Here is a 49658-nt window from a genome sequence, read left to right on the forward strand (position 1 = left end):
CGTGTCGAAAAAGGTCACCGATACGTCGGGCATGCTGGGGACATGCGGATCGGAGTGGTATTCCCACAGACAGAGTTGGGTGGCGACGCGGGTGCGGTGCGCGCCTACGGGCAGCGCGTCGAGGAACTGCGATTCACCCACATCCTCGCCTACGACCACGTCGTCGGCGCCGACCCGGCCGTGCACACCGGCTGGGCGGGACCGTACGACGTCACCACCACCTTTCACGAACCGCTGGTGATGTTCGGCTATCTGGCCGCGGTGACCCGGACCGTCGAGTTGGTGACCGGCGTGATCATCGTGGCGCAGCGCCAGACCGCTCTGGTGGCAAAGCAGGCCGCCGAGGTGGACCTGCTGAGCGGCGGCCGGCTCCGGCTCGGTATCGGAATCGGCTGGAACGCCGTCGAATACGAGGCGCTCGGCGAGGATTTCGGCACCCGCGGCAAGCGGTCGGCCGAACAGGTGCAGGTGCTGCGGCGGCTGTGGACCGAGCCCTCGGTGACCTACACCGGTGCTCACCACCGGATCACCGGCGCCGGCCTGGCGCCGCTACCGATCCAGCGGCCCATCCCGATCTGGATCGGGTCGGCATCCGACGCCGGATACCGGCGGGCCGGCCGGCTGGCCGACGGCTGGTTCCCCATGATGGGCCCCGGCCAGAAACTCGACCACGCCCGCGGAGTCGTCGACGAGGCCGCCGCCGCGGCCGGCCGGAACCCGGCCGCGATCGGTATGGAGGGTCGCGCGTCCTGGCACGGTGACGACGATGCGACGCTGGCCGAGATCGCCTCCTGGACGCAGGTCGGCGCATCGCATCTGGCGATCAACACCATGGGGGCCGGGTTGGCGACGGTCGACGACCACCTCGAGGTGCTGGGCCGGTTGGCCTCCGCGATCTGAGGCCCGAGGGCATGCGCCCGTACCCTGAAGGGGATATGCGACCCACACCCGATGCCGGTCCGGGCACGCCGAACCGGGTGGCCGCCCTCACCGGACTACGGGCGCTGGCGGCCCTGCTCATCGTCGCCACCCACGCGGCTTATGGCACCGGTCAGCTGGCAGGCGGCTATTTCGGATCGCTGTATGCACGCCTGGAGGTCGGTGTGCCGGTGTTCTTTGCGCTCTCCGGTTACCTGCTGTTCCGGCCGTGGCTGACGGCGGTCCGCGACGGCACCGCGGCACCATCGGTGCGGCGTTATGCCCGGCACCGGGTGCGACGCATCATGCCCGCTTATGTCGTGGTGGTGTTGGCCGCCTACCTGGTGTACGAGTTCCGCCATGCCGGACCGAATCCCGGTCATACCTGGACAGGTCTGGTGCAGCACCTGACGCTGACTCAGATCTATCCCCGACTGGCCGTCATGCATCAGGGCCTGACCCAGATGTGGAGCCTGGCGGTCGAGGTCGCGTTTTATGCGGCCCTGCCGATCCTGGCCGGCCTGCTGCTGAACGTGTTGTGTCGAAGGAGTTGGCAGCCGCGGCTGGTACTGGCCGGGCTGGCCGCCCTCGGTGCGGTCACACCGATCTGGCTGTGGGTGCAGCACGCCACGGACGTGCTGCCCACCTCGGCCAACATCTGGCTGCCCGCCCACCTGATCCACTTCGTGGGCGGCATGGCGCTTGCGGTGCTGCAGGTCGGCGCGGTGCGCTGCCGAGGCGACGTCCCGCTGGTGATCGCGGTGATCGCACTGCTGGTGGTGGCGCTCCCGATCGCCGGAGCGGTGACGGCGGCACCGGTACAGCCGTGGCAAGCCGTGCTGAAATCCACCCTGTACGCAGTGGTCGCGGTGGGCCTGCTGGCCCCATTGGTGCTCGATCCCGGAGGTGGATTCGCCCGCCTACTGGGCAGCCGGCCGGTGGTGTGGCTGGGCGAGATCTCCTATGAGGTCTTTCTGGTGCACGTGATCCTGATGGAAGTGGCGATGGCCTCGGTGCTGCGCTGGCCGGTGTTCACCGGGTCGATGCCGGGCCTGTTCCTCACCACGCTGGCGCTGTCGGTTCCGGCAGCGTGGTTACTGCACCGCTGGACCCGGGTCCGCGGTGAACCCGTCGGCGCCCAACAGCGTCAACCCGTCTGAGCGTCGGTCCTACTGCGCTGCTGCCACGGCCAGCGCCCGGTGATCTCCAGCTCCAGCGACCAGCTCAGAAACGTGCGGATCAACACGATGCCGGCGAGCACCGCGACGCTCTCCCAGGTCGGGGTGACCGCCACGGTCCGGATTATGTCGGCGGCCACCAGCAGTTCCAGCCCCAGCAGGATCGAGCGTCCCAGTCGTTCCCGGAAGAACCGGTACGCGTCGCCGGTCTTGCCGAGGATCCGACGCGCCGTCGCGGCGGCCGCCAGCAGCGCGCCGATGGCGATCACCGCAACACCGATACCGTCGATGACCTCGCCCACGGTCTCGATGACCTCGTAGAAGCTCATGGCGCAACGGTATTACGGCTCAGCCGCACTGGTGTGTTGCCGCGCAGCAGGTTTGACCCCGCCATGCCTCGCGTCCCTCCTTGACCGCGACGGCCGCGATCACCAGAGCGGCCACGGGGTCGGCCCAGGACAACCCGAAGGCGCTGTTGAGCAACAGCCCGGCCAGCAGGACCGCGGACAGATAGGTGCACAACAGGGTCTGTTTGGAATCCGCCACGGCCGAGCGTGATCCCAGCTCCCGACCGGCCCGACGCTGAGCCCAGGACAGCACCGGCATGATCAACAGGCTCGCCGCCGCAAGCCCGATTCCGATCGGACTGTGCCGGGCCTGCTCGGCGCCGGTCAGCGCCCGCACCGCGTCCACCGTCACGAACAGTGCCAGCCCGAAGAAAGAGAACGCGATGATCCGCAACGCCACCTTCTCTCGCTCTTGCGGCCTCCGGCCGGCGAACTGCCAGGCCACCGCGGCAGCCGAGGCCACCTCCACGGTGGAGTCCAGGCCGAACCCGATCAGCGCGGTCGACGACACCCGGGCGCCCTCGGTCAGCGCCACGATCGCCTCGATCACGTTGTAGGTGATGGTGATCGCGACGAACCACCGGATGCGACGGGCCAGGGTCGCCTGCCGCGCCGCTGTCGTTCCGACGGTCATCAGCAGCACGCGCAATCGGTGCAACAACTCGGGTCGACGGCCAGCACCAGACCCATCAGATCGCCCAGCGCGCGGGCGATCCGGTCATCGGCCAACTCGTAGCGGGTCCGCCTCCCCTCGGGCACCGCGGTGACCAGGCCGCAGCCACGCAGACAGGACAGGTGGTTGGACAGGATCTGCCGCGACACCCCCAGTTGCTCAGCCAGTTCAGACGGATAGCCCGGTGCCCGGTTGAGGTTCAGCAGGATCTGGGCTCGCGTCACATCGGAAAGCGCATGACCGAAGCGCGACAGCGCATCGGTATGGGACAGGGTTTCCATGACGCAGATAGTACATCAATTTATGTACTATCAGGAGGTCGCCATCCGTCAGCCTGCGGCTCACCGCGCTCGCCTGACAGGGGTACGTGCAGCGCATCAGCATCGGCACAATGCGTGAGCGCTGGCCGTTGACCGGCCGGGACGAGGAGTTCGGCGTCATCGCCGGATCCCCTGGCCGGCCACGGTTACCGTGGCGTCGCACTGGCCGGAAAGGCGGTGTCGGCAAGACCCGGACTGCGCGGTACGAATCTGGCGGCTGACCCAGGGCAACGTGATGTTTCTGCGCGAGACCGTCGAGCACGAACGGGCGGCCGACCGGTTGATCGCCTGCGGAGATCGTGGAACAACAGATCGGGAGTGTTCCCGCCGACGGCGATGTGGTTTTTCGTCGGTCACCCGATGTATGCCGAAGTGCGACTCGACCATTGTGGTCCGACACGGCTGCGCAGGCTGCGCGGACAGCTCGCCGCTGTCATGAATGATGGTTCCGGTAAGGCATATTCGGTGCGACGCGGACTGCTGCGGCTGGAGTCCGACCTGCCTGCCGACCCCGCGGTTCTGTCGGCGTACCGGCTCAGGTGCACCGGCCTACAACCTGTTCATGCAGCGCAAGGGCTCCGCCGCCCTGGCACTGGCCGGCACGGCGGCGCTGGCCGCCGGCGACCTGACCGCCGCGCTGCACCTGCTCCCCGACGTCCACACCGACACCGACACCGACACCGACTTCGTGCTGGCCAACAGCTTTCACCGCTTTCAGCTGCTGCGCGCACAGGCGCTGGCGCGGACCGGACAGATCGATGCGGCCGAGGCGGCGCTGCAGAGCGCCCACGCCCACCGGCACCCGTCCTATGTCTATGTCCAATCGAGTGCCGATATCGCCGCCGCCTGGCTGGCCGCCGCCCGGTTGCGGCTCGGCGAGGCCCGCCAACAGGCCTGGCGGGCAGCGCAGTTCGCCGCCGCACACGGTCAGTGGGCTCGTGAGCTGCTCTACCTGCAAACCGCCGTGCAGTTCGACGACACCTCGGCGAGACCGCGGCTTACCGAACTCGCGCGTCTGGTGCGGGGCCCACGGGCCTCGCTTGCCGCGTAGTACGCCGACGCGGTCGCCCGTGACGATGCCGAGCAGCTGGAACAGATTTCGGCGCAGATGGAATCGATTGGCGGCGGCCGATGCCGCCGGGCAGGCCGCGGCCTCCTATCGGCGGGGCGGTCAGCCCGGCGATCGCGGCGGCCCGGTTCACCCCGCCGTTCACCCAGCGGGAACGCGAGATCGCGCTGCTGGTGGCGCAGGGTCTGACCAACCGCGAGATCGCCGAGAATGTCTCGCTTTCGGTGCGCACCATCGAGGGACACATCTACCGGGCCAGCTGCAAGGCCGGGTAACCGTCACCTCCAGTCGCGGAACGCGCCGAGCAACCGGTCCCGGAAGGCCGGATCGAGTTGACCGGCGTCCACCTTGCCGAGCGCACCGACGGTGGCCTGCAGCTGCTGCAGGTAGTTGTCGCAACCGTCGCACTCGGTGAGGTGGATGTCGAACCGCGCGCGGGTCTCCAGATCCAGCGCACCGTCCAGATAGGCGGTGACCAGTTCGACGAGCTCGTTGCAGTTCATCGGCTCGCTGTCCGTCATGCCGGCTCCTTCAGGTAGTCCTCGAGTGCTTGGCGCACCGCGGCCCGCCCGCGGTGCAGCAGTACACGTTGGTTGGCGACGGTGATCTGCAGCAGCTCACACACCTCGGCGGCATCCATCCCCAACACGTCGCGCATCGTGACGACCTCACGCTGGCGGGCCGGTAGCTTGTCGAGCTCGCGGCGGGTCACGGCGAGCAACTCGTCACCCAGCAGCGAGCCCTCCGGCGTATCCGGGAACGGGGTGGGCGCCTGGTGTTCCTTCCAGTGCCCGGCCCATTCGTCGGACGCATCGCGGAACCGGGCCGGGTCCACGGTGCCCTCGGTGAAGGCCAGCACCGCCACCTCGGTATCGCGCCGTTCGCGTAGACCGCGGGTCTTGGCAATGTTCACCAGCACGGTGAAAAGCCATGTCCGCAACGATGATCGGCCCTCGAACCGGTCGAGACCTTTGAGCAACGCAACCCAGGTCTCCTGGACCACCTCCTCGGCGATCTGATGATTCGGCACATAACCACCGGCCACCCGCAGCATCGACGCGGTGTGCCGTTCGACGAGCGCGGCGAAGGCCGCCTCGTCACCGCCCCGCAGGGCGGCGACCAGGGCGGCCTCATCCGGTGCCGTGGTGGTCATGGCGACACCATCGTAGGACTCAATGCAGATCCGCGAGATCACGGCGAACGCGCACCGCGGCCAGTGCATCGGCCAAGGTCCACAGCGAGATCCCGATCAGTGCAACGTCTTTGATGAGAAACTGGCCGGTCATCGACAGCACCGGGAACCCGCCCGCCGAGGCCTCGCCGACCCCGGGTGTGGTGAACAGGAAGCTGATGGTCGCTGCGAACAGCCCGATCGCCACAACGCTGCCGACCGCCGCGACCCGCGGCAACCATGGCTTGACCGCCAGCATCGCGGCCGTCGCGAGCTCCAACACACCCAGCAGGGCGGAGAACGTGGTCACCGAGAAGATGCCGTAGATCCAGCTCATGAACGGTGAGTTGGCCACCAACGGCTCGATACCGTGCGCCTCGTAGGCGGTGAATTTCAGTGCACCGATCCAGGCCAGCACGACCACCAGACCGTACCGGGCGGCGTACCCGCCGACGGTGGCCAGCGTGGTCCGGGTGTGGACGAAACGGGTTTCCTGCGTGACGGTCATTGCCGACTCCCTCTGCATTTTCCGATAACGGATACGCACAGGGAGTGTGGTGTCGGCGGTCGAGCGTTACACCGCGAACTCCAGCACGCTCATCCCGGCTCCGATCACGGTGCGCTCGAGCAACCGCAGACCGGCCGTGTTCGCCAGCGCGGCATAGTCGGCCGGTGATCGCTCACCGCCGCCGAACACGACGTTCATCAGCAGATCGAAGGCCGCTTCATCGGCTCCGGGCAGCTCGTCGTGGACCCGCTCGACGATGAGGATCCGGCCCACGCCGACGGCTTCGGCCAGGCGACGCAGAATCAGCGCCGACTCGGCATCCGGCCAGTCATGCAGGATCTGGGTGAGCAGGTAGACCTGCCCGGCGGGCAGCGGTTCGAAGAAACTCTGCTCGACGCAGCCGGCCCGGTCACCAAACCCGCTGTCGCCCAGAAATTCTCGCGCCCGGGCGGCGGTCGACGGCAGTTCCACTACGGTGCCGGTGGCCCGCGGACACGCCGTCAGCACGTCGGCCAGCACCCGGCCCACGCCGCCACCGACGTCGACGATGTGGCCGTCGAACTCGGCGCCGATCAGCGCAGCCAGATCCCCGGACCACTGGCCGGCCCACTGCGACAGCCCGGTGTCGAAGGTCTCCCCCAATGTCGGGTTCTGCGCCACGGTGTCCCAGTAGCTGCGGCCGACCACCTGTGGATAACCGGCCTCACCGGTGCGGACCGTGTGCAGCAGGCCCGGCCAAGCCGCGTCGAGTTGGGCATGACCGCTGTCGGCGGCGAGCGCACCACGCACGTGCGGGCTGGTGAGGATCGCACCGGCCGCGGTCAGTGACCACGATCGGTCGGCGCTCGAATGGTCCAGGTAGCCTTCCGCGGCCAGCCGGGCCAGCACCTTGCCCAGTGCCCACGGTTGGGTACCGGTCAGGTCGGCCAGCGCCACGGTGGTCCGCGGCGCGCTCGACAGATGTTCGGCCACCTTCAACGTGACGGCTGCCCGCACCGCGTAGGGGAAGGACAGGTCGCAACGACGCCGAAGCTCACCCATGGTCTCGGGATCAAAATCGGTGATGCTCATCGTCTCGAGGCAATCACAGATCCGGCGTCGTGTGCGCCCTACCCTGAGCCGGCGGCGATCGGCCGTATCCAAGTAGTCCACTACTCATGCCGTTGCCCTGGCGTGCGCGCACAATCCGACCGACGGGTTGCTGAAGGTCGCGTCGGACATCGGCAACGCCCCGGGGGCCGGATTCCGTAACATGGTGACGAATATCGTTGCCAGGCAGAGTGAACCGGCGGAGCAACGGCTCGCACCGGCAACGTCACCTTTGCCACAGGGCGAGCCGGCGGCCGAGCTCCTGTCGGCGCCGGCGTCGCCCACGCCGAAGAGGACCGGGCTCGGATCAGACGGCGACCTCGCGGACGCACCGGGTACGACACACCGCAGGATGCTGACGTTGGCACCCGGCCACAATCTGCCGAAAGACACCACCGAGGACTCCGACCCTGACGACTCGGACGGCAACGATCTGCAGGACGGCCCCGCAGCCGAACGAGAACGACACCGATACCGATGGCGACACCGCCGATACCGACCGGCCCGACCCAGGCAGCACCGAGTCCGCTGCTGCGTGACGCCGGGTGACCGTCAGCCGGCGATGCGCACGAGCTTCTTGTTGACGAACTCGTCGATGCCGAAGCGTCCGAGCTCGCGGCCGAAGCCGGAACGCTTGACGCCGCCGAACGGCAATTCGACACCCTCGGCGCCGACCGCGTTCACGAACACCATGCCGGCGTCGATCTTGTCGGCGACCCGCTTGGCCTGGTCGGCATCGGTGGTGAAGACATACGAGCCGAGACCGAACGGGGTGTCGTTGGCCAGGTCGACCGCGGCGTCCTCGTCGGCCACCTTGTAGACGGTGGCCACCGGGCCGAACAGTTCCTCCTTGGATGACGGTGCATCCGGTGAGACACCGGTGAGCACTCCGGGCGGGAAGAACGCGCCGTTGCGCTGGCCCTCGGTGGTCAGCGTGGCTCCGTCGGCGACGACGCGCTTGACCTGCTCGTCGAGGCGTTCGGCGGCGGCCACCGAGGACAGCGGGGCCAGCCCGTCGGCCTTGGCCAGCACCTTGCCGGTGAACTTGTCGACGAACTCGTCGTAGAGGCTCTCCACCACGATGATCCGCTTGGCGGCGTTGCAGGCCTGCCCGGTGTTCTCGAAACGGCCGTCCACGGCCGCCTCCACGGTGGCGTCCAGGTCGGCCGAGGACAGCACGATGAACGGATCGGACCCGCCGAGCTCGAGCACCACCTTCTTCAGGTTGCGTCCGGCGATCTCGGCGACCGCGGCACCGGCACGCTCGGAACCGGTCAGCGATACGCCCTGCACACGCGGGTCGGCGATGGCCTCGGCGATCTGCTCGTTGGTGGCGTACACGTTGACGTAGGCACCCGCGGGGTAGCCGGCGTCGAGGAAGATCTGCTGCAGCGCCGCCGACGATTCGGGGCACTGCGGGGCATGCTTGAGCACAATGGTGTTGCCCAGCACCAGGTTCGGGCCGGCAAAGCGGGCGACCTGGTAGTACGGGTAGTTCCACGGCATGATGCCCAGCAGCACACCCACCGCGGACCGGCGGATCTCGGCGCTGCCCTCACCGTCGAGCAGTTCGATCGGCTCGTCGGCCAGGAACTTCTCGGCGTTGTCGGCGTAGAACTCGTAGATCGCGGCGCTGAACTCGACCTCGCCGACCGACTGGTCCAGCGGTTTGCCCATCTCACGCTGGATGATCTTGGCCAGTTCGTCCTTGCGCTCGGTGTGCAGTTCGGCGACCTTACGGATCAGTGCCGCGCGGTCGGCCACGGTCGTGGTCTTCGACCACTCCTTGAACGCCTTCGACGCCGCCGAGATCGCCTCCTCGATCTGCACATCGGTCGCGGTCGGGTACTCGCGCACCACCTCGCCGGTTGCCGGATCAACGACTGCATAGAGACTCATCTGTCGCACCTTTCCTCGATGTTGTTCGGTTACAGCATGTCTCGGCGGCTCATGAACGGGCAATGACTTCGGCGATGAAGTCGTGGCAGGTTCGGCGCATGAGCTCCAGGGACATGCTCGGCGAACCGAGCACGACCTGGACGGCCAGCCCGTCGAGCATGCCGATCAGCATGTTCGCCTGGGCCGCCGCGTCACCGGGCCGGGCCAGCCCTTCGTCCTGGGCCTGCTGGATCACCCCGGCCACCACATCGCGCCATTGGCCGTAGAGGCGGTCGTTGATCTCCTGCAGCACCGGATCCCGGCTGCCCTCGGCCCACAGCGCCAGCCAAACCTTCCAGGCCCGGACCGACAGTTCGTCATTGGGCAGGTAGGACTCGACCAGGTCGTGCAGCACCGCGAGGTGGTCCTTGTCCGAGGCCAGCAGCTCCTGGCGCCGGGCCAGCGAGTCGGCCAGGTTGAACTCGAAGGCAGCGGCGATCACTTCGCGTTTGGTCTCGAAGTAATAGTGCACCGTCCCCGAGCTCACACCGGCTTCACGCGCGACATCGGACAACCGCAGGGCCGGGATGCCCGCCGAGGCGATCACCGCGCACGCTGCCGCCAAGATCTGTGGCCGGCGCTCGGCTTCCACACTCGGGCGTGGCATTCGGTCCTCCGGTCCGCAGATCTGGGCAGTCGCTCCGATGGTACAAGTCGAATAACTGGCCGTCCGGTCAATAGGGTTGGGATCAGTCGAGGTTTCGGGAGATCACCAGCCGCATGATGTCGGAGGTACCCTCCTCGATCTCCTCCAGCTTGACATCGCGCATCCACTGCTCGACCGGGTACTCGCGCGAGTAACCCCAACCGCCCAGGGTCTGCACCGCCGCATGCGTCACGAACATCGCGGTCTCCGAGGCGGTCAGTTTGGCCATCGCGGCGATCCCGCGGGCCGGCGCACCGCTGTCGATGACGCGCGCCGCGTGCAGGGTGAGCAGCCGAGCGGACTCGATCCGGGTGGCCATATCCGCCAGCCGGAAGGCGACCGCCTGATGTTCGATGATGGGCACCCCGAACTGCTTGCGGGTCTTCGCATACTCCAAGGCGTACTCGTAGGCCGCGCGGGCCGCGCCGACCGCGGCGGCACCGAGCACCACCCGGGAGATGTCGAAGGTGCCCATCAGGCCGTAGAAGCCCTGCCCCTCCTCACCGAGCCGGTCCTCCTCGCCGACGAACACATCGTCGAGGAAGATCTCGCGGCACACGATCGCGCGCTGGCCCATCTTCTTCATCGGCTCGCCGAACGTGAGCCCCTCGGCATCCTTGGTGACCAGGAAGGCCGAGATGCCCGCCGACCGTTGGGTGGGATCGGTCTTGGCGAAGATCACGTACTGCTCGGCGGCACCGGCATTGGAGATCCAGGCCTTCTGCCCGCTGATCCGGTAGCCGCCCGGCACCCGGCGGGCGGTGGTGGCGATGGAGGCGGCGTCCGAGCCGGATTCGGGTTCGGTGGTTGCCAGCGCCGTCATGACCGCCTGGGGTCCGGTCAGCGGGGTGAGCCAGCGCTTCTTCTGCTCCTCGGTACCCAGCACCATGATCGGGTCGGAGAAGAAACCGTTGGAACACACCAGGTTTCCGATGCCCGGGTCGCCGAAGCACAGTTCCTCCTGCACCAGGCACTGAGTGAACACATCTGTGAAACCGCCGCCGCCGTACTCCTCGGGGATCATGAAATCGGTGATCCCGACCTGCGCGGCCTTGGCGAAGATGTCGACGGGAGTGACGGTGTCGGCCTCGTCGACCTCGCGGCCGCGGGGCCGGATCTCCTTGGCGGCGAAATCGCGGCACAGTTCGACGATCTGGCGCTGCTCGTCGGTGAGCGGCCAGGCCGGGATGTTGGTGGTCACGGCGACCATGTGATGACTCCTTCGGATCAGTGGGATGAATCGGTGTAGATGGATTTGCCGAGCCACTGCCCGCCGTCGGCGACGAGCACCTCCCCGGTGATGTAGCCGGCCCGGTCGCTGAGCAGGAAAGCCGCCGACTCGGCGATCTCGGCAGGTTCGGCGAACCGGTTGGCGGGCACGCCGGCCAGCACCTCCCCGCGGGCCTGCTCGGTACCCCACAGCGCGGCACCGGCGCCGGCGGTTTCGGTGGGGCCTGGGGCCAGGCAGTTGACCCGCACGCCGCGCGCACCCCACTCGACGGCCAGCGTGCGCGTCATCGCGACCACCCCGCCCTTGGCCGCGGCGCTGTGCACGGTGCCGGGGTGCCCGTGCCAGGCGTAACTGGCGATGATGTTGAGCACCGTGCCGCCGCCGGCGGCCAGCATGTGCCGGGCCGCGGCGTGGGTGCAGTAGAACGTGCCGTTGAGCACGATGTCGGTGACGGCCTTCCAGCCACCGGGTGACAGGTCCTCCGAGGGCACGACGAAGTTGCCTGCGGCATTGTTGACCAGGGCGTCGAGCCGGCCGTGCCGGGCAACCACGGCGTCGACGGCATCCGCGACCGCCGCGTGGTCGCGGACATCGCAGACCACCGGTTCGGCGCGCCCGCCGGCGTGGGTGATCAGCTGCACCGTCTCGTCGAGCGCTTCCCGGCGCCTGCCCAGCACGGCGACGGTGCCGCCGGCCCGCGCCCAGCGTTGCGCGATCGCCCGGCCGATGCCGGAGCCGCCACCGGTGACCAGGGCGACCCGGTCGGCGAACTCGGTGGTGGTGTCCAGGGTGGACGGGATTGTCATGGTTGATCACCTTCCGGATCGGTTGTCGTGCATCGGGATACCACCAGAGCATCGACGGCCAGCGCACCCGATGCGGTGGCGCGCACGGGGTTGAGTTCGATGTCGGCGATATCGGACCGGGCCGCGATCAAGCGGGAGACCGCGACCACCGCGTCGACCAGGGCCGCCATGTCCACCGGGGCCCGACCCCGCCAACCTCGTAGCAGCGGAGCCATCCGCAGCGTGTCGAGCATCGCGGCGGCGGTGCTGGCCGACACCGGTGCGCATTCCATCCGGATATCGCGCAGCATCTCGGTTTCGGTGCCGCCGGCGCCGACGACGACCATCGGCCCCAGTTGCGGGTCACGACGGGCGGCGATCAGCACCTCGACGACGTCGGGTCGGCGGTCCTGTTCCTCCAGCACGTACTCCCCCGGGCCGAGCCGGGTCCACATATCCGCGAAGGCAGCCTCGACATCGGCGCGGTCCCGCAGGTTCACCCGCACACCGCCGACCTCGCTCTTGTGTTCCAGCCATCCGGCTTTCAGCACCACCGGCATGGTGAGTTCTGCTATCGCAGTGGATAGTTCGGCACCGTCACGCACCACGGTGCCATGCGGGAACGCCACCCCGGCCTCGGCCAGCAGTGCCCGGGCCGACCAGTATCCGGGCCCGACCGCGGACCCGGTGGCAACCGGGTCCGACACGGCGTCCCGCTGCACGGGAGTGGCGGCGGCCAGCCCGGCCAGGACCCGTGTGGCCGCCTCGATGTGACCGTAGGTCGGCACACCGGCCTCCCAGAGCGCCTGGGCGGCCTCGGATTCCGGTGCCATGGTGTGAACGACGACGGGTATGGCCGCGCGGTGTGCGAATGCACCGATGCGCCGGGCCACCGCGGTCTCCGCGGCGGTCAGCTCAGCGACATCCTGGCCGTAACAACCGAAGTATCCGGTCAGCAGCACGGCATCCACATCGCCTGCGGTGCTGACCTGTTCGATGATCGCGGCGTAGTTGGCGAGGTCCTGCTCACCGGCACCGGCGAGGTCGACCGGGTTCGCCGACGCAGCGCCGGCCGGCAGTTCCTCAGCGAGCCGCTGGGACAGCTCGGCGCCGAACTGCGGCACCGCCAGGCCCGCGGCGGCGGCGACATCGGCGGCGATACCGCTCTGCCCGCCACTGTCCCCGACGACGCCGACTCGCCGCCCACGCAGGCCGGGTACGACGAGGAAACCCCTTGCCACTTCGATGAGTTCGGCGGGGGTACCGACCCGCACCACTCCGGCGGCCCGGCACGCGGCGTCGACCACATCCAGGGACGAGGTCAGCGATCCGGTGTGGGTGCGGGCCAACCTCGAGCTGGCAGAGCTGGCGCCGACGGTGAGCAGGATGGTCGGCTTGCCCACGGCACGCAGTGCGGCCAGAGTGTCGAACAGTGCCTCACCGTCGGTGAAACTCTCCAGATAGAGCGCGATGACCCGGGTGTCGTCGTGGCCGGCCAGATCGGCGAGCACCTCGGCTGCGGTGACATCGGATTGGTTACCGATCGAGACGAATCGTGAGGTCCCGAGCCCGAACCGGCGGCCGAGGGCGATCAGCTCCGAACCGAGTTGGCCGCTCTGCGAGACGATGGCCAGCGGGCCCGGAGTGGGCACACCCCACATCAGCCGCAGGTCGTTGGTGGCGTCGTAGATGCCCAGGCTGTTGGTGCCGATCAGCCGGGCGCCGGCCGCGGTGATCCGGGCTGCCAGCGCCGTGTCGTCGGCCATGCCTGCGGTGATGCCGAGGAATCCGCGGGTGCCACGCGCCAGCGCGGTGTCCACGACATCGTCCACGTGGGTGGCGGGTACACACAGCGCCACCAGTTCGGGTGTGTCGGGTAGCTCGGAAATGCTTGCCGCACAGGGCTGGCCCAGCACGGTGGTGGTGCGGGCGTTGACCAGGTGCACTGCGCGCCGGTGGGCGCCGGTGAGCGCACCGGAGGCCAGCCAGTAGCCCCACTTGGCACGGTCCGCGGAGGCGCCGACGACAGCGACGGAGGACGGATCGCTGAACACACGCAGATCCGTTGTGGGCGCGGTGATCACGACTGCAGCTCGTTGACGATCTCGGCGGCGGCGCGCTGTCCCGAGTTGATGGCGCCTTCGATATAGCCGTTCCACACCTCGGAGGTCTCCGACCCGGCCCAGTGGATCGGCCCGCAGGCGGTGCGCCAACCGGTCTCACCGTGTTCGGTCCAGACCCCGGGCGCCGGATTGGCGGCATAACCGCCGCGGGCCCAGGCATCCTGCGGCCAGTTCTTCTCGGTGTAGCGCGCCGGTGTGGCCGCGGCAGCCCCGAACAGTTCGGTGAGGGTGGTCAGCACGTCGGCGCGGCGGTCGTCGGCGGACAGTCTCGACCAGCGCTGCTGGCGTTCGGCGTAGACGAACGACACCAGCACGCCGACATGTCCATCTTCCGGCGAATTGTCGAAAACGACACCCACCGAGTGGTTTCCGTAAACGGTCGCTTCCCCAGAATGGCCGGCGTCGCGCCAGAACGGCCGGTCGTAGACGGTGTGGATCTTGGCGACATCACCCATCGGATTACGTTCCATCCACCGGCTGCGGGCCTGCGGCAGTGGTGGGGTGAAGTCGATCCGCACGGCGGCGCCGGGTGCGGCGGCGACGATGACGCGCTGCGCCCGCACCTGACCACGGGTGGTGTCGAGCAGCACGGTCCCGTCGTCGAGGGTGTGTACGTGCCCGACCGCGGCGCGCAGTTGTACGGCCGCCCCGAGATGTTCGGCGATGGCCAGGGCGACGGACTGTGCCCCGGCGCGGAAGCGGCGTTCCTGGGCGCAGCCCTCGGTCTCCATCAGCTGGTCGAAGCCTCCGGCGGCGGCGATGTAGAACAGGAAGTGGAACAGCGAGATATCGCGGGGCTCGACGGTCCACACGCCCTGCACGGCCAGCGCCAGCCGGGTGCGGGCGTCCGCGGACGGCACGGCCTGTTCCAGGTAGGACTGCACGGTCAGGCTGTCCCACTGCGAGATCGTCGGTGTCGCAGTGGGATTCTGCAGATCGATGGTGGCGGCCAGAGCATCGATGGCCTCGGTCGCCGCGATGTACTCGGCAACCCCGGGCGCGTCCTCGGGCCCGGCGCCGCGGAACGGCCGGCTCAGCCCGTCGGTCCACAGTTCCAGGTGCGTACCGGCGTTGTAGGTCGGGAAGGTGGTGCAGCCGAATCGCTCGGCGGCGGCCAGCAGCCGGACCTGGGTCGGGCCCACCCACTGCCCACCGTGGTCGATCACCAGTCCACCGTCGCGCTCGGTGAGCGTTCGTCCGCCGACCCGGTCGGCGCCTTCGAGCACCAGCACGTCGATACCGGCATCGTGCAGGTCCAGGGCGGCCGACAGACCGGCGTAGCCGGCGCCGATGACGGCCACGGTCGCCGCAGTGGGCAGCGGCCCGGCGGTCGGACGAAGGGGGGAACTGTGGGTCATGACGGCGAGCCTAATTATTAACTGGCTCACCAGTCAAGTATTTTTGTGACTCGCACCGGACGGTTGACAAGACGTGGCGCCCGCCACACACTCTTTCTAAACTGGCCCGCCAATCAGAAATGAGTCGTTGTGCACACCACCCCGTCGGATCAGCAGCTCGAGGAGCGGCTGAACCTCATCGACACCAGCGACAGTTCTGATACGACTGTCGCTGACCTGCCGTTTCGCGATTTCCTGTTGGCGGTCCTGACCCTGGTCACGATGATCGCCCTGCTGACCTGGTGGGCGTACTGATGACCGATACCGTGCGCCGCGGTCTGCCTGCAACCAACACCGTCGACCAGCCGGACCCGACCCTGACCGATCTTCCGCTGCTCCCCCGCGAGCGGATCTGGGGCTTCTGGCAGCACTCGTCGGTCAATGTCGGCCTCGCGATCGCCACCTGGGCCTTTCTGCAGGGTGCCGCCGTGGCCTACTACGTCGGGCTGGCCCAGGCCATCGCCACCATTGTCATCGGCTATGGCCTGAGCGTGTTGGCGGTGGCGTTGGCACCGTGCATGCCCTCGGTGAAATACGGCATCGAACAGTTCGTCGGTTTACGCAGCACCTTCGGCGAGATCGGCGCCCGGGTGGTCATGGTCACCGTGTCCACGGTGCTCGCGGCGGCCTGGTCGGCGGTGCTGGCGATCATGTTCGGCCACGGCATCGTCATCGTCGCCAACCAGCTCTTCGGGATAGAACTGTCCCAGACCGGGGCGGCGGCCAGCCTGCTGGCCCTGGTGGCGATCGCGGTCTCGGCACTCATCCTGGTTCGCGGCCCGGTCTCGGTCGAAACCGTCTGCCGCATCCTGGCTCCCATGCTGATGGCCGTCCTGGTCGGCATCATCATCATCGTCTGCACCGACAACACCTGGTCCGAGCTGATGGCCCTGGCCCCGCTGGGCGGTGTGAGCGAGGACAATCACCTGAGCTTCATGCTGGCTGTCGAACTCAGCATCGCCGGCGGTTTCGCGTGGTGGCCGAATCTGGGCAACCTGGCCCGGCTGACCCGCAGTTCGCGGGCGGCGTTCTGGCCCAACTGGGTCGGCGTCTTCGGCGCCTCGGTGGTGGCCGCGGTGGTCGGCGCGATTGCCGCGCTGTCGCTGCAGGTCGAGGAACCCACACAGTGGTTCATCCCGTTGGCCGGAGTGGTCATCGGACTGGTGGCACTGGTGATCGTCTGCTTCGCCAACATCACCGCGATCCTGTCCCAGGGGTACGCGTCGATGGTGGCCCTGAAGGGTGGCGGCGGCCGACTGTTCCGCGCTGCGGCGTGGCCGTGGCTGGTGGCCGCCATCTTGGGCCCCGCCGCAGTGTTGGTCTTCTTCCCGGCCGCGGTGTACGACAACTACGGCCGCTTCCTGTCCTGGGGCGCAATCGTTCTGGCGCCGTTGTGTGCTGTGCAGATCGTGGACTACTTCATCTTGCGTCATCGCCAACTCAGCGTGCGGGATCTGTTCCTGCCCGCCGCCGAATCGGCCTACGGTTACTGGAGCGGGGTCAACTATGCGGCGTTTGCCGCGGTGGCGGCGGGCGCGGCGACGTACTCACTGTTGCTCAACCCGGTGTCCTATGAACCCAGCGCATTGTTCCGGTACACCACCGCATCACTGCCCGCCTTCGTCGTCGCCGGCGCCGTGCACTACGCGCTGACCCGACTTGTGGTGCAGCGGGCCGGTTTTGGTGGCTACCCGGCCCGCTGACACAGCGCTACAGCCGGATCCACTGCCCCAGGAACCAGAATCCCCAGCCGTCGCCGTTGCCCGCGCGCATCGGTTCCACCCGATGACCGTTGTACTGGAACGGCTGGTGATCGCCGCGGGCCTGGTCGATACCGCGCTGCTGCCAATTGTTGTTCTGCGGAGCGGGCGCGCAGGCCTGGGTGTTCGGGGCACCGCAGGGGCGGCCCGGATCAGCACTCGCGGTACCCAGACCGACGCCGAGCAGGCCGGCCACCGCGATACCACCGGCCAGGATCGGGGTGGCGACACGACGCGTCAGCTTCATGGGTGACTCCATTCCTTCGTGTGTGTTACCGCGGCACCTCACCGCCACACGAATACGAGGCTAGGCACCGCCGTTGGGCCGGCACTGTGCCGAGGTTAGGCGCCCGCTGTGTGTCCGGTAACGAATCGAAATACCCAAGTCGCAGCGTGATTCAGGCCTCAGCGACGGTGATACCCGCCATGATCATGTCGGTGAGCCGATCCAGGTACTCGTCATCCACCGGGCGGTCGTGGACCAGCCGCCAGTAAGTCGGAGCGGCCATCAGATCGAGGATCATGTCGATCTGATCGACCGGCACCTGCGCCCGTTCCAGCACGGCCCGGCCCCAGGCCCGGCGCGGGCCGCCGATATGGGTAGCCGCCGCCTGGGCCAGTGCCGGGTTACGGCCGTACTCGGCGATCAGGCTGGGCAGGATGGCGCGGATCCGGGGATCGGTCAGCCAAGTCAGCACCGCGTTGAGCATCGCCCGGACATCGCCGCGCAACGTGCCGGTGTCCGGCGCGGGAACCTCGGGCACGCTGAGTCGCGCGAGCACCTCGGTGACCAGTTCGACCTTTGTCGGCCAGCGCCGGTACAGCGTGTGCTTGCCGACACCGGCCCGGCGGGCCACCTTCTCCATGGCCAGTTTGGCGTAGCCGTGCTCGACGAGCTCGTCGATGGCGGCGTCGGCGATGGCCTCGGTGACCGCCGGGCGCATGACCGCACCACCGCTGGGTTTGCGTCGCGGTGCCGTCATCCTCGCAGCCTATCCCGCTGCCCTCCGAGTACATTGAACGGCACGGGTCCGTTCCATTCATGGAGGTATGTGATGACCGACGATCCACGCGCCCACACCAACGCCGTCCTCGATCGGGCCTTCGAGCTGCTACTGGCCCACGATATGCACGGGTTTGCGATGCTCTGGGCACCCGACGGCGTGATGGAGTTCCCGTTCGCCGGGCCCGGCCAGCCGCGCCGCCTGGACGGTCGTGGGGCCGTCGTCGACTATCTGGCCGGTTACACCGACATGCTCGACATCCGGTCGATCGTCGCGCAGACCCGGCACCAGACCGCGGATCCGCAGACCGTCATCGTGGAATTCGAGGCCGAGGGCATCGCGGTCGCATCGCAGCGCCCGTACCGGTTGGGTTATGTCGCGGTGATCGCGGTGGGGCCTGAAGGCATTACCTCGTATCGGGATTACTGGAGCCCGGCGGCGGCCACGGAGGTGCTGGGCTGATGCCGGTACTGGTCACCGGTGCGACCGGGCACACCGGGTCGCTGGTCGTGACGGGCCTCACCGACGCCGGGGTGACGGTACGGGCCGCCAGTCGCAGTCCCGAACCGGGTGGGGTGCGCTTCGACTGGGCCGACCCGACCACCCATGCCGACGCCGTGGCGGGTGTGGATCGGATGTATCTTGTTGCGCCGGTGGGTGTTGCGAATCCGGCTCCGCTGGTGCGACCCGTCCTGGAGCGCGGGCTCGCCGACCGACTGCGCCGAGTTGTACTGCTCAGCGCCTCGGCCACCGAACCCAGTGACACCGGCCTCGGTGCGTTGCATCGCTTGGTGACCGAGTTGGCACCGGAGTGGGCGATCCTGCGGCCGTCCTGGTTCATGTCCAACTTCGTCGGCGATCATCCGGTGGCAGCCGGCCTGCGTGACGGTGTGCTGACCACCGCGACCGGCGACGGTCGGATCGGTTTCATCGACGTCGCCGATATCGCGGCGGTCGCGACAACCATTCTGCTGCAAGCTGATCCGGTTTCCGACGAATATATTCTCACCGGGTCGCAGGCACTCAGCTACGCGGAGGTCTGCGCGATCTACACCAGGCTCACCGGCCGGCCCGCCCGCCACCACGCCGTCGGCGCGGCCGAACGTGCGCGCCAGATGGTGGATTCCGGGCTATCCGCCGAATATGCGCACATCCTCGCCGGCATGGACGAACGGATCAGCCTCGGGTCCGAGGATCGGGTTACCGACACCGTCTTTCGTGTCACCGGCCGGGCGCCGCGTACGGTCGAGGAATTCCTCGGTGCGCGGGTGACACTGCTCAGCTGACGTGCTTGTCGAACCATTCGATCGGCAGTTCCGGGTGGATTCCGAAATAGTTGTAACCGTCGAACCGGCGGTCGGTGCCCTCGATCCAATGCAGCTTCTTTTCCTTGATGGGAAGGGCGTCATAGATGTCCTGGACATCCTGCGGCCGGGTCATCGCATCGTCATGGACCTGAGCGACCAGAGTCGGGACGGTCACTGCCTTGACATGCTCGAGCGGCGACTGCTCGGCGAGGTGAAAGCCGGTACGTTCGTGCACGGCGTGGTCGAACTGCTCGTAACCATCTGCCATCCCGATGCCCTTGACGAACTCTTCCACGATGTAGCGACCGGACACCGGTTGCAACATCACCATCGCCTGCACCTCGGCGAATTCGTCGGGATGCCGGGACCAGGCCACCGCGGTTGAATCCGCGCCCAGGCACACCGACAGCAGTGCCTTCTTCATACCGCCGGTGTCGGGGCGGGCTGCCGCGTAACGCAGCGATCCGATGACATCGCGGTACTCGGTGAGGCCGATTCCGGCGATCCCTCCGTTACCCTGGCCGCTCATCCCGTGGTTGCGAATGTCGTAGGCCAGGATGTTGTACCCCGCGTCGTGCAGTGCCTTGTACTCGGGCAGAAAGTTGACCTCGAACCCGCCGAGGCCGCCGAACTCGGGGAGATGTCCCGGGTAGCCATAACGATTGCCGGGCAGGAAGTGGTTATGGATGATCAGCCGGTCGGAGTCCGCCGGGATGAACCAGCCCTCCAGGGGGACCCCGTCCATGGACGGGAACACCACGTCCTCGTAGTCCAGACCGACCTCATCGGGCCGGCGCAGCACGGGCGCGCGGCGACCGGCGGTGGTGCCGGTGGTCCACAACTGGAGAAAATTGTCGAATGCCTGCTGAGCCTGGTCTTCGGACATCGGGAACACCCTCTCGATAGTCGATGTGCTTACGCGAACGACGCTACGAGCGAAATCCCGGCCTCGGGAGACGCTGCTTATAGGGGGTACCCGCAACCCCTCCCATTGCACCCGGATGTTCTTTACCGTGGGCGGTGTGGATATCGCGAAGGACATCAGGGAGTTTCTGATGAGCCGACGCGCCCGCATCACGCCCGCTCAGGTCGGATTGACACCGGGGCCGCGACGCCGAGTTCCCGGGTTGCGACGTGAGGAGGCAGCGCAACTGGCCGGGGTCAGCACCGAGTACTACATACAAATCGAACGAGGCAATGTCGGCGGAGTTTCTGCCGAGGTGTTGCAGGCGATCTGCCGTGCGCTACGGCTCACCGAGGACGAAACGGCGCATTTCCTGGCCCTGGTCCGCGCCGCGAACCGCACAGCTACCCCCGTACGTCCGAAACGCACTGTTACACCGAAGATTCCCGATGGTGTACAAGCGCTGATGGACAACATGGCCGGCGCTCCCGCCATCGTCATGGACGGGACACTGGAGATCCTGGCCGCCAACGCACTCGGACGAGCGTTGTATGCGCCCGTCGTCGACAGAGCGTCGGGGCGGCCCAACATCGCCAAGTTCCTGTTCTTCGATTCCGCTGCTGCCCAGTTGTTCCCTGATTGGCAGGCTGCGGCCGACGACGCGGTCGGGTTGCTACAGGCCGAGGCCGTGCGGGCTCCCCACTCGCCGGCGGTCACCCAGGTGGTCGGCGAGTTGGCCACCCAGAGCGTCGAGTTCCGCACCCGGTGGGCCGCACACAATGTGACCGCGCATCGCCATGGCGCCAAACGGTTCCGGCACGACGAGTTCGGCGAGCTGTCGTTGGTGTACAACGTTTTCGAACTCACCGCGGCACCGGGCACCTATCTGGTGGGATACACCGCGGCGCCGAACACCCCGTCCGCGCAGGCGCTCAGCATCATGGCCAGCTGGATCGCCGACGGCGCACGCGCCGGCGCCCGCGACTCCTAGACCGGGCCCGCCAGATCCTCGTCAGTCGCCGACGGCCATCCAGGTCTGGGTCACGCTGCGCGCCACCAGCACGCCGTCGTGTATGACCACCCGGTCGGCGGGCGCATTGGCGATCACGTCGGGCCCGCTGGTGCCGCGGACCGCCAGCAGCTCGGCGCGCGCGCCCACCCGCGGCCCGGCCGGCGGCAGGCCAAGCACCGCGCGGGCATCGTCGGTCACCAATGCGATCGCCTCATCCGGTTCGACGTGTCCGGCGACGACCGCCAACATCGCCGTCTCCAGGGCATCGCTGCGGCCCAACGGGTTGAACGGATCGCGGACGTTGTCGGCACCCGCGGCGACCGGGATACCGGCGGCGTGCAGGCGTTGCAGCGGTGCGATACCGCGTGGTGTCGCCGTCGGCATCTCCCGGGCATGGATGGCCAGATTGGTGATCGGATTGGCCACCACACCGAGACCGGCCGCGGCGATCTGCGGTAGCAGTACGTCGAGTTCGGCGGGGGTCATCATGGACAGCCTGGTGCAGTGGCTGGCAGTGCGGATGCGGTCGGCCGGCCAAGCAGTGACCCGCGCGGCGTACCCCGGCAGCGTGTGGTGCTCGCCCTCCAGGAACTCGTCGGTGTGCAGATCGGTGCCGACCCCGCGGTCTTCGGCCACCCCCAGCAGCCGATCCAGCTCGGCCAGCGGCTCCGGGGCATTGTGCGGTGACCCGCCGACCAGATCGGCACCGGCATCCAGCGCGCCGTAGAGCAATTCGACATCGGAGTAGGCCTTGATCAGCGCCACGATCTCGATATCCAGCACACCACTGAGCTCACGGCGCACCGCATCGACGGCGCGGATACCGCGCAGCGGATCGTCCCCGGCCAGAACGTCGACGTGGGTGCGCACCGCGGTGGTGCCGTTGCGCAGCAACGCCAGTGCCGCGGTGCGCGCGCGCTTGCGGAAGGACTGCTCGTCGAACCGCAGTGAGCCCTCCTTCCACGTGGCGATCGCATGGTGCAGATCGCCGGGTGCGGGCCGCAATTCGTCCCAGGAAAGCGCCTTGTCCAGGTGGGCGTGTGGTTCAGCCGGGGCGGTCAGCAACACGTACCCGCTCAGGTCGAGCACCCCGTCACCGTCCGGCGCTCCGGATGCCGCGGTGACGGCGGTGACGACGCCGTGCCCGTCGTCACGCCCCAGTTCGACGTCGACCAACGATCCGTCGGCCAGCCTCGCATTGGTCAGTTTCGAAATGGGTTGCCCCGCCACCGTCATCCTCAGCCCCTGCGGGTGCGGATGTAGAGACCGGACACGTGGGCACACGCAGCGACCCGCGCCCCCTCAGCGTCCCCGGACTCGATCGCGGCCACGATCCGTTCGTGCTCGCCGACCGCGAGCCGCCGATTGAGTTCGGACGTCCACATATCCGAGCGGTACAGGTGCGACTGGCCGTCCAGGCGCGCCAAGGCGTCACTGAGCGGCCTGTTGCGCGCGGTATCCCGGATCAGGGTGTGGAACTCCAAGTCCAGCTTGGCATCCCGGAACCGGTCGGCGGGCGCGTCCAACAGTTCCCGCTGCACCTGCACCATCTTGCGCAGCTGCTCGACGGTGGCCCAGCCTGCATTGACGGTCGCGTTCTGGGCTGCCAGCCCATCAAGCACCTCACGGACGTCGAACACCGACTTGACGGCCTCCTCGTCCAGCAAGGTCACCCGCGCACCGGCATTGCGGGTGTGGGTGGCCAGTCCCTCATAGATCAGCTGCTGGACGGCCTCCCGCACCGGTGTGCGGCTGACGTTGAGGCGCGCCGCCAGCGCCGGAACGCTGAGAGCCGCCCCGGGGGCGAGATCGCCGCTGAAGATCATCTCCTGCAGCGAGTTGTGCACCGATTCGGTGAGCAGGGCGCCCTCCGAGCTGGTCATGTGTGCGCCTCTCTACTTCGCCGCGGCCGAAACGCGAGCCGCCTCGCGCAGGGGCATCGTCGGGGCGACGCCGGTCCGCAGTCCGGCGACCTTCATCGCGATGTTCTCGGCAACCGTAATCGGTGAGTAGCCGGTCTGGCCCGCGGCCACCGTGCCGGGCAACGGTTCCAGGACGGCGTCGTGATTACCGTCGAAGAAGAATGCCGCCGAGCGGCGACGCTGGATCCGGCCGTCGACGACGGGTGGGTCCACCCGGTGCACGGTGGACAACCACCGGTCATTGGTCCACCGCGCCATCGCATCACCCAGGTTGATCAGCAGGGCGCCATCGGCGGGTTGCACATCATGCCAGCTGCCGTCGCGGTCGAGCACCTGCAGCCCCGGTACCTGATCGGCCCACAAGATGGTCAGGATGCCGAAGTCGGTGTGTGCGCCCATGCCCTGCAGGTCGACCGCCGGTGTGCCGTCACCCTCGGGCAGGGCGAAATTGTTCATCTTCAGCACTTCGATGGAATGGTCGATCATCGGGTCGAAGTAGCCGGTGGGCAAGGCCAGCGCGTCGGTGACGGTGATCATCAGGGTCCGGGCCAATCGCTGAGCCTGGGCGAAATAGTGCTCGACGCGCGGCTGGAATCCCGGTGCCGCATCGGGCCAGTTGTTGGGCGCGTAGCTGGCCTCGGGCAGGTCGAGTCCCGGGAAGGTCGCCGTCTCGGTGCCGACGGTATAGGCCTCGTAATAATCGTTCATCTGGTTGGCGGTGATCCCGAGACTCATACTCAGCGATTCGCTCTTGGGCGGTGAGTAGCCGCGGTTGGTCGCGGGATCGCGTCGATAGGGCTTCTTGGTCGCCAGCGGCAGCCCGAAGAACTCATCGAGAGCCGCCGTCAGACCGGCGATCGCACCGTGCTCGATTCCGTGACCGACGATCTGGATGAAGCCGACCGCACGGCAGGCACGGTCGAAATCGACTGCTAGCCGGGCACAATCGGGGTCGGTCGCCGCACTCCCGCCGGTGACGTACGGACTGATGTCGATGAGCGGAACGTCGAAGCTCACTTGATGCTCCCTGACTCGTGCCAGCGGCCGACCGCCAGCTTGGAAATCCATCCCATGACGGCGAACACCAGCACCCCGAACGCCGATGCCAGCACGATCGCTGCCACCAGGTCCTCGGACTGCAATCGGGCGCGGTACACGTCGAGCAGGGTGCCGACACCGGGTTGACCCTTGGCGAAGAACATGTCGCCGATGATCGCGCCGACGACCACCAGTCCCGCCCCTGTGCGCATACCGGTCATGATGGCCGGTAGCGCGGCGCGCATTTCGAGTTTGATCAGCCGGTCCCAGCGTGAGGCGCCCGACACCGAGAACAGCTCATGCATACCGCGGTCGACCGACCGGATCCCGAAATGGGTGTTGGTGATGATCGGGAACACAGCGATCAGCATGCAGACCAGCACCCGCGCCGACATGCCGTAACCCATCCACAGTCCGATCAGCGGAACGATCGCCAGAATCGGGATCACCTGGATGACAACGGCATACGGGTAGATCACCTTCTCCAGCCACTTGGCCTGGCACATGAGCACACCGGTGCCCACACCCACGACGGCCGCGACCGCGAATCCGATGACGGTGACCTCGGCGGTGACCGCCAGCGCATCCAGCATGGGCTTCAGCCGCGCCCAATCCATCAGCGAGTTGCGCAGCACGTCGATCGGTGGCGGCAGCAGAAAGCGACGGCTGGGCTCCAACACCAGGTAGCTCACCGCCGACCAGACCCCCAGCCCGAAGGCCAGTGACAGCAGCGAATAGCCCACGGTGGCACCGATCTTGCTGCCGCGCTTGGACTTCGCGGCGGGCGCGGCAGCGGCGGTGCGGGTCAGCAGTCGGCTGGGTGCGGCCAACGCGGTGCTCAGGACGGTCATGCCGGCCTCCCGTGCAGCAGGGTGGAGATCTCGGCGGCGTAGTCGGTGAACCGCTGTTCGAACCGCAGTTCCGGGGATCTGGGGTAATCAAGTCCCACGTCGACGATGCCGGCGATGCGGCCGGGCCGGGGTGTCATGACCACCACCCGACTGGCCAGATACACCGCCTCGGACACCGAGTGCGTGACGAACATCGCGGTGAACCCACGTTCGGCGTACAACCGTTGCAGTTCGACCTGCATGTCCAGCCGCGTCATCTCGTCCAGCGCCCCGAACGGTTCATCGAGCAGCAGAACGTCGGGCGACAGGGTGAGCGCACGCGCCATCGACACCCGCATCTTCATGCCACCGGAGAGCGCCTTGGGCAGTTGGTCGGCGAACGCGTCGAGCCCGACTGCGGAAATAGACTCGGCTGCCCGTTTTTTCACCTCCGCACGGCCCAGGTGGCTCAGCTCGGCACACAGTTCGACATTGGCTCGCACACTGCGCCACGGCAACAGGGTGGGTTCCTGGAAGATGAACCCGACCGACGAGGTGCCCAGGCGCACCGAGCCCGAGGTCGGCTCCTCCAGGTGCGCGGCCATCCGCAGCAGGGTGGACTTGCCACAACCGGACGGTCCGACGACGGCGACGAACTCGCCGTGCCGGATGGTCAGGTCGACACCGTCGAGCGCGACGGTGCCCGTATCGAATCGCTTTGTGATGTCAAGGAATTCGATCTGGGCGGATGGGTGGGTCGAGCCGGTGGGCGCCCGGTCTCGCAGGGCTTGGGCCGTTTCCATGACAACTCCTGGCGTCGGATCGAAACGTTACATGCAGCATGCCCGCTGCATGGATATTTCTAGACTTGATTACATGTATTACGTCCGTGTTTCTCGACGTAAACCGGACGTAAGGAAATGACCTGAATCACCAGTACAGGTCCAACCAGAGCAGGTATCGAGACTTCATTTACAGCGCCGCAACAGAATTCATGATTACATGCAATGACGGCTTTCCGATGTCGGGTTTGCCGACCCGCCTCTCCCCTCCAACGTACCGAGGAATCCATGAACCGATCAGCCCTGTGGCGCGCGGCCGCCCTTGCCGCCGCCACCTCCCTCGCCCTGTCCGCATGCTCGTCCTCCGACACCTCCGGCGAGGACACCGCCGCCGAACAGACCTCGTTGGCGCCGGCTCCCGAGGCACAGCAGCTTGCCGACGTGTGTCCGGCCGATGTCGGCATCCAACTACAGTGGCAGCCCCAGTCCGATCAGGGCGCGCTGTTCGCCATGCTGGGCCCGGGCTACCAGGTCGACACCGAGGACAAGTCCGTCACCGGCCCGCTGGTGGCCGGCGGCCTGGAGACCGGCGTCGACCTGACGCTGAAGGCGGGCGGTCCGGCGATCGGCTTCCAGTCGGTGCCCTCGCAGTTGTACCTGGACGATTCGCTGATCATGGGCATCGTGCACGGGGACATGCTGGTCGCCGCGGCCGCCGACCAGCCCGTCACCGGTGTCACGCCGCTGCTGAAGTACAGCCCGGCGATCCTGATGTGGGATCCGGCCACCCACCCCGACTTCACCACCGTCGCCGATATCGGCAAGACCGATGCCACCGTCGTCACCTCCGAGGGCCAGATCTTCCCGTCCTGGCTGGTGGCCAAGGGCATGCTCAAGCAATCCCAGATCGACCCCAGTTATGACGGTTCGCCGGCCAGGTTCGTCGGCGACCCGTCGATCGTGCAACAGGGCTTCGCGAACTCCGAACCCTATGTCTACGAACGCGACACCCCGAACTGGGACAAGCCGGTCGGCTGGGGGCTGGTCAAGGATGTCGGGTACGACATCTACGCGTCCAACATGACGGTGCGCACCGACCGGGTCGCGGAACTGGCGCCGTGTCTGGAGAAGCTGGTGCCGATCATCCAGCAGGCCGGCGTGGACTATGCGGCGGCGCCCGAGGCGGTCAACGCCACCATCGTCGATATCGTCGGACAAGACACCACCTACTCCCCCTACACCCAGGGCGAGGCCGACTACGGCGCCCAGATCCTGGTGGAGAAGGGACTGCTCGCCGCCGAGGCGGACGGTTCGTTCGGCGTGTACGACCCGGCGCGTGCCGCCGCGAATGTCGCCGATCTGCGTGCCGTGCTGGCAAGCACCGGCAATGTCGTGCCCGCCGAGGTGACCGTCGAGGACCTGTTCACCAACCAGTTCACCGATCCGTCGATCGCGATGAACTGACATCTCACGGAGGAGGAATCACATCACCATGGTCGAGATGACCGAACTGCAGCGCGAACGGGCGATGGGCGCGCTGGGAACCGAGAGCGACCGCGAAGTGCGCCGCATCTCGCTGACCGATCTGGCCACCCGCCGCGACCAGATCGCCGATGAACTATGGAGCGCGGCAACCGATATCGGGTTCTTTCAGGTGGTCGACCACGGCATCGACCTCGGCGAGGTGCGGGCGGCGTTCAGCATGGCCGAACGGTTCTTCGCACTGCCCGAGCAGATCAAGGCCCGCCGGCCCAAGCGGTTCAACTCGGGCTGGGAGCAACTCACCCAGGTCCGGCCCTCCGTCGGAGTGCCCGACCAGAAGGAGTCCTACCAGGTCACCCTGTCCAATATGGACGGTCTGTGGCCCAGCGATGACGAACTCGCCGGATTCGCCTCGACCATCCAGGATTTCGAGCACAAGTGCTGGGCACTGGCGATGGAACTGTTGTCCCTGTTCGCCGACCGTTTGGGCTTCGAGCGCGACTTCTTCACCAAGGCGCACGATCCGTCATCGGACACCTACCAGAGCACACTGCGTCTGTTGCATTATTTCCCCCTGCCCGAGGATGCCGATCTCACCGGGGTGTGGCGCGCCGGTGCACACACCGATTTCGACTGTCTGACGCTGTTGTTCCAGCGGGACGGTCAGGGCGGGTTGCAGGTGTGCCCGGGCAAGGAACGCGACACCCAGGAGTGGACATCGGTGCATCCGTCCGGTGAAGCCATCACCTGCAACATCGGCGACATGCTGATGCGGTGGAGTGATGACCTGCTGCCGTCGAACTTCCACCGGGTGCGCAGTCCCGGGCCCTCGGATCACCGCGGCGCCCGGTACAGCATCGCTTTCTTCGCCCAGGCCAACAGCGAGGTGACGATCGAAGGCCCCCGCGCCAAGTACCCGCCGATCACCGCGAAGGACTATCTGCAGCAGCGCATCAACGCGAACTTCGCAGGCAAGTAGCGATCCGCCCACCCGTGGCTCGTACAGTGTCCCCGTGGGGTCACGGGGGTGGGTGCTGTTCCTGGCGATGAGCGTGATCTGGGGTATCCCCTACCTGCTCATCAAGATCGCGGTCGAGGGGGTATCAGTACCGGTCCTCGTCTTCGTGCGGGTGGCGGTCGGCGCGGCGGTGCTGCTGCCGTTGGCCCTGTCGCGCCGTACCGCGAGGATGGTGCGCGATCACTGGCCGGCGCTGCTGGGCTTCGCGTTCTTCGAGATCATCGCAGCGTGGTGGCTGCTGACCGACGCAGAACAGCATCTCACCAGTTCGATGACGGGCCTGCTGATCGCCGCGGCCCCGATCTACGCGGCCATCTTGGATCGCCTGACCGGTGGCGAGAAGCTGGGCGGTGTAAGGATTCTCGGGCTGGCCATCGGGATCTCCGGGGTGGCGGTGCTGGCGGCCCCGCACATCGGCGGCAGCACATTGCCGATCATCGAGGTGCTGCTGGTCGCATTGTGTTACGCCATCGCCCCGCTGATCGCCGCCCGGTTCCTGACCGATGTGCCCGCGCTGCCGATGACCGCGGTGTGCCTGACCTTCGCCGCCGTCGTGTATGCGGCACCGGCGATGGCGACCTGGCCCACGGCAATGCCGTCGGCGCGGGTGGTGCTGGCCCTGGTCGGGCTGGCGGTGGTCTGCACCGCGTTGGCATTCATCGTGTTCTTCGCGTTGATCCGCGAGGTCGGCGCGGCGCGGGCGCTGGTGTTCACCTACGTCAATCCGGTGGTCGCACTGGCCGCCGGTGTCGTCGTGCTCGACGAACCGCTGACCGCGTGGAATGTCGGCGCACTGCTGCTGATTCTCGCCGGGTGTGTGCTCGCGACGCGCCGCCGACCGGAAGGCGCAACAGGCACCGAATCGACGCTCGCGGAATCACGCTGATCCAGGGCTCAGAGGTGGTCCATCTCGCGGGACATCGTTGCCAGTTCGATGAAGTCGAGGTGCGGCGGGACCCGCCGCGGATGGTCGTCGTGGGCGTACTCGCTGAACATCCAGTGGAACGCAGCGGATGTGCTGTGCAGCGGATGATGACTCATATCCCAGAGCGCACCGTGGTGGACGGTGCTCGCGCCGGTCGCCATCGAATGCAGTTCGGACATGTCGGTCTCGGCTCGTGCAGCGCACCGACCGGATGTCGGTGCATCTGCAATTGTCGCCCTCGTCAACGCAAGAATCTATAGTCTGTGCCAAGCCTTTTCATAATTGTCGCCGCCGGCGAAGGCTTGCTTGCCACAGAAATCGCGGGTGTCGAGCGCAAATTGTCGATCCGGCTATCGATCCCGCAAACCACCGTTTCTTGCTCGCGTAATATTTCGAGAGACTAAGACTCACAACCGCTTCCGTTGCGATACGCGCGTATTGCCCGTCGTCGGTTCAGTTTCGCCGACCCGCGCGCTCGGCGAAGGCATCCAATGCCGCAAGCACTTCGGGGGACCTCCAGACCCGATTACGACGGACGGGCGAGGGACAGCCTCCGTCGACATCGGCCTCCGACCATGACATCACCGTCCGACGACCTCTACTCATCGGTGAACCGACCGTTCCAGTGCCCCCAGTCGGACTCGAACCGACACTTGGCAATTTTCTGCGCGAATCACCAGCGTTCCCGTGGTAGCTCCATTACGTTGCCGCGATACAGAAACAGCCCTGGCGACCCGCCGGTCGACGTGGTGCATCGGGCCGGACCGCGATCTCTCACTGTCGCGGAGTCAGGCGGAGCGCCGGTCTGGGTTTGGGTACGGTTCCGGCGCTGGCCGGATGTCGCTGCTGCTTCGCGGTATCCGCGACGCCGATCAATGCGGCGGTCGCATCGCGATCCTCGATCACCGCATCGTCCGGTTTGATCGGGTAGCGGCCGGCGGTCGGCGCGTAGGCCTCGATAAACTCCTTGGTGCCGCCGCGGTAACTGTGCCGCAGCGCGGCGAGGGTGTCATCCAACTCCGAGCCGGCGACGCGGTAGCGGATCCAGCGGTGTAGGTCGAAGTCGAAATCGTCGAATAGCGCGGCGGCCTGCGCCCCACGGTTGGCCAGATCCTCGATGATGCCGGGTTCCATCTTGAGATTCATGCCGCCTTCGCCAGGGCGCTGGAGCACCGCCGCGACCCGATCGCGATACCCGGGCATGGTGATCTGCGTCGTGTCCACCCAGTTCTGCATGGTGTCGAAGATCGCCTTGTACATCCCCACCACCGATTTCATTTCGTAGCTACGCGGCAGCCGCCCGCCTCTGCCCTGCGGGCGTGGCGTCCACACCACGTTGTCGTAGTCGGGGTGCTGCGGTGAGAGGTTGATACCGAAGGTCGGGCGGGTCGGCCACAGCGAGTCGAACAGGTGCATGGGGAAGTTGCTCGAAATACCGCCGTCGGAGAACCAGGTCTCGATGAGCGTGCGACGCCCGGGACCACGAGCCCAGTCCACGCAGAACAGCGGGACGGCGCTGATCAGGGTCGGGAAGCTCAGACTCATGCGGGCCGCGATCACCACCGGGATGTCCCACGGGTCTGGCAGTGATCGCACGTGTTCGCCGTGGCAAGGGCACCGCATCGAGACGATGTGGTCACCATCCTTCCCGTCGGGCGCCGGTGCTGACGTGCCGACGAGATGATCGACGACATAGTCCGGGAAGTAGACCCGCAGGCGCTTCTCGCAGAAGAAAAAGATGCGGCTGGTGAATGGGAATTTGTAGGGTCGTCGGAAGGTCAGGTTGGTGGTCATGACCTCCAAATCGATCCTGCGGGCCTCCAGGGCCGCGATGCGGTCCTCGATGGGCGCGGTACCCTTCTTCCCTTCTTTGTCGTCGAGGACTTTGGCCAGCTCGACCGCCGTATCACCCCAGAGATCTCCGAATGTCAGCGGCTTCACCTGCTTCGGCAGGCCGGCCAGGTCATCGAGGACATCGGCGAGCCAGTCGGTCAGCGGTGGGAAATCGACACCGGCGTCGTGGGTGTGCCCGTCACACAACCCGAAACCATTGCCCGGCAGTGCCTTCAACGTTCGGAACACAAAGAACACCAACGCCACGACAAGCGTGATGGTGACGGCCACTGACACCCACACCAGTAGAGCGACGCTGCCGCCGAGCCACTGGGCCAGAGTCGCCGGGAGGCCGAAGCCCACCCCGATCGCGACAGCCGGGATCAGCATCAGGACCGCGGCGAACAGGAACGCCACGGGCGCGCCGCGGATGACCGCGATGAGCGTCTGCCAGATCTTGCGGGCAATGCTGCGCTTGGGTTCGAGCCAGTTGCTCAGCACCGCGAAGGCGGGTTCGGTCGTCGGGGAAGGCTGGAAGAGATCGGCCAGATGCGTGCCGAGATCGGTCGGAACGGTCTTCAACTTGTCGAACCCGCCACTGCGTCGGCCGTGTTCGGCCGCGGCAGCGGCGGCCGCTGAGATGGCGCCCGCGGACGCGCCACCCAGTCGGCGGAACGTGTACCTCTCGGCGAAGTGGCAGACGGCTCGCGGGTAGACGATCCCACTGCTGATGCCGCCCTTCATGATCAGGTCGCATTCAGCCTGCGGTGCAACACTTCTTGCTTGCGCAACCTCTGCACTCACGACCGGCCCCTCCCGTGAACGTGTCCCTTGCCGTTGTACATCGCCGCCTGCTGCTGCGAGGGTGAGTTGGTGAATCGGATCGAGGACTGGCGTCGCGCGCGCAATATGGTGGCGATCGGAAATCTCGGCGAACAAGTCGCGATTCGGGTGCTCAGCCGCTGGGGCTATCACGTGTTGGCCGCCCAGGAAGATCTCCGGGGCTGCGTCGAGAACATCCTCGAGATGCCCACTCGGATGAACCCCGAGGATTTCGTGTGCGTCGCCCCCGACAGGCGGTTGGTGACCGTGAACAGCAAGGCGACAGTGTCACCGCGGGCGTCAGGAACAGATCGCGACGGCAACCTCGTCCGACCAAGAATTGCCAAGGGACAAAACGCCGTTGAGTACACGACGGTGCGCGGCGGACTGTCATCGCCGGTCGACGGTGAGGTGGACGGTCAGGTGCTCAAGGTTGACCTGTTGCTGATGCGGGCTCAGCTGTTCGAGTTCGACGACACCGGCCAACTGCATGCGCGCGAGCCGGTCGAGGACATCGCCGACGATGTGCAGACCATTCTGCGCCGGTATCCGGCCGGCCCTCCGCCCGGGCCGTCGGCATACGACGATCTGTAACCCGAGGATCGGGCGAGTCGGTCCCGCTCCCAACAGGTAACGCGGCACTGGTGACACCGTGCCGGGGCTGATGCACAATTCGATCGGACAACTCACGCTGAACCATCTGCCGATTGTGCGAGGTGATCTCACCATGCAGGTGCGGATACCAGTCATCGTCAAGGACCCGGTCGTCACCAGATACAAGGACGTCGAGCCGACCGAGGACATCCTCGTCGAGGACGGCGCGTTCCTCGACGGCCCGGTGTCACCGCGCGTCGCGGTTCTCGACTTCGCGCCGGACAAGGGCACACTCGCGCCGCCGGCGCGATACGTCGCACCCAAAGGGCGGTCCAAGCGGGGCAGCTACGAAGTCGAGAACCCACTGAAGTTGGGCGACTCCGAGGTCGATCCGACTGCCGCGGCGGTGTCGGTATTCGGGGCGGTGCACAAGACGATCGCGCTCCTAGAGGAGCCTGACGCATTGGGCCGCACCGTCTCGTGGGCCTTCGACGCGCCACAGCTGCTGGTCGTACCCCGGGCCGGAGAGATGCCCAACGCGTTCTACGAACGCGATTCACACAGCCTGCAATTTTTCCGGTTTCCCGATCCGGCCAACACCGGTCGCTGGATTCACACGTCCCATTCTCAGGACATCGTCGCCCACGAGACGGCGCATGCGCTGCTCGACGGCATAGCGCCGGACCTCTACTCGGCGGTGTCGCCCGAATCGTTGGCACTCCACGAGGCGGTGGCCGACCTCGCCACGCTGCTGGTCCCGCTACGATGCCGCGCGCTGACCGAGCGCGTACTGCAATTCAGCAACAGCAGCATCCACAACTCCACCGTGTTCAGCGGTGGAGCCGAGGAGTTCGGCATGGCGCTCGATTCCGACCGTCACTATCTGCGTAACCTCAACAACGACGCGACGATCTCCACAGTGCCGGATCATGAGCCGCACGAGCTATCGACGGTGCTCTCCGGCACCTTGGTACCCACCCCTTCCGGGAGGTCCGGCTCTCGATCTGGGCGCCCGAAGAGGACACCGCCGACTACTACGGCCGGTTCCAGCCGCTCGACGCCGGGGCTGTCCCGCCTGCGACCAGGGCGCGGACCACCAGCCGGTCGCAGCACGCTGATCCGAATCCCGCCGCCGGCGTCGACGTCGGCGCGTTCCTCAACTTGGTCACGGCCCGCCGTGGCGGTTTGATCGACAACCTCGTGACTATCGACAAGGCGGCCAACAACACCAGCGTGGTGCTCGCTCTCGAATGGCGCGGCTGGCGGCTTCTGTTCGCCGGCGACGCCGAGGAACGCAGCTGGAAAACCATGGAGCGCGAAAGCGTGCCCGCCGCTGTTCATTTTCTGAAGGTCTCACACCACGGCAGTCACAACGGGACGCCGGCAGACGCCAAGTTCGACGCGATACTGCCGGAGACCGCACCCGACGACAGGCCGCGCCATGCGGTGATCTCGACCTGGCAGGACACCTACAACGGCATTCCGCATAATCCGACCAACGCCCGGCTCGCAGCGCGGGCGACCCTGCACTCCACACTCGACCACGCCGACGACCTGTTCTACGACGTCACATTTCCCGGCTGAGCCGCAGTACATCGACGCCTCCCGAAGGATTGACCATGTCTGATGTTGTTACAGCTGTGAATCTTTGGGATCGTCTTGTCCGAGACGGAATGATCCGGCCTGCGGACTACGACACCGACATCGTCGAGGAACTGCGTAGTCGACTGAATCTGCCCGGCGCAGATTTCCGTCAGGCCCTACGTGACGCTCGACTGTCAGCCGAGGACCTCATTCGGCCATTGCTGGGGACGATCGAACCAGTAGGCGCGATGATGGGCGACTTGCTCATTCTTTACCAACTCATCTCCGCGCGACGCACTCGCGCCGACAACGTGCGGTTCAGCTTCAATTTCGATGCCGACGCCCCACCCCTCGATATCGACCTCGGAGCATTCCGGGAGTTCGAGCGAGTGTTCCGCCGAGCGATGCGACCCACGACCTTTGTGCTCTGGGACCAAAGCCCCGCGTGGCGGACGGTGGAAGTCCTCGACGTACTAACCCTTGGTGACATCGCTCGGGAAGACCGCAACCGTGCGATGTGGCCGGATCCGGACAAGTCGTTCCCGCGGTCCGGCATCAGCGCCGTGGACGAGGTTCTGGCGCCCATATGGGAGCTCCGTCGCGAATTTCTTTCGGAGGCAATGCTGTTGTGGCCGAACCGAGCCGACTACTCGCAGGGGTTCAGCGACAACCGCAGCGACCGTGCTGCAGACCATCTGACCGAGGTCTGGGCCGATGAGGCCGACCGTGTCCGGGGTCAGCTTGCCGTCATGGTCAGCGACTTCTGGGATCTTGCTGTCGGGGAAGTCATCACCGCGGTCGCTGAGCGCACACGGTCGGATCCTTCTGCTGCGCAGTCGATAGCGGAGGCTGCCGGGCAGCTCGACGACCTCGTCGCCTCTTTGACCACCGTGCAACGGGATGTCGAGCAACAAGTCGAAGATGTCCTGGAACTGCTGTCGTTGCCGGTGTGGGGTAAGCGGCACGAGGTGTATTCGGCGTGGGTCTTCACGCAGATCGTCTCCGCTATCGGGTTCGAACGCCTTACCTTCCACGTCCACGAGGGCCGGCTGTCCTTCGACTTCAGCGGCGCCCATCTCGCGAGCTTCGACTCCGTCAACGGTCCTGTGCGGATCTGGGCCGAGCTGAGAACACGGTACGACACCCCGGTGGGTAAGGGCCGCACTGGAGCGATCCAGCCTGACTACAGCCTGTCCTACGATCCGGTTCACGAACCTGCGACCACACTGCTGGCAGTCGAATGCAAGCAGTACAGGCGGTCCGCGTTGCGAACCCACGCGCACGCGCTCACCGACTACACCGGCGGCCTGCCAAACGCCTTGACGGTACTCGCCGCTTACGGACCGGTCAGCGCGCGCGTTCTCGACCGCCTGCCACCCGCCGCGCGCGGACGTGCGGCGGTGATCACCGGCCTTCGCCCGGGAAATCATGTTCAGCTGCGCGATTTCCACGATGTGGTGGCGCGAGTGATCCCGCGGCCAGCACGACAGGCCGGTGGTCCACCGCGGCAGGGCACACCTCGACGAACGACCGAAGTGACGCTCGAGTGGCAGGCCCCCGTCGACCTCGACCTGCACGCGGAACTGGTGGGCGATTCCCGGACGGTCTGCTACGACACTCAACGCATCGCCTTGACCGACGGGTACCTACAGCTCGACCGGGATGCACTCTCCGGGCCGGCAACCGAAACCATGACCGTTGCCACAGCACAACGGGTCCGTATCTGGGTCCACGCCTTCCAGGAAGGAAGTTCGCTGGCTGAGGCCGGCGCACGAATCCGGATCACCACAGGTACTACCGAGATCGTCGTTCCCGTCGAGGAGCAAGGCGACGGTGCGGGCGCTCACCGGTGGTTCGGCGTATGCATCATCGAGGACCATCAGGTCGCGATTGCCGGGAAATTCGACAGGTACGGGCCCACACCGAACCGCGCGGTCTAAGCCAGCTCCGCGGCAATCCAGTGCCCCCAGTCGGACTCGAACCGACACTTGGCGGATTTTAAGTTTCACGGTGCCGCTTTGCGGTCGCCTTCAGCAAACCACGTCTACGCTGGTAGCAACGTTTCGCATGGTTCGTAATCGACTGTGCCACAGTGCGATTCAAGCGGTTACGCGCTGCTTCGAGCGGTGCCAGCGCGCTAGCTGTCGGCGGCGATCTGTTCGCTAATTGCGCTGGTCGCTGGGGTAGTGCTGGGGTGGCAACCCATGGTGTAGCGAACAAGGCAGTTCAGCCGCTATGTAGGGCAATAGCTAGCGAATACCCAAAACGCTGAGGTGAACTGGCAAACGAAAATAGCACTGGTTAGCTGTTGATTTGGACCGCCAAATCGAGCGGTGCCGCAAGCCGGACCACTACCGTGAAGCGGTCAGGAACACGAGGGTCGGAGAGGGTGCGAAAGCGTGGAGAATTGCGTAGTCGTGCAAAGTTCCAGCGGGCCGACCTGGCTACAGGTCACGTCCATGATCGTTGCATCAATTGCGGCCATAGCTGCCTCGACATCGGCATTTTTCGCGACTCGGACATTTCGGATAGCGCGCAAGGCAACAATTCGCGACAAATTCATATCGGCGGTAGGCGACCTGGTATCACACTTATTTGAGATGTCTAGAATTTCTGCTAGGTTCAACCGTCATCCCGAATTGATTCCCAATAGCCGTGATATCGCTGAGTCATCATTCCAAGCGCTAGATGCCGTCGTGAACCAACTACGCATCCTTGAGCCATCACTCAAGCTAAAAGCTGCCGAGGACGGCGACTGGCTATTAGAGCAGGCCAGAAGCCTTGGCGTGGACGTGCTCCAGTCCGACGAATGGGCCGACGATGTGCATGACTTGGACGTTTTCGAACAAGTACAGCTTGACGATGAAGACGAGCCAGCGCCGTCATATCGCCTGGCCGGTATTTCTGACGACGAATGGCAAGTACTACGCCGTTCGACGCTCTACACCGTCGCCCGCCTATCAGAACATGAGGCACCAACCAAAGTGCCGCCTTATATGACTCAGACCTTTGAACAGCGACTCAGAAAATACGCTCTTGATACAAACGATATGGATTACAGCTATAACGAATGCTGCCGCCGCGTGATTGACGATTTCGTGAGCAGTGTCATCGTTCCTTGGAGTGCTCACGTCGTCAAACACCGGCTGTCATGACCTTTGGCTAGCCAGTGCGACCCGTCAGCGGCACAACATTCGTGACCGATTTCGGTTCCGGCGCGGGATTAGCCGAGGATGCCGCGCGACCCTTGATCAGATCGGAGTACACCGTCAGCGTCACCGTGTAGTCGGCGTGCCCCAACCATTCGGAGACCTCTCGGAAATCGCAACCGGCCTGTAGCCACGTGTGCGCTGCGGTATGGCGAAGATCGTGGATACGTACACCGCTGACGATTTCGGTATCGCCGCCCCCGCTGGAACCGTTTTCGTCGCCGGTGTGTTTGGCTGACGAAACGGGCAGGCCAGCGGCAGCCAGTGCCGGTTTAAAAATCGTCTGCCCGAACGTCTCCATATAAAGCGGTGAAGTCCAATCGAATGGCACCGCGTACCGAACGCCTTCGGCCCGGTATCCCCCACCGTTTTTGCGAGACGGCCACAGCGGGGCATCAGCGCGGTAACTCGGTGAGCCAACTTGACCGTACGGGTGCACATTGGCCAGATAATCGGCCATCTTCGCCGCCAGCCATCCCGGCAGCGGAACCGTACGCGTACTGCGCTCGCTCTTGGGCGATTCAGTGAACCATTTACCACCCTTGCGTTTCTTCACCCGTTCCACGGAAACGCTGCCGCTGACCGGTTGACCCGCCAGGGCGGGTTTGAGATGAATGTCAGCGATTTCTAGACCGGCGTTCTCAGCAGAGCGCAGGCCGGTACTGGCCAGGAATTCGACCATGAGGGCATAGACCGGATACGCGGGCAATGGCTGGCCGTCCACACCGGGCAATTGACCAGCCAATGCCGCACTCAGCGCGCCGATTTGATCGGTGGTCAGCGGGTGGTGATCAAACCGCTTGGTCACAGCGGCAGATTTCTTACCGCGCTTGTGATTGTCGGCGTAGTCGGTTTTCGGTATCGGATTGACCTCTAGAGCATCCTTGCGCGTGGCGTACTCAAACACTCGACTCAGAACGTGCCATGCGTGCTTGACCGTCTTCGGGTGAATCGTTGTGCCCGTGCGGGTTTTGCGTACCGAAAGCCGTGCCATGTATCGATCGATCCCCATCACGTCGATAGCGCCGATAGGTTCGTGCTCGAATTCTGGTAATACGTACCGATCCAGCACGTCGCCGTAACCGGTGACCGTGACCTCTTTGAGGAACCCACCGGCTACGCGCAAATGCTGGCTGTCGAGCCAATCACCAGCCCATTGCCCGAATGTGCGGTTTCCGCGTTTGCGCGCTTCTGCGGGGTCAACGGCGCGACGGTGCTTGCGGGCATTCAATTCGGCAGCCCGAGCGTCCGCAGCGGCCTTGGTCGGATGCGTTTCCTGGCGAAGGCGGGTCACCGCCCGACCATCGTCGGTCCGCACTTTTACTCGGTAAACCACCTCATAGCGGAACTTGGCGGTGCCGCGCTTGGTCTCATGCTTGCGAACGTAGGCCATTGTCAGACCGCCCTATCCTGTTGTGCTGCAATGCTTTCCGACATACCAGTAGTCTGCGTATTCTGTTGTCGTGCAAGGATTCTCGCCACCGTCGCACCCGACCACGCTCCCCCGCGCTTGGTGGGGTGACCCTCATCGGTCAACGCTGCTGCGATCTGACGAGTCGATTTACCTTGTTCTGCAAGCGATTTCATACGCAGCAGCGCCGCCTGTTCCTCCGGCACCGGCACAAGCGCGCCACTGGGATTATCGGCGCTGCGCTTACCCGAGGACCACCCGTACGGCGTAGCACCGATGGCGTGACCACCGGCCGCAGCTTTGGCCCGTCGCCCATCGCGCAGCCGTTTGGCGATCAACCGACGCTCCAGACCCGCGAACACACCGGCCATCTCCCGCATCGCGGTGCGCATCGGGTCGTCGGGGTCATCGCGGGCGACCTCGGTCGCCGGGGAAGCCGTGAACACCGCCGTGCCCTCGTTACACCAGACCTCGGCTAGCAGAGCTTCCTGCACCGTCACCGCACGCGCCAGCCGGTCCAGATCACGCACGATCAGACCATCGGCGGCACCCGTGCGCAGCAGCGTCAACGCCTCGGTGAGACCCGGCCGGTCGGTGGCATCGAGCGCACCGCTCTTGCCCTCATCGGCGCACCAGGACACCACCCGCGCACCGAGAGACTTCGCCGCGTCACGGATGGCCTTGCGCTGGGAGTCCAACCCGAACCCGTGTTCGGCCTGCTCAATGGTGGACACCCGCAGATAGGCCACCAGCTTGCGCCTGGTCATAGCGAGCCCATCGCTGCCAGATGAGCAGCGCGCCACGCTGCCGGGTCAGCCACGTACGCCGTCAACACCCGTACCTTGCGGCCTTCGCGGACTACCGGAATCTGTTCGTTTCGGATGGCACGGCGCAGGTCTGCCGGGTGCTCCCCCAACGCGCACGCGGCTTGGGTCACGCTCATCGTCTCGGGCATAGTCACCGGTCCATTTGATCGACCAGGTGTGCCAACGTCAGCGTCAGCGGTTCAAGGCCGGGGGTTGCGTCGATAGTCTCCTGCGGCACGCCAGCCTCTAGCAGCGTTGCCCGCGTGCTCTCGATCATCCCGCGTACGTCATCGAGTATCCGCCGCGCGGCAATGACCCTATTCACGGCGACTCGGGTGTGGCGACGACCTTGAGCGCAGCGACGCAGAGCGTCACGAATGAGCTTTCTTGTGGCCTCGTCCTTGAATTCGGCGATGAGCTTCTCCATGAACTCATCCGTGAGTTCGGGCATGAGTTCGGCGACGAGCTTTTCCGTGGACTCGCCCTCATGGTCTGCAAAGTTGGTCATCATCTGCCCTCTCGGGTCCGGGTGCCCTCACAGGGCGATTGCAGGTCAAATCGCTCTGACCTGCGGTGTAACTATAACTAAAGAACTAGCGACAGACTACGCCACCCGCACAGGCGCGCGCAAGGGTCAATGTGCGTTGTCCCGCAACGGAATTCGCGGCGAAACAGCGCAAGATCGCAGATCACCCGATATTCCTACGCAATTGCTCACCGTCTCCGCATCTTGCGTTTGTGCGCTCGGTTCGCTTCGGCAGCCTGTGTCATCGCGTCCTCGGCGGGCAGAAATCCGCCCTGCGTCGATATCAGCGGAGTAACCGGGTTCGCCATCGAAGCTCTAAGCGATTCTGCGCCGTCGTCGGCTACGTCCTCCCCCGGTCCCGGCGTTCGGTCGCCCTGGTCGTCACCGGCCACCAGCTCGCCATCGATCACCGCGTGACCGTCGAACGTCGCACCGAGCACCCGCACACCGGTCGGGTCGCCGGGGCGGGTGCGGTGGGCTGACTCAATCGCTGGGAAATGCGGTTCCGGGTCAGGGTGGCCGACTGACCGTCTGTAGTCGGCGCGCGATCCACCTTCGATATCTGCCAATAGGTCCTCAAATGGCTTTGCAGTGACCTCTACGCTCATCTGCTTTTGCTCCACAACACCAGCGCGGTCGAGCGCCGAGTTAATCGCTTGCAACGCTACGTAAGCCGGAATGTTCTCGCTCTCGGCCATCCCGAGCAATCGCTGAGTCATTCGGTCAGATGCCTCACGTAAGCGCTGCTGCGCTTTGGCTACCACCTGCGGCGCTGCGCCACCGTGCGTTTTGCATACCGTGCTGCCGTAGATCGCCCACTTACGGCATTGCTCACCGTTTTTGCGGTGAGCCGTGCACCGACGACCGGAGTTCTTCGCTAGGTCAATCGTCCGTTTCTCAGACGGTGGCGGCGGTGGAGGATAGGTTTTCGATCCCGCATCGTCGGCAGTGTGCGATTCCATAGGTTGATCGTTCGATGGCTCGGCCATGTCAATTCCGTTCTCCAAGTACCAACCGACCATCGCCGGCGTTTTCACTATCAATCTCGGTCGAGCACAGAACTAGCTGCGATTCCTCACTATCCCAACCGAATTCGACCTTTCCCTCTTTCCACAACTCCAGCGTTGCCGCAGCCATATACAGATCCGACACACTCGCGATTGCGTCCGCGATATCGCCCTGTGACAGCTTTGCACCCGGTGTGCGGCGCAACAGTTGCGCAATCAGCGCCGTCGTCTGCCCGATATTCATCGCGAAATCGTTCTGTCCGTTGAGTATTTCGGTCACGCTGTGCCTGCCTTGAGCATCCGTCCCGAGTCGCCAATGATTCCCGCACTTTCATAGATCGCTCGGTTCTCGTCCAAAATCTCCCGCGCGGTCTTCTGCCCACCAGCCATGTCATTCATCCATTCCGTGTCAAAGGCGATCTTTTTCAGCAGTGCGGGCCAACTGCTCTTGTCGAACCCGGTCATGTTCGACGCCAGATCAGCCAACGTGGTGATCAGCGACGGATAGGTCGATACCCGACCGACTCTGATCACCACAGGCATTCCGTACGACGTTCCCGCGATGTGAAAATCCGGCGAGCTGGGCACTTGTGTCACTGATTTGCACCCGTCGTGGTACATGCGCCAACGCGAGTTCTCTACGGTGAGGTATCCACCGCCATCGATTCCGCCACGCTTGGTTTTTCTCTCGACAATCGCATCGCCGCACGCATCGCACAGCAGAGTCAAATGGCCTAACTCCCCCACACGCGGTTTAGCCGGTATCCGAGCCATAATCTCTCTCCTTTCACACACAGTTTGCTTAGCTGGGTTTTCGGCCGACACGTAGGACACATAGGACAGGTAGGACACGCACTCGCGATCCGACGAAAAACGCCGCGCGAGCGATACCTAATTGACCTGGAAAAATAGAAATAAATTTTAGAAAGGTCTGGTGTCCTCACACATTTTTGCGCCAGCGGTGTCCTGTGTGTCCTATGTGTCCTATGTGCACGACTCCCCGTTCTCATAGTTTGCTACACCTCTCCGAGCAGCATCAAGACGTGGCCTTTCGGGCCTGCATTCTCGCTATCAACTTTCTTAATTAACCCTGATTCGATCAGCGAGTTCTCTGCATCGTCAAAAAATTTCTTATCCCGACCGGCAATGCTATTTCTCACTAGCCCGCGCGACAGCTTTCCGTCTTCACTGGTCAATTTCTTCACAATCTGCGAAGCCACCCGATTCACGTCCCGACTGTGCTTTGTCTCCTCAGCGACCGACGCGCGTATTCCCTCTAGTTTTCCGCGACTCACGTTGACACGCTCGGTCTCAGAGCGGTGCAATTCCTGCACAGAGTGCCGGGTGGCATCGGATACGGCCATGACAGCACCCGCGCGATCCCAATCCTCTTGTGTCACAGCGTCATAGCGGCAATCCAGTGCCATCAGTGCCGCAGCGAGCTTGAGCTGTACCAAGTTCTTATGACCATCCAGCGGATCTACCGAGGAATTACCACGATTGATCTCCCGCATAGTTTGCAAAATTAAATCGCTCACCGAGTTCGGTATGCCTAGCGTGACGAATTCGCTCGAATCGGCCTCGTTGCCCAGATCCTTATTCACGCTGATATCAGGATCAACTATCCCCTGCTGAAACATTCCCGGCCAACGCGGTAGGTCAAGTTTCGGAGGTAAGTCCGGTGCCACGTCTGGCATGTCAGGATCTATGGTCGGTAGCCAAATAAAGCGCTGTGGTGTACCGCCGTCAGCTTCGTCAAATAGAGGTCGAGCGCGACCCGGTTGCACACCCAAAATCATCGCGAAGCGATAGCGATTCGCGCGCAAAATAATCGTTTTGTCCTCGGCCGCAAAGTCTTCGGCTAGATCCTCGCCTGACCACGCTGACCGTAATTCACTCATCAATGACGCGCTGCGCATTTTTGCCGCGATCAGCGAATCAACCTCGGGGACTATCGCTAGAACACTCCACTGTTTGCCTTGTTGAACGAATTCGTATTTCGTAGGAATACCCGCAACGCCGGTACCTGGCTGGATAACTCGACCGATCTGCGCGTAGCACTTGCGTAACCCTTCGGTGGTGCCCGGTTTTCGCGGTAGATAGTTTGGTTCTACGCTGAGCCAATCTTTCATCGCACTAATGCTCGTACTCTTGGTTCGGCCACTTTTGCCAACCAGAGCGTAATTCTGGTTCAAGCTGGCGTAGCTGCCCACTGTTGGCGGCAGCACGACATTCGGAGGAATTGCCGAAACCACGCGAGCCAGCGATGCACCGAGCATTGCAGTAGGCGACACACAACGCGCGCGAGCCCACTGCTGTAGCCATTGCAGATGTTCCGACGAACCCCAGAAGTCGGCCAAATCGGATCGAATAGAGTCGGCGGGATCGGCATAGGTTGTCGCGTTGGACTTCTGTTGCTCACCGACGCTTTCTATACGAAAGTTCACGTGACCGACCGATTCGGTGTCATTGGAGTTTGTTCCGTACTTGCGGTTCACCTCGGCCCGAATGTCATCGGCGGATCGCGAGAGCGTCCACCCGACGCCGTTAGCCTCAAGACGCGCGAAGTCATGCCCGCCGATGTGAGAATCGAATTCGGCACCGACCTCACCGTTTCGGGCTCTCAGCGCATAGGACGCAATGGCTGCGGCTTTCAGCTCTGCCGACGCACGGGCATACGGATACAGATTCAACCGGGCCTCGTTAGCCGCGATTCGCAGATAGTTTCGTAGGCAATCACGCGTGCCAGCAGTCTTTTTTGACAAGCTCGCCGTAAGGTTGTCCAGCGCACGTGGCCGCACGTTCGCCGATTCAGTCTCGGCTTTGAAGGCAGCTACCGCAGCGCTATCCGCGACCACAGAACCATCTGCACTCCACGCCCTGGCGCTGAGCTTCCGTAGGTAATTCCGTGCGACCTCCGGTAGCGCTGGCACCGGACCGTGCGATACCCATTTGTACTCCGCGCCGACACTGGCTTTTGCGTGCGTAGACGGCTGCACCATGAACACCGAATTACCAGAACGAATTTCTCCGACCTGCGTACTGTCGTTGAGCCGGAATTGCCCGGCGACGAACGTTTCGGCGCTCGCGAACACATAGATGCCGCGTTCGTTACCAGCTTCGCCGGGGCGTGAAAGTTGGACTCTGCCTGTTTTCAGCCACGAAAGCTCGTCGGGTATCGGGCCGTCTACGTCAAAATCGAATGCGACAACGCCACTGCGCCCGGTATGCACAGCGATCAGCGGCGGTCTATCGCAATCCCAACGCGCCTTGATCACATCTACGTCGCGTGTCGATTTGATCTGCCATTCCAGCCCCACGATGCTACCGGGATTCTTCGGCTTACGCGGATCGACTGGCAGCAGATACGCACCGCCATCTGCATACGCAAGTGCCGCCTTATGCGGCGACAATCCGTTTACGTCAGGAATTGAGACACAACGTGATTCATCGCTGTTTGGCGCAGAATCGCCGTGTTCCTCACCGCCGTTGTCGGTCGGGCTTGGTATGGTGTTCACATCACCCCTTCGGTGAACCCCCGACTGCTCTATCTGCCAGATTCACGGTCGGGGGTTTCTCTCTGTTTGACCCTTAAATTTACTGTGCGCCATATGATTTGCGCATCTAGCCAAGATCAGGCGAGTCTGGCTAGTCAGATATCACCAATGCCGACACGCTGACGTTGTTCAGTCCCTACAACTTGGCCGTAGGCGTAGAATCATGCCCGTATGGCAGTGAGAGGCACTGCTGTACAAGCCAATTCGTTCAGCAATGACGGCTTGGCCGGGAACCGGTCCGGTGCGATCTAGCTATCGGGATCGCACCGGACACGGTTACTAGTTTCTCTAGCCGACTCGGTACGGCGTGACGAACTGGCAGTTCGGCACCACGATTTCGTATTTCTGGATCAGCGCACCGAGGCATTCTGAGCAATACCGGACGAACACGACGTGCTCACCCAACGCGATTGGCCACACAAGGTGGCTCGAACGCCCGGTGATGCTGTCGTGCAATCCCGTAGGTTGCAACAGCCGAAGGTCACACCCGCGATCCTCTCGGGCAGCAGCAAGCGCATCCGCTGCGATGTCTGGCAGTGTCCGCGATCCAAATGCATAGTGGCGCTCAAGTGTTGGTGATCCGGTGATCTGTGAGATAAACAGCCCGACGGGCACCGGACCAACAGGCTCGGGTGTGTAGGGTGGCGTAACCGTGAACGGAGAGAAATCGCTTGCGATTTGGGCGCCGTACGCCAGATCGTCGCTTGGGTCGGATGCATACGTAACGCGAGCGTGCTCGGCGATTCGCTGGGCGATGGCCATTAGCTCGCCAAGACGGTAGGGCACCAACTGTTGCCATTCCGGCAGCGTAGAGAGGTAACCGTCGACCTCGGTGCGTGCGGCATCGTGGCGTTCTGCCACTGAAACCCGCGCTACGTCGTCAGTTTCAAGCGCAGAAATGTGTTGTTCGGCGGTCAGTGCGTCACTCATATCGAATGTCATTAGAATCTCACGGTCCTCTTGTCGCTAGTGGTGGTGGCGTGTAGGTGTTCGGCGATATCGTGCAAAGCGGTAGCGATGCTGCTCGCAGATCGGGCGATGGCCGCGTGCGATATCGCGTGCGATGCGGCGATGAATCGGTCAAAGTCATCGCGAGCATCGATATCGGTGCTCACCGAATCTGCGGCCTTGTCGGCCAATTGTGTTGCTAACGCCGATGCTTCGGCGTGGTGCATTGGATTCATCACGCGCTCGCCCTTGCGTTCAGGTCGCGTGTCGCGGCCCATACGAGTACATCAAATTCGCTTGCACGCAACGCCTTTCCGATTTTCTTGGTCGGCAGTGATCGGTTACCGATTGCCTCCCGGACCGCCCATAGCGTCACCGGCAGACCGCGATCCTGTAGAAATTCGACAATTCCGTATTTGTCGAGCTTGGCGAACGTTGAGGGATCTACCGCGTCAATCTCGTCTCTGAGCCTTTGCGGCAGTTTTTCGTATGGGTCGGGACTGCGAGACATGTTGTCCTCCTGAGAATTTAGTGCCCGATATCGAGACGTTTGGGTAGCGTCGGGCCAGCGCAGATTCTTCTGATTGGTGTTCTGCGGGCTCAGTTCACAACCGGGACTCCACGCCGCGAAGGCGATTTATGAGGTCTACTCGGTGCCGCTGACAACAGATTACACCAGCTCGGCACCGATAGCAACGTGCGAGCCTGGCACGGTTATATGCCTTTACCTGCTGATTGTCGGCTACTAGCCAACTCGTCCGCAAACGCCAAAGGATCGCGTCGGGATCTATTTGGATTATCGAATTCAGTCCTTGCGATCCCGTTTTGTCGTCACGTGACGCAGGACCACCGGCCTACCCACCAGGGCCGGGGGGTCGAAAATTGCGTATCTGCAACCAATTTCGATCACAGAATGCTCGGTAGCGGTGAAAGTCTCCTGTTTCGGACAAGAAAGCACCGCACCCTGCGCGTCAGGTAACGGGCCAACGTCGCTGTATCGCGCAGGATGCGGTGCGGTCTCGGTCGGCCACCTAATCAGTGGTCGGTGCCGGTGTTAGTGCTGCGGTCTATTTCTTCTTGAAGCGGCCCGACTTCGCGCGGGGTCGGCGCTTGCCTTTACCTTTGGCCATTGGGTCAGTCCTCGTTTCTCTGTCGGTTGACGGGCAGGCTCTCGCTCGCGGCCTTGCCGCGATATCTCCCACCGTGTGCGGGATCGGCGTTCTCCAGCCCTGGTGGGGTCAGTCCGTATCCGTGACAGAACTCGGACGCGGACGCAGGTTCGGGCTCATCGAGGTATGGCCACGGAACACGCAACGGTGGGTTCTGCATCGCTGTCTCGCATTCGCTGACGCAACTCGGACGGCTACGCCGGTCCCGGCCAGCTCGGCGCGGTGTAAGTCGAGCCAGCGGTGATTTGGATGCAGACCGCAGCGGAGCGGTTCCTGACACCGACACCGAAAGCGTTGGTAAAGAAGCTGTCGACCAACGGATAGGGACCGGCGTTACCAGGGATAAGTTTTAGGCCCTGGTACGACGTATCGGGATGGATACGGAAACCGACTGCGTTGTGCGGGCTGTTAGCGCCAGCGCTGGCCACGACGGCCACATATCCGCTCGGGAGGATTTCGGTCGGGATGATCCAGCTGTCTCCGTAGGAACCGATCACCCGCAATCCGTCAAGATCAGCCGGTGCAGGCGATCCGACAATTGTTTTCGAGGTGAGATAAGGCGGGGCATCCGCAGAAGGGATGAAGTCAAAATTCGCGACCGGTCCACCCGCGCGGGATTCTTCGCCGGATTTCCACGTAGCGATCTTGTCGGTTTCAGCAGAATTCGCGAACACCAGGATTCGCGAGCCAGCGCGCCGACCGTAGCCCTTTTGGGTCAGCATCCGCACAGCGTCTTCGATATCGGCGCTGTCGAGTGTCGCGTTCTGGGTGGCCAAATAGTGGCTGGTGTTCGACGGGAATTGGCGACCCAAATACGGCAGCGGTGCCAAACCATCGGTACCGTTCCACAGTCCGCGAACCGGCTGGTTTTCCGGCGAGATCCGCTCGGTGGGGTCAAACAAACGCTTGAGAATTTGGCGCGTCACGTTGCGGTTATTCGCCTCAACAATCGACGTGGCCACGTGATCGACCTGCTGACGATTTGCGTCACGCAGGAACCGCCACGTGAAGCGGGTCGCCAGATCGTAATCGCGGAAGTCATACGCATTGACGGTGTAGTTTCCGGCCTGCACCGCTTTCGGTACACCAAACTCGCTGGCCTCTTCGAAATGCGCCTCATCGATTCCACCCGGCACAGCATCCGCGACGGCGGTGGTCGTGTAGCACAAATGGCTCACAATCGCGGAGCGGTGCGCGTTGACTTCGTTCAGCAGATCGTTGTAGTCCTGCCAAAGCTGATCGAGCGGAATTCCGTCGGCAGTTTTGTTGACGCGAGCCGCGCCAATGACATCGCCTTCGGTATGGAAACCGCCACGCTGGTCAGAACCGAATAGCGCGAACGAACCAAAGTCGAGCGCTGAAATATCCTTCGTCGGCAGTTCGGCGGGCGCGAGAAACGCGGTCATCGTGGTAATTCCATTCTCTATTTATCGGCCCGCCGAGACCATGTGAATATGTGAGCACGACTATACGCCGTTCTATCGCGAATTGTGTTCAGCGCGCGCGTAATTCGCGCTATCGATATCACTGCGCGCGGCTGCGATCTGTCGGATACCAACTGCGCGCGATCTGGCGCTGTCGCTAGCGTTTGGAGGATCAGGAATACTTCAAATAGTCAACGTTATTAGGACAGAATCTACTGAAAGATGCCGAAATCAAATTTCGTGCTTGCGCACTTGAATATCCATATTCGCCGCCATTCATCACGTAGGTCATCATGTTGTTCATAACCTGCTGTGGCGTTGCGGCGTACGGGCTGGACGGGTCGAGCTGTTGCACCATCTTCGCAGAATCGACCCAACCGCAGAGCATCCGTCCCTCCGTGTCGACATAGTCGTCTGCGAGCGCGGACGGCGCAACGGCGATAGCGAACGCGAACGCTACTGCGCCCATGCAGAGTGGTGATATCGACTTCATTACCGCCTCCGGTTCGTGGTTATCCGGCGAACATGTTAGTCGGCCTTTGCGGAGGACCGCCCAGATTTCCCACAAAGGCCATAGCGCCACAAGCCGCCCTGGTGGTGTCTGCGTAGCCAAATCGCCAGCCTCACGGATTTTCGAGCGGTATCGCCCAGTGCCCGCCAGGGCGGGTGGGTTGAAGAAACGGTCAGCTAACGCTATTGCGTGACAGAAATACGCCTGACATGGCCAATTGCAGCCCGTCGCAATCCCATAGCTATTGCTAGCTAGCAAATGCGCTAACTAGGTGCTTGCTGTGGCTAGCGCTGGGGTAACGCTGGGGTGAAACCGCCCAGTGAGCCCTCACACGGCCATTTTCCGCCCATATCCGCAGCTAGATACTGGTACCCCCACCGGGACTCGAACCCGGAACACGCAGATTTTAAGTCCGCTGCCTCTGCCAATTGGGCTATGGGGGCTTGCGCTGCTCAGAGGCCAGTTTCCCTTATCGGCTGGAGTCTGATCACGAGGTGACCTTATCGGTCGGGTGCCATCGCCTGCAGAGGCATGCCCTGGTGGCGGCCGGGGAACCGCCCCGACGATGGGGGGAGTTGCCGGGGCGGTTCGACCAACAGCGTAGGCCGAACGACCTGTGTCGGGTCTCAGCGTTTGACGATCCCCCAGACCGGGGTAGTCGATTGGCTATGGACCCCAACGAGAAGCCCCAACCCGGAACCGAGGAATGGACCGAGGACGAGCAGGCGCTCGCGCCGGCGACGTACGGTGCCGAAGCATTGCCGTCAGAGGACGACGAGAGCTAGCTGTACTGACCTGAGAGGTTAGGTACGCGGCTGGCGGGTGGTTGACCCTTGAGTGCAGTGTGGCCGCGGTGATGATTGTAGGTGTGTAGCCAGCG

General features: G+C 64.6%; 52 protein-coding genes and 1 tRNA gene. 17 read left to right on the forward strand and 36 right to left on the reverse strand.

Annotation, left to right across the window (positions count from 1 at the left end; all coding sequences use genetic code 11):
- The first annotated feature begins 42 nt into the window (after positions 1-42).
- Both ACLBYA_RS02150 and ACLBYA_RS02155 read left to right on the forward strand, forming a co-directional pair.
- Positions 43-900: an LLM class F420-dependent oxidoreductase gene (locus ACLBYA_RS02150; RefSeq protein WP_447707698.1), complete on the forward strand. Its 858-nt coding sequence runs from the start codon at positions 43-45 to the stop codon at positions 898-900.
- 35 nt (positions 901-935) lie between these two features.
- On the forward strand, positions 936-2078 hold the full coding sequence (locus tag ACLBYA_RS02155; protein ID WP_447707699.1) for an acyltransferase family protein: 1143 nt from the start codon (positions 936-938) through the stop codon (positions 2076-2078).
- Here the strand turns inward: ACLBYA_RS02155 and ACLBYA_RS02160 are convergent.
- From ACLBYA_RS02160 to ACLBYA_RS02170, 3 genes are read right to left on the reverse strand one after another with little or no spacing between them, the layout of a single operon-like run.
- Positions 2066-2425 (reverse strand): DUF1622 domain-containing protein, encoded by a 360-nt coding sequence (locus ACLBYA_RS02160; RefSeq protein ID WP_447707700.1) that lies wholly within the window; start codon positions 2423-2425, stop codon positions 2066-2068. The genes ACLBYA_RS02155 and ACLBYA_RS02160 overlap by 13 nt on opposite strands.
- A 19-nt stretch (positions 2426-2444) precedes the next feature.
- On the reverse strand, positions 2445-3077 hold the full coding sequence (locus tag ACLBYA_RS02165; RefSeq protein ID WP_447707701.1) for a cation transporter: 633 nt from the start codon (positions 3075-3077) through the stop codon (positions 2445-2447).
- Positions 3077-3397, reverse strand: a complete 321-nt coding sequence (locus ACLBYA_RS02170) for an ArsR/SmtB family transcription factor (protein WP_447707702.1) — start codon at positions 3395-3397, stop codon at positions 3077-3079. The genes ACLBYA_RS02165 and ACLBYA_RS02170 overlap by 1 nt, the downstream gene beginning before the upstream one ends.
- Positions 3398-3998: 601 nt before the next feature.
- Here ACLBYA_RS02170 and ACLBYA_RS02175 point away from each other — a divergent pair.
- Both ACLBYA_RS02175 and ACLBYA_RS02180 read left to right on the forward strand, forming a co-directional pair.
- On the forward strand, positions 3999-4487 hold the full coding sequence (locus ACLBYA_RS02175; RefSeq protein ID WP_447707703.1) for a hypothetical protein: 489 nt from the start codon (positions 3999-4001) through the stop codon (positions 4485-4487).
- Positions 4488-4567: 80 nt separating this feature from the next.
- A complete protein-coding gene (locus tag ACLBYA_RS02180) occupies positions 4568-4780 on the forward strand; it encodes a response regulator transcription factor (RefSeq protein WP_447707704.1) in 213 nt (70 codons plus the stop codon).
- A gap of 3 nt (positions 4781-4783) precedes the next feature.
- Here the strand turns inward: ACLBYA_RS02180 and ACLBYA_RS02185 are convergent, their stop codons facing one another.
- From ACLBYA_RS02185 to ACLBYA_RS02230, 10 genes are all read right to left on the reverse strand, one after another.
- Positions 4784-5026 (reverse strand): anti-sigma factor family protein, encoded by a 243-nt coding sequence (locus ACLBYA_RS02185; protein WP_447707705.1) that lies wholly within the window; start codon positions 5024-5026, stop codon positions 4784-4786.
- Positions 5023-5658 (reverse strand): RNA polymerase sigma factor, encoded by a 636-nt coding sequence (locus ACLBYA_RS02190; protein WP_447707706.1) that lies wholly within the window; start codon positions 5656-5658, stop codon positions 5023-5025. The genes ACLBYA_RS02185 and ACLBYA_RS02190 overlap by 4 nt, the downstream gene beginning before the upstream one ends.
- A gap of 19 nt (positions 5659-5677) precedes the next feature.
- Positions 5678-6184: a YkgB family protein gene (locus ACLBYA_RS02195; protein WP_447707707.1), complete on the reverse strand. Its 507-nt coding sequence runs from the start codon at positions 6182-6184 to the stop codon at positions 5678-5680.
- Between the two features lie 66 nt (positions 6185-6250).
- The gene (locus ACLBYA_RS02200) at positions 6251-7255 is read right to left on the reverse strand and encodes a methyltransferase (protein ID WP_447707708.1); all 1005 of its coding nucleotides are present in this window, start codon (positions 7253-7255) and stop codon (positions 6251-6253) included.
- A gap of 570 nt (positions 7256-7825) precedes the next feature.
- Positions 7826-9172 carry an NAD-dependent succinate-semialdehyde dehydrogenase gene (locus tag ACLBYA_RS02205; protein WP_447707709.1) on the reverse strand — a complete coding sequence of 449 codons (1347 nt, stop codon included), beginning with the start codon at positions 9170-9172 and terminating at the stop codon, positions 7826-7828.
- Between the two features lie 49 nt (positions 9173-9221).
- Positions 9222-9818, reverse strand: coding sequence for a TetR/AcrR family transcriptional regulator (locus ACLBYA_RS02210; protein ID WP_447707710.1), 597 nt, complete (start codon positions 9816-9818; stop codon positions 9222-9224).
- Positions 9819-9900: 82 nt separating this feature from the next.
- Positions 9901-11067, reverse strand: coding sequence for an acyl-CoA dehydrogenase family protein (locus ACLBYA_RS02215; protein ID WP_447707711.1), 1167 nt, complete (start codon positions 11065-11067; stop codon positions 9901-9903).
- A 17-nt stretch (positions 11068-11084) separates the two neighbouring features.
- Positions 11085-11894 (reverse strand): SDR family oxidoreductase, encoded by an 810-nt coding sequence (locus tag ACLBYA_RS02220; RefSeq protein WP_447707712.1) that lies wholly within the window; start codon positions 11892-11894, stop codon positions 11085-11087.
- Positions 11891-13957 (reverse strand): acetate--CoA ligase family protein, encoded by a 2067-nt coding sequence (locus tag ACLBYA_RS02225; protein WP_447707713.1) that lies wholly within the window; start codon positions 13955-13957, stop codon positions 11891-11893. Before ACLBYA_RS02225 ends, ACLBYA_RS02220 begins: the two co-directional genes overlap by 4 nt.
- The gene (locus ACLBYA_RS02230; RefSeq protein WP_447707714.1) at positions 13954-15354 is read right to left on the reverse strand and encodes a flavin monoamine oxidase family protein; all 1401 of its coding nucleotides are present in this window, start codon (positions 15352-15354) and stop codon (positions 13954-13956) included. The genes ACLBYA_RS02225 and ACLBYA_RS02230 overlap by 4 nt, the downstream gene beginning before the upstream one ends.
- Positions 15355-15483: 129 nt before the next feature.
- On the opposite strand from ACLBYA_RS02230, the gene ACLBYA_RS02235 reads away from it, so the two are divergent.
- Both ACLBYA_RS02235 and ACLBYA_RS02240 read left to right on the forward strand, forming a co-directional pair.
- Positions 15484-15648: a hypothetical protein gene (locus tag ACLBYA_RS02235; protein ID WP_447707715.1), complete on the forward strand. Its 165-nt coding sequence runs from the start codon at positions 15484-15486 to the stop codon at positions 15646-15648.
- On the forward strand, positions 15648-17096 hold the full coding sequence (locus tag ACLBYA_RS02240; protein WP_447707716.1) for a cytosine permease: 1449 nt from the start codon (positions 15648-15650) through the stop codon (positions 17094-17096). The genes ACLBYA_RS02235 and ACLBYA_RS02240 overlap by 1 nt, the downstream gene beginning before the upstream one ends.
- Before the next feature lie 7 nt (positions 17097-17103).
- On the opposite strand, the gene ACLBYA_RS02245 is transcribed toward ACLBYA_RS02240, so the two are convergent.
- Positions 17104-17400 carry a hypothetical protein gene (locus ACLBYA_RS02245; protein ID WP_447707717.1) on the reverse strand — a complete coding sequence of 99 codons (297 nt, stop codon included), beginning with the start codon at positions 17398-17400 and terminating at the stop codon, positions 17104-17106.
- Positions 17401-17551: 151 nt separating this feature from the next.
- Entirely contained in the window at positions 17552-18136 is a 585-nt protein-coding gene (locus ACLBYA_RS02250; protein WP_447707718.1) for a TetR/AcrR family transcriptional regulator, read from the reverse strand.
- Between the two features lie 72 nt (positions 18137-18208).
- On the opposite strand from ACLBYA_RS02250, the gene ACLBYA_RS02255 reads away from it, so the two are divergent.
- Together ACLBYA_RS02255 and ACLBYA_RS02260 are read left to right on the forward strand one after the other, a co-directional pair.
- Complete coding sequence (locus tag ACLBYA_RS02255; RefSeq protein ID WP_447707719.1) at positions 18209-18619, forward strand: nuclear transport factor 2 family protein; 411 nt, start codon at positions 18209-18211, stop codon at positions 18617-18619.
- Positions 18619-19443 carry an NmrA family NAD(P)-binding protein gene (locus tag ACLBYA_RS02260; protein ID WP_447707720.1) on the forward strand — a complete coding sequence of 275 codons (825 nt, stop codon included), beginning with the start codon at positions 18619-18621 and terminating at the stop codon, positions 19441-19443. The genes ACLBYA_RS02255 and ACLBYA_RS02260 overlap by 1 nt, the downstream gene beginning before the upstream one ends.
- On the opposite strand, the gene ACLBYA_RS02265 is transcribed toward ACLBYA_RS02260, so the two are convergent.
- Positions 19436-20350, reverse strand: coding sequence for an alpha/beta hydrolase family protein (locus tag ACLBYA_RS02265; RefSeq protein ID WP_447707721.1), 915 nt, complete (start codon positions 20348-20350; stop codon positions 19436-19438). The two genes, ACLBYA_RS02260 and ACLBYA_RS02265, sit on opposite strands and share 8 nt — an antisense overlap.
- Before the next feature lie 136 nt (positions 20351-20486).
- Here ACLBYA_RS02265 and ACLBYA_RS02270 point away from each other — a divergent pair, with 136 nt between their 5' ends.
- Positions 20487-21359, forward strand: coding sequence for a helix-turn-helix domain-containing protein (locus tag ACLBYA_RS02270; protein ID WP_447707722.1), 873 nt, complete (start codon positions 20487-20489; stop codon positions 21357-21359).
- 21 nt (positions 21360-21380) lie between these two features.
- On the opposite strand, the gene ACLBYA_RS02275 is transcribed toward ACLBYA_RS02270, so the two are convergent.
- From ACLBYA_RS02275 to ACLBYA_RS02295, 5 genes are read right to left on the reverse strand one after another with little or no spacing between them, the layout of a single operon-like run.
- Positions 21381-22616, reverse strand: coding sequence for an amidohydrolase family protein (locus ACLBYA_RS02275; RefSeq protein WP_447707723.1), 1236 nt, complete (start codon positions 22614-22616; stop codon positions 21381-21383).
- A gap of 2 nt (positions 22617-22618) precedes the next feature.
- Entirely contained in the window at positions 22619-23263 is a 645-nt protein-coding gene (locus ACLBYA_RS02280) for a GntR family transcriptional regulator (protein ID WP_447707724.1), read from the reverse strand.
- Between the two features lie 12 nt (positions 23264-23275).
- Positions 23276-24370, reverse strand: coding sequence for an isopenicillin N synthase family dioxygenase (locus ACLBYA_RS02285; protein ID WP_447707725.1), 1095 nt, complete (start codon positions 24368-24370; stop codon positions 23276-23278).
- Positions 24316-25191: an ABC transporter permease gene (locus ACLBYA_RS02290; RefSeq protein WP_447707726.1), complete on the reverse strand. Its 876-nt coding sequence runs from the start codon at positions 25189-25191 to the stop codon at positions 24316-24318. Before ACLBYA_RS02290 ends, ACLBYA_RS02285 begins: the two co-directional genes overlap by 55 nt.
- A complete protein-coding gene (locus ACLBYA_RS02295; RefSeq protein WP_447707727.1) occupies positions 25188-25973 on the reverse strand; it encodes an ABC transporter ATP-binding protein in 786 nt (261 codons plus the stop codon). Before ACLBYA_RS02295 ends, ACLBYA_RS02290 begins: the two co-directional genes overlap by 4 nt.
- Before the next feature lie 267 nt (positions 25974-26240).
- On the opposite strand from ACLBYA_RS02295, the gene ACLBYA_RS02300 reads away from it, so the two are divergent.
- The 3 genes from ACLBYA_RS02300 to ACLBYA_RS02310 are packed head-to-tail and all read left to right on the forward strand — an operon-like array spanning position 26241 to position 29338.
- On the forward strand, positions 26241-27416 hold the full coding sequence (locus ACLBYA_RS02300; protein ID WP_447707728.1) for a nitrate ABC transporter substrate-binding protein: 1176 nt from the start codon (positions 26241-26243) through the stop codon (positions 27414-27416).
- A 28-nt stretch (positions 27417-27444) separates the two neighbouring features.
- The gene (locus ACLBYA_RS02305) at positions 27445-28413 is read left to right on the forward strand and encodes an isopenicillin N synthase family dioxygenase (protein ID WP_447707729.1); all 969 of its coding nucleotides are present in this window, start codon (positions 27445-27447) and stop codon (positions 28411-28413) included.
- A 34-nt stretch (positions 28414-28447) separates the two neighbouring features.
- On the forward strand, positions 28448-29338 hold the full coding sequence (locus tag ACLBYA_RS02310; protein WP_447707730.1) for a DMT family transporter: 891 nt from the start codon (positions 28448-28450) through the stop codon (positions 29336-29338).
- Between the two features lie 8 nt (positions 29339-29346).
- Here ACLBYA_RS02310 and ACLBYA_RS02315 read toward each other — a convergent pair whose 3' ends face one another.
- Positions 29347-29556, reverse strand: a complete 210-nt coding sequence (locus ACLBYA_RS02315; protein ID WP_447707731.1) for a hypothetical protein — start codon at positions 29554-29556, stop codon at positions 29347-29349.
- Positions 29557-30151: 595 nt separating this feature from the next.
- Positions 30152-32149: a hypothetical protein gene (locus ACLBYA_RS02320; RefSeq protein ID WP_447707732.1), complete on the reverse strand. Its 1998-nt coding sequence runs from the start codon at positions 32147-32149 to the stop codon at positions 30152-30154.
- A 12-nt stretch (positions 32150-32161) separates the two neighbouring features.
- Between ACLBYA_RS02320 and ACLBYA_RS02325 the strand changes: the two genes are divergently transcribed.
- From ACLBYA_RS02325 to ACLBYA_RS02345, 5 genes are all read left to right on the forward strand, one after another.
- The gene (locus ACLBYA_RS02325) at positions 32162-32626 is read left to right on the forward strand and encodes a hypothetical protein (RefSeq protein WP_447707733.1); all 465 of its coding nucleotides are present in this window, start codon (positions 32162-32164) and stop codon (positions 32624-32626) included.
- Between the two features lie 58 nt (positions 32627-32684).
- Positions 32685-33815 carry a hypothetical protein gene (locus tag ACLBYA_RS02330; protein ID WP_447707734.1) on the forward strand — a complete coding sequence of 377 codons (1131 nt, stop codon included), beginning with the start codon at positions 32685-32687 and terminating at the stop codon, positions 33813-33815.
- The gene (locus ACLBYA_RS02335; RefSeq protein ID WP_447707735.1) at positions 33812-34210 is read left to right on the forward strand and encodes a hypothetical protein; all 399 of its coding nucleotides are present in this window, start codon (positions 33812-33814) and stop codon (positions 34208-34210) included. The genes ACLBYA_RS02330 and ACLBYA_RS02335 overlap by 4 nt, the downstream gene beginning before the upstream one ends.
- A 35-nt stretch (positions 34211-34245) precedes the next feature.
- Positions 34246-36150, forward strand: a complete 1905-nt coding sequence (locus tag ACLBYA_RS02340) for a hypothetical protein (protein WP_447707736.1) — start codon at positions 34246-34248, stop codon at positions 36148-36150.
- Between the two features lie 519 nt (positions 36151-36669).
- On the forward strand, positions 36670-37365 hold the full coding sequence (locus ACLBYA_RS02345; RefSeq protein WP_447707737.1) for a hypothetical protein: 696 nt from the start codon (positions 36670-36672) through the stop codon (positions 37363-37365).
- Positions 37366-37372: 7 nt separating this feature from the next.
- On the opposite strand, the gene ACLBYA_RS02350 is transcribed toward ACLBYA_RS02345, so the two are convergent.
- From ACLBYA_RS02350 to ACLBYA_RS02410, 13 genes are all read right to left on the reverse strand, one after another.
- The gene (locus tag ACLBYA_RS02350; protein WP_447707738.1) at positions 37373-38812 is read right to left on the reverse strand and encodes a tyrosine-type recombinase/integrase; all 1440 of its coding nucleotides are present in this window, start codon (positions 38810-38812) and stop codon (positions 37373-37375) included.
- A gap of 2 nt (positions 38813-38814) precedes the next feature.
- Complete coding sequence (locus tag ACLBYA_RS02355) at positions 38815-39597, reverse strand: recombinase family protein (protein WP_447707739.1); 783 nt, start codon at positions 39595-39597, stop codon at positions 38815-38817.
- 190 nt (positions 39598-39787) lie between these two features.
- Entirely contained in the window at positions 39788-40144 is a 357-nt protein-coding gene (locus ACLBYA_RS02360) for a hypothetical protein (RefSeq protein ID WP_447707740.1), read from the reverse strand.
- 206 nt (positions 40145-40350) lie between these two features.
- Positions 40351-41151: a hypothetical protein gene (locus ACLBYA_RS02365; RefSeq protein WP_447707741.1), complete on the reverse strand. Its 801-nt coding sequence runs from the start codon at positions 41149-41151 to the stop codon at positions 40351-40353.
- Position 41152: 1 nt separating this feature from the next.
- The gene (locus ACLBYA_RS02370) at positions 41153-41449 is read right to left on the reverse strand and encodes a hypothetical protein (RefSeq protein ID WP_447707742.1); all 297 of its coding nucleotides are present in this window, start codon (positions 41447-41449) and stop codon (positions 41153-41155) included.
- Positions 41446-41943, reverse strand: coding sequence for a hypothetical protein (locus tag ACLBYA_RS02375; protein WP_447707743.1), 498 nt, complete (start codon positions 41941-41943; stop codon positions 41446-41448). The genes ACLBYA_RS02370 and ACLBYA_RS02375 overlap by 4 nt, the downstream gene beginning before the upstream one ends.
- A 242-nt stretch (positions 41944-42185) precedes the next feature.
- Positions 42186-44687, reverse strand: a complete 2502-nt coding sequence (locus tag ACLBYA_RS02380; RefSeq protein ID WP_447707744.1) for a bifunctional DNA primase/polymerase — start codon at positions 44685-44687, stop codon at positions 42186-42188.
- Between the two features lie 327 nt (positions 44688-45014).
- Positions 45015-45656: a hypothetical protein gene (locus ACLBYA_RS02385; protein ID WP_447707745.1), complete on the reverse strand. Its 642-nt coding sequence runs from the start codon at positions 45654-45656 to the stop codon at positions 45015-45017.
- A gap of 11 nt (positions 45657-45667) precedes the next feature.
- A complete protein-coding gene (locus ACLBYA_RS02390; protein ID WP_447707746.1) occupies positions 45668-45952 on the reverse strand; it encodes a hypothetical protein in 285 nt (94 codons plus the stop codon).
- Positions 45910-46185: a hypothetical protein gene (locus ACLBYA_RS02395; protein WP_447707747.1), complete on the reverse strand. Its 276-nt coding sequence runs from the start codon at positions 46183-46185 to the stop codon at positions 45910-45912. Before ACLBYA_RS02395 ends, ACLBYA_RS02390 begins: the two co-directional genes overlap by 43 nt.
- Before the next feature lie 852 nt (positions 46186-47037).
- Entirely contained in the window at positions 47038-48249 is a 1212-nt protein-coding gene (locus ACLBYA_RS02400) for a hypothetical protein (protein WP_447707748.1), read from the reverse strand.
- 190 nt (positions 48250-48439) lie between these two features.
- On the reverse strand, positions 48440-48736 hold the full coding sequence (locus ACLBYA_RS02405) for a hypothetical protein (protein WP_447707749.1): 297 nt from the start codon (positions 48734-48736) through the stop codon (positions 48440-48442).
- A 408-nt stretch (positions 48737-49144) separates the two neighbouring features.
- Positions 49145-49221: transfer RNA gene (locus ACLBYA_RS02410), tRNA-Leu, on the reverse strand.
- Between the last annotated feature and the right edge of the window lie 437 nt (positions 49222-49658).

The organism is Mycobacterium sp. C31M, assembly GCF_053345865.1.

Coding starts and splice junctions, on each gene's coding strand:
- ACLBYA_RS02150 (WP_447707698.1), top strand. CDS start 43: ATGCGGATCGGAGTGGTATTCCCACAGACAGAGTTGGGTGGCGACGCG.
- ACLBYA_RS02155 (WP_447707699.1), top strand. CDS start 936: ATGCGACCCACACCCGATGCCGGTCCGGGCACGCCGAACCGGGTGGCC.
- ACLBYA_RS02160 (WP_447707700.1), bottom strand. CDS start 2,425: ATGAGCTTCTACGAGGTCATCGAGACCGTGGGCGAGGTCATCGACGGT.
- ACLBYA_RS02165 (WP_447707701.1), bottom strand. CDS start 3,077: ATGACCGTCGGAACGACAGCGGCGCGGCAGGCGACCCTGGCCCGTCGC.
- ACLBYA_RS02170 (WP_447707702.1), bottom strand. CDS start 3,397: ATGGAAACCCTGTCCCATACCGATGCGCTGTCGCGCTTCGGTCATGCG.
- ACLBYA_RS02175 (WP_447707703.1), top strand. CDS start 3,999: ATGCAGCGCAAGGGCTCCGCCGCCCTGGCACTGGCCGGCACGGCGGCG.
- ACLBYA_RS02180 (WP_447707704.1), top strand. CDS start 4,568: ATGCCGCCGGGCAGGCCGCGGCCTCCTATCGGCGGGGCGGTCAGCCCG.
- ACLBYA_RS02185 (WP_447707705.1), bottom strand. CDS start 5,026: ATGACGGACAGCGAGCCGATGAACTGCAACGAGCTCGTCGAACTGGTC.
- ACLBYA_RS02190 (WP_447707706.1), bottom strand. CDS start 5,658: ATGACCACCACGGCACCGGATGAGGCCGCCCTGGTCGCCGCCCTGCGG.
- ACLBYA_RS02195 (WP_447707707.1), bottom strand. CDS start 6,184: ATGACCGTCACGCAGGAAACCCGTTTCGTCCACACCCGGACCACGCTG.
- ACLBYA_RS02200 (WP_447707708.1), bottom strand. CDS start 7,255: ATGAGCATCACCGATTTTGATCCCGAGACCATGGGTGAGCTTCGGCGT.
- ACLBYA_RS02205 (WP_447707709.1), bottom strand. CDS start 9,172: ATGAGTCTCTATGCAGTCGTTGATCCGGCAACCGGCGAGGTGGTGCGC.
- ACLBYA_RS02210 (WP_447707710.1), bottom strand. CDS start 9,818: ATGCCACGCCCGAGTGTGGAAGCCGAGCGCCGGCCACAGATCTTGGCG.
- ACLBYA_RS02215 (WP_447707711.1), bottom strand. CDS start 11,067: ATGGTCGCCGTGACCACCAACATCCCGGCCTGGCCGCTCACCGACGAG.
- ACLBYA_RS02220 (WP_447707712.1), bottom strand. CDS start 11,894: ATGACAATCCCGTCCACCCTGGACACCACCACCGAGTTCGCCGACCGG.
- ACLBYA_RS02230 (WP_447707714.1), bottom strand. CDS start 15,354: ATGACCCACAGTTCCCCCCTTCGTCCGACCGCCGGGCCGCTGCCCACT.
- ACLBYA_RS02240 (WP_447707716.1), top strand. CDS start 15,648: ATGACCGATACCGTGCGCCGCGGTCTGCCTGCAACCAACACCGTCGAC.
- ACLBYA_RS02245 (WP_447707717.1), bottom strand. CDS start 17,400: ATGAAGCTGACGCGTCGTGTCGCCACCCCGATCCTGGCCGGTGGTATC.
- ACLBYA_RS02250 (WP_447707718.1), bottom strand. CDS start 18,136: ATGACGGCACCGCGACGCAAACCCAGCGGTGGTGCGGTCATGCGCCCG.
- ACLBYA_RS02255 (WP_447707719.1), top strand. CDS start 18,209: ATGACCGACGATCCACGCGCCCACACCAACGCCGTCCTCGATCGGGCC.
- ACLBYA_RS02260 (WP_447707720.1), top strand. CDS start 18,619: ATGCCGGTACTGGTCACCGGTGCGACCGGGCACACCGGGTCGCTGGTC.
- ACLBYA_RS02265 (WP_447707721.1), bottom strand. CDS start 20,350: ATGTCCGAAGACCAGGCTCAGCAGGCATTCGACAATTTTCTCCAGTTG.
- ACLBYA_RS02275 (WP_447707723.1), bottom strand. CDS start 22,616: ATGACGGTGGCGGGGCAACCCATTTCGAAACTGACCAATGCGAGGCTG.
- ACLBYA_RS02280 (WP_447707724.1), bottom strand. CDS start 23,263: ATGACCAGCTCGGAGGGCGCCCTGCTCACCGAATCGGTGCACAACTCG.
- ACLBYA_RS02285 (WP_447707725.1), bottom strand. CDS start 24,370: ATGGATTTCCAAGCTGGCGGTCGGCCGCTGGCACGAGTCAGGGAGCAT.
- ACLBYA_RS02290 (WP_447707726.1), bottom strand. CDS start 25,191: ATGACCGTCCTGAGCACCGCGTTGGCCGCACCCAGCCGACTGCTGACC.
- ACLBYA_RS02295 (WP_447707727.1), bottom strand. CDS start 25,973: ATGGAAACGGCCCAAGCCCTGCGAGACCGGGCGCCCACCGGCTCGACC.
- ACLBYA_RS02300 (WP_447707728.1), top strand. CDS start 26,241: ATGAACCGATCAGCCCTGTGGCGCGCGGCCGCCCTTGCCGCCGCCACC.
- ACLBYA_RS02305 (WP_447707729.1), top strand. CDS start 27,445: ATGGTCGAGATGACCGAACTGCAGCGCGAACGGGCGATGGGCGCGCTG.
- ACLBYA_RS02315 (WP_447707731.1), bottom strand. CDS start 29,556: ATGTCCGAACTGCATTCGATGGCGACCGGCGCGAGCACCGTCCACCAC.
- ACLBYA_RS02340 (WP_447707736.1), top strand. CDS start 34,246: ATGTCTGATGTTGTTACAGCTGTGAATCTTTGGGATCGTCTTGTCCGA.
- ACLBYA_RS02345 (WP_447707737.1), top strand. CDS start 36,670: ATGATCGTTGCATCAATTGCGGCCATAGCTGCCTCGACATCGGCATTT.
- ACLBYA_RS02350 (WP_447707738.1), bottom strand. CDS start 38,812: ATGGCCTACGTTCGCAAGCATGAGACCAAGCGCGGCACCGCCAAGTTC.
- ACLBYA_RS02355 (WP_447707739.1), bottom strand. CDS start 39,597: ATGACCAGGCGCAAGCTGGTGGCCTATCTGCGGGTGTCCACCATTGAG.
- ACLBYA_RS02360 (WP_447707740.1), bottom strand. CDS start 40,144: ATGACCAACTTTGCAGACCATGAGGGCGAGTCCACGGAAAAGCTCGTC.
- ACLBYA_RS02365 (WP_447707741.1), bottom strand. CDS start 41,151: ATGGCCGAGCCATCGAACGATCAACCTATGGAATCGCACACTGCCGAC.
- ACLBYA_RS02375 (WP_447707743.1), bottom strand. CDS start 41,943: ATGGCTCGGATACCGGCTAAACCGCGTGTGGGGGAGTTAGGCCATTTG.
- ACLBYA_RS02385 (WP_447707745.1), bottom strand. CDS start 45,656: ATGAGTGACGCACTGACCGCCGAACAACACATTTCTGCGCTTGAAACT.
- ACLBYA_RS02390 (WP_447707746.1), bottom strand. CDS start 45,952: ATGGGCCGCGACACGCGACCTGAACGCAAGGGCGAGCGCGTGATGAAT.
- ACLBYA_RS02395 (WP_447707747.1), bottom strand. CDS start 46,185: ATGTCTCGCAGTCCCGACCCATACGAAAAACTGCCGCAAAGGCTCAGA.
- ACLBYA_RS02400 (WP_447707748.1), bottom strand. CDS start 48,249: ATGACCGCGTTTCTCGCGCCCGCCGAACTGCCGACGAAGGATATTTCA.
- ACLBYA_RS02405 (WP_447707749.1), bottom strand. CDS start 48,736: ATGGGCGCAGTAGCGTTCGCGTTCGCTATCGCCGTTGCGCCGTCCGCG.